The sequence below is a fragment of the Streptomyces colonosanans genome, assembly GCF_001866645.1.
Taxonomy (GTDB): Bacteria; Actinomycetota; Actinomycetes; order Streptomycetales; family Streptomycetaceae; genus Streptomyces; species Streptomyces colonosanans.
Genome location: NZ_MLYP01000053.1, coordinates 1 through 57671, shown reverse-complemented (window position 1 = coordinate 57671; position 57671 = coordinate 1). Strand labels below are relative to the sequence as shown.

Genomic DNA, 57671 nt, shown 5'->3' with positions numbered 1-57671 from the left:
CCCGCAGACCCCCCAGGGCATGCTCAAGGGTGCCGCCCTCACGGACCTGTTCCTGCAGATCCGTATCGGCGGCGACCAGGCCCTCTTCCGCCTCCTCAACAAGCTGATCCTGCAGACGGACGGCGCGGTCGACGAGGAGTTCGTCCGCGAACACACCCACGGCTTCGAGGAGTTCGCCGCGGCCGCGCGCGCCGCCGACTGGGACGAGACCCTCACCGCGACCGGTCTCACCCGCGAGGAGATCGAACAGGCCCTGCGCATGGTCCTCGCCTCCCGGCGCACCATCGTGTGCTGGGCCATGGGCCTCACCCAGCACAAGCACTCCGTCCCCACCATCCGCGAGGTCGTCAACTTCCTTCTGCTGCGCGGCGACATCGGCCGGCCCGGCGCGGGCGTGTGCCCCGTGCGCGGCCACTCGAACGTCCAGGGCGACCGCACCATGGGCATCTTCGAACGCCCCGCACCCGCCTTCCTGGACGCCCTGGAGAAGGAGTTCGGGTTCGCACCCCCGCGCGAGCACGGCTACGACGTCGTACGGGCCATCCGCGCCCTGCGCGACGGCGAGGCGAAGGTCTTCTTCGCGATGGGCGGCAACTTCGTCTCCGCATCGCCCGACACCGAAGTGACCGAGGCCGCCATGCGCCGCGCCCGCCTCACCGTGCACGTGTCGACCAAGCTGAACCGCTCGCACACCGTCACCGGCGCACGCGCCCTGATCCTGCCCACCCTCGGCCGCACCGAACGCGACCTGCAGGTCGGCCCGAACGGGGAGAGCACAGAGCAGTTCGTGACCGTCGAGGACTCCATGGGCATGGTGCACGCCTCCCGGGGCCGCCTGGCACCCGCAAGCCCTCACCTGCTGTCCGAACCGGCCATCGTGTGCCGCCTCGCCCGCCGCGTACTCGGCACCGGCAGCAAGGTCCCGTGGGAGCAGTTCGAGAAGGACTACGCGACCGTCCGCGACCGCATCGCGCGCGTGATCCCCGGCTTCGAGGACTTCAACGCGCGCGTGGCCCGCCCCGGCGGCTTCACACTGCCCCACGCCCCCCGCGACGAGCGCCGCTTCCCCACCGCCACCGGCAAGGCCAACTTCACCGCGGCCCCCGTGGAGTACCCGAAACTGCCCGAGGGCCGCCTGCTGCTGCAGACCCTGCGCTCGCACGACCAGTACAACACCACGATCTACGGCCTGGACGACCGCTACCGGGGCATCAGGAACGGCCGTCGCGTCGTCCTCGTCCACCCCGAGGACGCCCGCTCGCTGAACATCGCGGACGGCTCGTACGTCGACCTGGTCAGCGAATGGAAGGACGGCGTCGAGCGGCGCGCCCCCGGCTTCCGCGTCGTGCACTACCCCACCGCACGCGGCTGCGCCGCCGCCTACTACCCGGAGACCAACGTCCTGGTCCCGCTGGATGCCACCGCCGATACCAGCAACACCCCCGCGAGCAAGTCCGTCGTGGTCCGCCTGGAACAATCGGCGGCCGACTGAGCGTTTGCTCAGCCACCAGCCGTGTGACCGATCACCGACGAACGGAGCCGTGCCCATGGGCGAGCAGCACACCGTGAAGTTCCCGCAGGAAGTCATCGACGAGTACGCCGCGTTCGGCGTCGACCTGCCCGCCCTCTTCTCCGCCGGACACCTCGGCACCCGCATGGGCGTCCAGATCCTCGAGGCCTCCGCGGAGCGGGTCGTCGGCACCATGCCGGTGGAGGGCAACACCCAGCCGTACGGCCTGCTGCACGGCGGTGCCTCCGCCGTCCTCGCCGAGACCCTCGGCTCGGTCGGCTCCATGCTGCACGGCGGCATCTCCAAGATCGCCGTCGGTGTCGACCTCAACTGCACCCACCACCGCGGGGTGCGCTCCGGCCTGGTCACCGGTGTCGCCACCCCCGTCCACCGGGGGCGTTCCACCGCGACGTACGAGATCGTGATCAGCGACGAGGACGGCAAGCGCGTGTGCAGCGCCCGCCTCACCTGCCTGCTGCGCGACGTGAAGCAGGGCGACGCGGACCAGGTCCCCGCGGCGGGCTGACTCCCAGGGGGTGGCCGCGGCACCCGGACGCCCCCTGCCGCACCACCCCCGTCCGCCTCCTCAACTCCCCGTCCGCGCACGCCACATCACGCACCTTTCCGGCCGGCCCCCACGCCCCGGCCAGGAGCGGCAGCAGACCGGTCGCACCCGAGCAGCCACGACACCATCGGCGGCACGTCGCCCCGCGTGAGCCACGGGCGACCCAGACCGCCGCACGCGCCGCCGCCCTGGACGCGGCCGCAGCCCTCACCGTCACGGGCACCGCTTTCCCGCTGTCACCCGACGCGCCCTCCACCGCATTCCCGAGCCGAAGCTGCCGCCCTGGCCCGTGAACGGAACGGAGCCCGCGTACGCGGGAGTTGTCCGGCGAGCCACCACCCCTTCCCCCGCCACCCGCCGACTCGGCATCTCCGTCCGCGGCGGACCGCCCGGCACCGGCTGCGGCGGCGAGACCGGCTTCACCGGACGCCGCGCCCGGACCGCACCCAACGCGTCCATTACCGCGCGCGCCGGTACAACACACCGCATCGGACTCGAGATATCCGTATCCGACTGTTCCGGATTACCACTGAATCCTGATGCCCTTTTCCAGATGTGACACTGTGTAACACGTAACACTGCGTAACACGCGCGCAATACAAGATCACTGCTTCATCCTCCGCAGTGCCACCCCGGTGACCTTTCCGAACCCCTCCGAGCGACCCGCGACCACCCGTTCCGGGCCTGCCACAGCCAAGCGGAATTACACATTCAATAAGTGTGTGCGCTACACGGAATTTCCGCCAAACCGGCCAAGATCCACCTTCCCCGAAGCCCGACAACCCGCACGTCATAACAAGAAAGTCACAAGCCAGCGCACGACCATGCCTATTCCGTAAGACCGGGCCTAGAGTCACGGCCAGTCACCGCTCCATCGGGAGTTCGGTACCAGCGCGGCACTCGCGCCACCCCCGCACGGGACGGCCGTGCTTGCGGAAAGGACTGATTGTGCGACAGCGTTCTCTGGTGATCCTCACCTCCGTTCTCACGACCGGAGCTCTGACTCTCACCGCGTGCGGCTCCCGCGACAACAACAGCAACAAGAGCGGCGACAAGAGCAACATCACCGTCACCATCGGCGTCGACGCCCCGCTCACCGGCGCGAACTCCGCCACCGGCCTCGGCATCCAGTACGGCTCCCAGATCGCCGTCGATGACGCCAACAAGAACCACACTGTCCCCGGCGTCACCTTCAAGCTCAAGGCCATGGACGACAAGGCGCTGCCCGCCACCGGCCAGCAGAACGCCACCGCGCTCGTCGCCGACTCCAGCGTCATCGGCGTCGTCGGCCCCCTCAACTCCGGCGTGGCCACGCAGATGCAGCAGGTCTTCGACACCGCCAACATGGTCGAGATCTCGCCCTCCAACACCTCCCCCGAGCTCAGCCAGGGCAAGGACTGGCAGACCAAGAAGGTCCGCCCCTACAAGTCGTACTTCCGCACCGCCACCACCGACGTCCTCCAGGGCGGCTTCGCCGCGGACTACGCCTACAACGGCCTCAAGAAGAAGAAGGCCTTCGTCGTCGACGACAAGCAGACCTACGGCGCCGGCCTCTCCAAGATCTTCACGGAACAGTTCACCAAACTCGGCGGCAAGGTCGCCGGCACCGACCACGTCAGCACCGGCGACCGCGACTTCTCCACCCTCGTCACCAAGATCAAGAACTCGGGTGCCGACCTGCTGTATTACGGCGGTCAGTACGACGAGTCCGAGGTCCTCACCAAGCAGCTCAAGGACGCGGGCGCCAATATCCCGCTCTTCGGCGGCGACGGAATGTTCTCCCCGACCTACATCAAGACCGCCGGCAAGGCATCCGAGGGCGACCTCGTCACCTCCATCGGTGTCCCCGTCGACACCCTGCCCGCCGCCAAGGACTTCGTCGCCACCTACAAGGCCAAGAAGTACCCCGGCGACTACGGCACCTACGGCAGCTACTCCTACGACGCCACCACCGCCATCATCAAGGCCGTCGGCCAGGTCGTGAAGGACGGCAAGCTCCCCTCCGACGCCCGCGCACAGGTCGTCGAAGCCGTCCAGAAGAACTCCTTCGACGGCATCTCCGGCAAGATCGCCTTCGACGATTTCGGCGACACCACCAACAAGCAGCTGACCGTCTACCAGGTCAAGAACGGCGAGTGGAAGTCCGTCCACAGCGGCAACTTCGAGCCCAAGAGCTGACCGGAACAGCCCACCGCAACACCCAGGGCCGCGCGGCGCAGACCACCGTCACCGCGCGGCCCGCCTTCTACCCCGACTCTCCCACCACATGGAGGCCATGCGGTGAACACCCTGCCGCAGCAGCTGGCCAACGGGCTGTTCCTCGGCTCGATGTACGGGCTGATCGCCATCGGCTACACGATGGTGTACGGCATCGTCCAGCTCATCAACTTCGCCCACGGCGAGATCTTCATGACCGGAGGCTTCGGTGCCCTCTCGGTCTACCTCGCCCTGCCAGACGGCATATCCATGTGGATAGCCCTACCTGCGATGCTCCTCGGCGGCGCACTCGTCTCCGTGCTCATCGCCGTCGGCGCAGAACGCTTCGCCTACCGCCCCCTGCGCGGAGCACCACGCCTCGCCCCCCTCATCACCGCCATCGGCCTCTCCCTCGCGCTCCAGCAGGCCGTCTTCAACTGGTACCCCGACGCCAAGGCCGCCCGAGTCTTCCCCCAGCTCCCCTTCGGGCCCTACCACCTCGGCTCCGTCAACATCCAGAGCGGCGACGTCTTCCTCATCGTCGCCGCCCCCCTCTGTATGGCCGCCCTCGCCTTCTTCGTCCGGCTCTCCCGCACCGGTCGCGCCATGCAGGCCACCGCCCAGGACCCGGGCACCGCGCAGCTGATGGGCATCGACACCAACCGCATCATCGTCATCGCCTTCGCCATCGGCGGCTTCTTCGCCGCCGTCGCCGGCGTCGCCTACGGCGTCAAATACGGCTCCGTCGAATACAGCATGGGCTTCATCGCCGGCCTCAAGGCCTTCACCGCGGCCGTCCTCGGCGGCATCGGCAACATCTACGGCGCCATGCTCGGCGGCCTCGTCCTCGGCCTCGCCGAAGCTTTGGCCACCGCCTACATCGCCGACATCCCCGGCATGGAGCAGTTCGGCGGACAGGGCTGGGCCGCGGTATGGGCCTTCGTCCTCCTCATCCTCGTACTCCTCTTCAGGCCACAAGGCCTGCTCGGCGAACGCGTCGCGGACAGGGCGTGACCACCATGACCAACACCACCGGCACCACGACCGCGCCCGAGCACGGGCCCGTCCCGCTCCCCCCGGCCGTCGCCCACACCCTCGTCACCGCCGGCGCGATCGGGACCATCGCCAGCGCCTTCATGAGCTGGACCTGGACCCCCGACTTCCCCGGCGACCTCACCATCTACGGCTACCCGGCAGGACTCCAGATCCTCGCCATCGTCGCCGGCGCCCTCACCCTCCTGTACTCCCTCACCCTGTGGAACGTACGAGGACTGCACCGGCTCAACCCCGCGGGCGCCACCACCCCCGTCCTCCTGACGGCCCTCTCCGCCTTCGCCGTCTGCTGGTACACCGCCATCGCGATCGCCGTCGACCTCGGCGGCCTGGTCAACCTCGACCCCGGCGCCTACGTGGCGGTCATCGCCTCCGCACTCCCCGTCATCGGCGCCCTCGCACTGCCCCATCCCGACCCCGGCACCGGCATCCGCGGCTACCTCACCAAGCCCGACCAGCCTCGCCCCGGCAAGCTGCCCGCCCTCGCCGAACGCGCCGTCATCACCGTCGGCACCGCCCTCGCCCTCGTCGTCTTCACCTACGGCATCGGCATCAACGACGACGAGAGCGAAACCTTCATCGGCTACCTCCTCGTCGCCGTCTTCACCGCCTGGGCCCTCGTCCACGCCGGACTCCTCGACCGCTACGCGGCCATCAGCGCCCGGCACAAGGGTTTCTCCGCCACCCTCGCCTTCGTCGCCGTCGCCGTCTTCCCCTTCACCCAGTCCGAAGACCACAACGCCAACCTCGGCGTCAGCATCCTCGTCTTCGCGACCGTCGCCCTCGGCCTGAACATCGTCGTCGGCCTCACCGGACTCCTCGACCTCGGATACGTCGCCTTCCTCGGCGTCGGCGCCTACGCCGCCGCCCTCGTCTCCGGCTCCGAGTTCTCCCGGTTCTCCGGCGTCCAGTTCCCCTTCTGGGCCGCCGCCCTCACCGGCATGGCCGCCTCCCTCGTCTTCGGCGTCCTCATCGGCGCACCCACCCTGCGCCTGCGCGGCGACTACCTCGCCATCGTCACCCTCGGCTTCGGAGAGATCTTCCGTATCGCCGTCAACAACCTCGACGGCGTCTCCGGCCCCAACCTCACCAACGGGCCCAACGGAATCTCCCGCATCCCCGACCTCGAAGTCTTCGGATTCGACCTCGGCGAAGCCCACGACCTCGGCTCCTTCACCCTCGGCCGATTCGCCAACTACCTCTTCCTGATGCTCATCTTCACGGCCATCGTCGTCCTCGTCTTCACCCGCGCCGCCGACTCCCGCATCGGCCGCTCCTGGATCGCCATCCGCGAGGACGAGACCGCCGCCACCGCCATGGGCATCAACGGATTCCGCGTCAAGCTCATCGCCTTCGCCCTCGGTGCCGCCCTCGCCGGACTCGCCGGCACCGTCATGGCCCACGTCAACTACAGCGTCAACCCGCAGCCCTACCAGTTCGCCGGCGCCGCCCCGCCCAACTCCGCCTTCCTCCTCGCCGCCGTCGTCCTCGGCGGCATGGGCACCGTCAGCGGCCCCCTGCTCGGCGCCAGCCTGCTCTACCTCATCCCCGAAAAGCTCCAGTTCCTCAAGAACTACGAGCTGTTCGCCTTCGGTATCGCACTCGTCCTGCTGATGCGCTTCAGGCCGGAAGGCATCATCGCCAACCGCCGCCACCAGCTCGAGTTCCACGAGAACGGCCCCGACGAACCAGAACAAGGAACACTCCCCGACGAACCGGCCGTCACCAAGGCGGGGGCCTGACCACCATGACCACACCCGTACTCGAAGCCCGCGCCGTCACCATGCGCTTCGGCGGCCTCACCGCCGTGCGCTCCGTCGACTTCACCGTCAACAGCGGCGAAATCGTCGGCCTCATCGGCCCCAACGGCGCCGGCAAGACCACCTTCTTCAACTGCCTCACCGGCCTGTACGTCCCCACGGAAGGCACGGTCTCCTACCAAGGCACCGTCCTTCCCCCGAAGCCACACCTGGTGACCAAGGCGGGCATCGCCCGCACCTTCCAGAACATCCGGCTCTTCGCCAACATGACCGTCCTGGAAAACGTGCTCGTCGGACGCCACACCCGCACCAAGGAAGGCCTCTGGTCGGCCCTCCTGCGCGGCCCCGGCTTCAAGAAGGCCGAGAAGGAGTCCGAAGCGCGGGCCATGGAGCTGCTCTCCTTCGTCGGCCTCGCCCACAAACGCGACCACCTCGCACGCAACCTGCCCTACGGCGAACAGCGCAAGCTGGAGATCGCACGAGCACTGGCCAGCGAACCAGGACTACTCCTGCTCGACGAGCCCACGGCCGGCATGAACCCCCAAGAGACACGGGCCACCGAAGAACTCGTCTTCGCCATCCGTGACAAGGGCATCGCCGTCCTCGTCATCGAGCACGACATACGCTTCATCTTCAACCTCTGCGACCGCGTCGCCGTCCTCGTCCAGGGCGAGAAGCTCGTCGAAGGCACCCCCGACATCGTCCAGGCCGACGAACGCGTCATCGCCGCCTATCTCGGCACCCCCTTCGAAGGCGAACCCGGAGAAGAGGAAGCCGCCGAGGTCGCAGCCGCGGAAGCCGCCGCCGACGCACCCGCAGACAGCACCACCGGCAGCACCAAGGGAGAAACCCAGTGACCGCACTACTCGAGGTCGAAGACCTCAGGGTCGCCTACGGCAAGATCGAAGCCGTCAAAGGCATCTCCTTCAGCGTCGACGCCGGCCAGGTCGTCACCCTCATCGGCACCAACGGCGCCGGCAAGACAACCACCCTGCGCACCCTGTCCGGCCTGCTCAAGCCGACCGCCGGCAAGATCACCTTCGACGGCAAACCACTCACCGGCGTCCCCGCCCACAAGATCGTCGCCCTCGGACTCGCCCACTCCCCCGAAGGCCGGCACATCTTCCCCCGTCTGAGCATCGCGGAGAACCTCCAGCTCGGCGCCTTCCTCCGCAAGGACAAGGAAGGCATCGAAAAGGACATCCAGCGGGCCTACGACCTCTTCCCCATCCTCGGTGAACGCCGCAAGCAGGCCGCGGGCACCCTCTCCGGCGGCGAACAGCAGATGCTCGCCATGGGACGCGCCCTCATGTCCCGGCCGAAACTCCTCATGCTCGACGAACCCTCCATGGGCCTCTCACCGATCATGATGCAGAAGATCATGTCCACGATCGCCGAGCTGAAGTCCCAGGGCACGACCATCCTGCTCGTCGAACAGAACGCCCAGGCGGCACTGTCCCTCGCCGACCAGGGCCACGTCATGGAAATCGGCAACATCGTCCTGTCCGGCACAGGACAGGACCTGCTCCATGACGAGTCCGTCCGCAAGGCCTACCTCGGCGAAGACTGAGCGCCACCCCTACCAGGCGTACACGAGAGGCCCGCACCCGGGACAACGGGTGCGGGCCTCTCCAGTGCACGCTGTACCGCGGGACGTCAGCCCTTCGCGGCCTTCTTCTCCTCGCCGTCCTGGATGACGGCCTCGGCGACCTGTTGCATGGACATGCGCCGATCCATCGAGGTCTTCTGAATCCACCGGAAAGCGGCGGGCTCGGTCAGCCCGTACTCGGTCTGCAGAACGGACTTCGCCCGGTCGACCAGCTTGCGGGTCTCCAGCCGCTGCGCGAGGTCCGCGACCTCCTTCTCCAGCGTCTTCAACTCGGTGAACCGGGAGACGGCCATCTCGATCGCCGGTACGACATCGCTCTTGCTGAACGGCTTCACCAGATACGCCATCGCACCCGCGTCCCGCGCCCGCTCCACGAGATCACGCTGCGAGAAGGCGGTCAGCATCAGCACCGGGGCGATGCGCTCCTCGGCGATCTTCTCGGCGGCCGAGATGCCGTCGAGCTTCGGCATCTTCACATCGAGGATGACGAGGTCGGGCTTGTGCTCACGGGCCAGCTCGACGGCCCGCTCACCATCGCCGGCCTCACCGACGACGTGGTAGCCCTCTTCCTCGAGCATCTCCTTGAGGTCGAGGCGGATGAGCGCCTCGTCCTCGGCGATGACGACACGGGTCGTCAGCGGAGGCACGTGCGACGTGTCGTCGTCGGCGGCGACAGGCTGGGGCGACTCGGGGGCGGTCACGGGGGCTCCTCGTTCAGTGCAGGCAGGTTACTGCTCCCAGAAGCGTACCTAGCTGCGGTAGGGTGGAGCACGGCGGGCGACCGCCAACCTTCGTATTAGAGGAAGCCCCGGTAGCCCAGCGGTAGAGGCCCGGTGCTCAAACCACCGACAGCGTGGGTTCGAATCCCACCCGGGGCACTTCACCTTTGATTCCAAGGTCAGGCGTAGCGGAGGTTCACGTTCTCGTGAACCTCCGCTTTTTGCTGCACGCGGTCACCTCCAGTCGCACAAAGTGGCCACATGTACGACATCGGCACTCGCGAACGAGCCCTGGCGCTGGCCGCGCGTACGCGCCATCTACCGCGGGCTGTCGTCCTCGCCGATGTGGTGTACCCGCACCATGTTCGTCGCCCCCGAGACCCCGGGCGGGGAACCCGCCGTGATCACCACGATGTCGCCCTTCTCGCAGCGGCCGTACTTCAGCAGCAGTTCGTCGACCTGGCCCACCATCGCATCCGTGGAGTCGACGTGCGGGCCCAGGAACGTCTCCACGCCCCAGCTGAGGTTGAGCTGGGAGCGCGTGGCCGGGGTGGGGGTGAAGGCGAGGAGCGGGATCGGGGAACGGTAGCGGGAGAGGCGGCGGGCGGTGTCGCCGGACTGGGTGAAGGCGACGAGGAACCTGGCGCCGAGGAAGTCGCCGATCTCCGCTGCCGCGCGGGCTACGGCGCCGCCCTGGGTGCGGGGCTTGTTGCGGTCGGTCAGGGGCGGGAGGCCCTTGGCGAGGATGTCCTCCTCCGCCGCTTCGACGATGCGTGCCATCGTCCTGACCGTCTCCACGGGGTACTTGCCGACGCTGGTCTCGCCGGACAGCATCACCGCGTCCGCGCCGTCGATCACGGCGTTCGCCACGTCCGAGGCCTCGGCCCTGGTCGGGCGTGAGTTGTCGATCATCGAGTCGAGCATCTGGGTGGCGACGATGACGGGTTTGGCGTTGCGTTTGGCGAGTTTGATCGCGCGCTTCTGGACGATCGGGACCTGTTCCAGGGGCATTTCGACGCCGAGGTCGCCGCGCGCCACCATGATGCCGTCGAACGCGGCCACGATGTCGTCGATGTTCGCGACGGCCTGGGGCTTCTCGATCTTGGCGATGACGGGGAGCCGGCGACCTTCTTCGTCCATGATGCGGTGGACGTCCTTGATGTCTCTGCCGCTGCGGACGAAGGAGAGGGCGATGACGTCGAAGCCGGCGTGCAGGGCCCAGCGGAGGTCGTCCTCGTCCTTCTTGGAGAGGGCGGGGACGGAGAGGGCGACGCCGGGGAGGTTGAGGCCCTTGTTGTCGGAGACCATGCCGCCTTCGACGACGGTGGTGTGGACGCGGGGGCCGTCGACGGAGGTGACTTCGAGGGTGACCTTGCCGTCGTCGATGAGGATGCGTTCGCCGGGAGTGACGTCGGACGCCAGCCCGGGGTAGGTCGTTCCGCAGGTCTGGCGGTCGCCTTCGGCGCCTTCTTCGACGGTGATGGTGAAGGTGTCTCCGCGTTCGAGGAGTACGGGGCCTTCGGTGAAGCGGCCGAGTCGGATCTTCGGGCCCTGCAGGTCGGCGAGGATTCCGACGGTGCGGCCGGTCTCGTCGGAGGCTTCGCGGACGCGCTGGTAGCGCTGCTCGTGGTCGGTGTAGTCGCCGTGGCTGAGGTTGAAGCGGGCGATGTCCATTCCGGCTTCGACCAGTTCCTTGATCTGGCCGTAGGAGTCGGTGGCGGGCCCCAGTGTGCAGACGATCTTCGCTCGGCGCATGGTTCGACCCTAGGCCTTACCGGCCGGTAGGGGGTTGGTGGTGTGTGACTGCTCACCAACTTTTACATGAAACCGTCTTGACAAGCAGCGAGTTGTGCGTTGGGGCGCTCCGATGAGCATCGGAGGGCTACGCGGGCCCCTTGACGTCCGCGGCGACGCGGTGGGGGTGCCGTAGGCGACGGGTGTCGGCTCGGGTGGTGCGCGGGCCGGGGGTCATACGTCCCGCTCTGTCACCGATGGTCCGTCAGTGGTCGCTTTCCGGTCATCAGATCGAAACCTGTGAGGGCTGTTGCGATGGGTCACGGCGGGCCACAATCTACGCGCGTCATTGGCGCCCGTCATTGACCGTTCCCTCGAGGAGTTAGAGACATGCCGTTGAACCGCCGGAAGTTCCTCACAAGTTCCGCTGCAACCGGAGCGGGGGTGGCGTTGACCGGTGCCGTGGCGGCTCCGGCGGCGCAGGCCGCGCCGGCCGCGCCGGCGCAGAAGGGTCCCAAGCGGTACTCGCTGACCGTGATGGGCACCACCGATCTCCATGGGCACGTCTTCAACTGGGACTACTTCAAGGACGCGACGTACAACGACACGGCGGGCAACGCGCAGGGCCTGTCGCGGATTTCGACGCTGGTGAACCAGGTGCGCGAGGAGAAGGGCCGGGACCACACCCTTCTGGTGGACGCGGGCGACACGATTCAGGGCACACCGCTGGCGTACTACTACGCGAAAGTCGACCCGATCACGGCCAAGGGCGGGCCGGTGCATCCGATGGCGCGCGCGATGAACGCGATCGGGTACGACGCGGTGGCGCTCGGGAACCACGAGTTCAACTACGGCATCGAGACGCTGCGGAAGTTCGAGTCGCAGTGCGACTTCCCGCTGCTGGGCGCGAACGCGCTGGACGCGAAGACGCTGAAGCCGGCCTTCGCGCCGTACGTCATCAAGACGTTCCACGCACCGGGCGGGGCGCCGGTGAAGGTTGCGGTGCTGGGTCTGACCAACCCGGGCATCGCGATCTGGGACAAGGCTTATGTGCAAGGGAAGTTGACGTTCCCGGGTCTGGAGGAGCAGGCGGCGAAGTGGGTGCCGAAGCTCAGGTCCATGGGTGCGGACGTGGTCATCGTGTCGGCGCACTCGGGTTCCGACGGCACGTCGTCGTACGGTGACCAGGTTCCGTATGTGGAGAACGCGGCCGCGAACGTGGCCCGGCAGGTGCCGGGTATCGATGCGATTCTGGTCGGTCACGCGCATGCGGAGATTCCGGAGCTGAGGGTCACCAATGAGCAGACGGGGAAGACGGTCGTCCTGTCGGAACCGCTGTGCTACGCGGAGCGGCTGACGCTCTTCGACATCGAGCTGGTCTTCGAGAAGGGCCGGTGGCAGGTGGAGTCGGTGGCGGCTTCGCTGCGCAATTCCAACACGGTTCCTGACGACCCGGAGATCACCAAGTTGCTGTCGGAGCAGCACGCGGCGGTGGTGAAGTACGTCAACCAGGTCGTCGGCAAGGCCACCGAGACCCTGACGACGGTGGACGCGCGCTACAAGGACGCCTCGATCATCGACCTGATCAACAAGGTGCAGGAGGACGTGGTCAAGGCGGCGATGGCGGGTGGCGCGTATGCGTCGCTGCCGGTGATCTCGCAGGCGTCGCCGTTCTCTCGCACGTCTCAGATCCCGGCGGGCGATGTGACGATCCGGGATCTGTCGAGTCTGTATGTGTACGACAACACGCTGGTCGCGAAGCTGATGACGGGTGCGCAGGTCCGTGCGTACCTGGAGTACTCGGCGGGGTACTTCGTGCAGACGGCCGCCGATGCGGTGGTGGACGTGGACAAGCTGACCAACGCGAACAACCGTCCTGACTACAACTATGACTATGTGTCGGGCCTGCGGTACGACATCGACATCGCTCAGCCGGCGGGTTCGCGTATCAAGAACCTGACGTTCAATGGTGCCGCGCTGGATGACGCGCAGGAGTTCGTGTTCGCGGTGAACAACTACCGTGCCAATGGCGGTGGTGCCTTCCCGTATGTGGCGTCGGCAAAGGAACTGTGGTCGGAGTCGACGGAGATCCGGACCCGGATCGCGGAGTGGGTGACCGCGAAGGGGGTCCTGGATCCGAAGGACTTCGCTTCGGTGGACTGGAAGCTCACGCGGAACGGTGCGCCGGTGTTCTAGTAGCCCGGGGTCATGTCGACGGCGTCGACGATGGCTGGTGCGCCGCTGTGGTCGGTGTGCAGCTGTCGTCGGCGTCGTGTTGTGTGCGGATCCGGCCGCACCGGGCCGGATCCGTGGCGGGGACGGATTTCTCACGCCTGGTCGACGAGGGCTTCGGCCATGTGGTCGGGTGCGGTCTGCCCGTGCGGGTGGAGTCCGAAGGTGGTGAAGGCTGTTCGCCGGGGCAGGGGGTAGGGCTCCTTGCCGGTGAGGGAGTTGAGGATGGTGGCGCTGCGCCAGGCGGCGAGGCCGAGGTCGGGGGCGCCGATGCCGTGGGTGTGGAGTTCGGCGTTCTGGACGTAGACGGACCCGGTGATGGAGGGGTCCAGGACCAGGCGGAACTGGTCGTCGATGCTGAGGCGTCGGCTGCGGTCGCGCTGGAGGTACGGGTCGAGTCCGGCGAGGATGCGGCCGAGGGGGCGTTCGCGGTAGCCGGTGGCGAGGACGACGGCGTTGGTGGTGTGGCGGGAGCGGGTGCCCTGCTGGGTGTGTTCCAGCTGGAGTTCGACGGTGCCGGTGGCGATGTGGTCGGCGGTGCGGACGTGGACGCCGGGGGTGAGGACGGTGTCGGGCCAGCCGCCGTGAAGGGTGCGCTGGTAGAGCTCGTCGTGGATGGCGGCGATGGTGTCGGCGCCGATGCCCTTGTGGAGCTGCCATTGGGCGGAGACGAGGCGGTCGCGTGCGGGTTCGGCGAGGCCGTGGAAGTAGCGGGTGTAGTCGGGGGTGAAGTGCTCCAGGCCGAGCTTGGAGTACTCCATGGGGGCGAAGGCTTCGGTGCGGGCGAGCCAGTGGATCTTCTCGTGGCCCGTGGGGCGGTGGCGGAGCAGATCGAGGAAGACCTCGGCGCCGGACTGGCCGGCGCCGATGACGGTGATGTGTTCGGCGGCCAGGAGGGTGTCGCGGCGTCCGAGGTAGTCCGCGGCGTGCAGGACGGGGACGTCGGGGGCGTCGACGAGGGGCTGTAGTGGTTCGGGCACATGGGGTTCGGTGCCGATGCCAAGGACGATGTTGCGTGCGTGGGCGCGGCCGAGGGACGTGACTGTGCCGTCGATGTCGAGGTGGGTGAAGTCGATGTCGAAGGCGTCGCGCGCGGCGTTCCAGCGGATGGCGTCGATCTGGTGGCCGAAGTGGAGTCCGGGGAGGTTGCCGGCGACCCAGCGGCAGTAGGCGTCGTATTCGGCGCGTTGGATGTGGAAGCGCTCTGCGAAGTAGAAGGGGAAGAGGCGTTCGCGGGTCTTGAGGTAGTTGAGGAAGGTCCAGCGGCTGGTGGGGTCCGCGAGGGTCACCAGGTCGGCGAGGAAGGGCACTTGGAGGGTGGCACCGTCGATGAGGAGGCCGGGGTGCCAGTCGAAGCGGGGGCGCTGCTCGTAGAAGGCGGCGTCGAGGTGGGTGAGGGGCTGGGCGAGGGCGGCGAGGGAGAGGTTGAACGGGCCGATGCCGATGCCGACGAGGTCGCGGGGTGCATCGGGTTCGTGCTGTGGGGGGATGGTCATCGGGGGGTGCTTCCTTCTACCAGTTTCAGGAGTGCGGCCAGGTCGCCGGGCCGGGTGTGAGGGTTGAGGAGGGTGGCCTTGAGCCAGAGGCGGCCGTCCGTCCGGGCGCGGCCGAGGACGGCGCGGCCGTCGCGCAGGAGGGTGCGACGGATCGCGGCGACGGTGTCGTCGGGGGCGTTGGCGGGCCGGAACAGGACGGTGCTGATGGTGGGGGGCGCGTGGAGTTCGAGGGCGGGGTGTGCCCGGATGAGGTCGGCGAGCTCGTGTGCGTGGGCGCAGACCTGGTCGACGAGGGTGCCGAGTCCGGTGCGGCCGAGGGTTTTGAGGGTGACGGCGATCTTGAGGATGTCGGGGCGTCTGGTGGTGCGCAGGGAGCGTCCGAGGAGGTCGGGGATGCCGGCTGCGGTGTCGTCGTCGGCGCTGAGGTAGTCGGCGCGGTGGTGGAGGGCTTGCAGGTCGCGAGGGTCGCGGAGGGTGAGGAGGCCGGCGGCGACGGGCTGCCAGCCGAGTTTGTGCAGGTCGAGGGTGACGGTGTGGGCGCGGCCCAGGCCGGTGAGTTTGGAGCGGTGGCGGTCGCTGAAGAGGAGTCCGCCTCCGTAGGCGGCGTCGATGTGGAGGCGGGCGCCGTGGGTGGCGCAGACGTCGGCGATGGCGGGCAGGGGGTCGATGAGTCCGGCGTCGGTGGTGCCGGCGGTGGCGGCGACGAGGACGGGTCCGCGCAGGGAGCTGAGGGCTTCGTCGAGGGCCGCGGGGTCGAGGGTGCCGTTCGGGGCGGGAACGACGACGGGTTCGGGCAGGCCGAGGAGCCAGGCGGCGCGGGTCAGGGAGTGATGGGAGGCGGATGAGCAGACGAGTCGGACGGTGCCGAGGGCCTCGCGGGCGAAGAGGAGGGCCAACTGGTTGGATTCGCTGCCGCCGGTGGTGACGAGGGCGTCGGCCGCGCCGGCCTGCCGGGCGAGGGCCTGGGTGACGAGGGTCTCCAGTTCGGAGGCGGCGGGGGCCTGGTCCCAGGAGTCGAGGGAGGGGTTGAGGGCTGAGGCGGCGAGGTCCGCGGCGGTGGCGACGGCGAGGGGCGGGCAGTGCAGGTGGGCGGCGCACAGCGGGTCGGCGGGGTCGGCGGCGCCTTCGGCGAGGGCGCGGACGAGGGCTCGTACGGCGTCCGGGTCGCCCTCTTGCGGCAGTACGTCGCCGACGGCGGAGCGCAGTCGCGCGGCGACCGTGTCAGGTCCGCCTGCGGGCAGTGGTCCGCCGCGTTCGCGTGCGCCCTCCGCCAGGGCGTCGAGGACCGTTGTGAGCAACGGCCTTAGTGCGTCGGGTCCTTCGGGTCCTGAGGCGAGGGGCGGCAGCAGGCTCATGGGCTTGGTCCTTTGAGACGCGCGACGGGGGAACCAAGCCTGCATGGCGGGGAGTTCGGCCGCCAGATGAGGGCGACGATCCGACCCGAATGGAGGTACTGCCGCGCGGGGGGCGGGTGTCCGCGCCAAGGTGTGGGATACGCGCCGCCGGCCGGGCGCCCGGTGTGGGGCCGGTGCCCGGCCGGCTGGGGTACTACGCCTCGCGGATACGCAACGCCCGTGCCATGTCGTCGAGTTCGTCGACGAGCCTGCGGTGCAGGGCGGGGATGAGGTCCGCCTCGCGCAGGCACTGTTCGCCGCGGCGGACGGTGTCCGCGTGGACGGCGTAGCGGGGGAAGGCCCAACGGCCCGCTTCGGCGGCGATGGCGGGGCCGCGGCGGGCGGCGAGGGCGGGTGCGTCGGTCCAGAAGCGGTCGACGTATTCCTCGGTCAGTTCGGCCTGTTCGGGCTGCCAGAAGCCCTGTGCGGTGGCGGTGAACAGGTAGTTGGAGAGGTCGTCGGTGGTGAACATCGCCTCCCAGGCGCGCCGCTTGGCCTCGGGGTCGGGGAGGGCGGCGCGGCAGCGGGCGGCGCCTTCCTGACCGGTGGCGCTGGGGTCGCGGTCGAGTTCTTCGGCGATCGCCGTCTCGTCGACGGCGCCGAGGACGGCGAGGCGGCCGAGGATGCGCCAGCGCAGTTCGGGGTCGAGTTCGGGCCCGCCGGGGATGGTGCCGTCGGCGAACCAGGCGGCGATGGTGTCGGGGTGGGCGGCGGCGTCGATGAGGCGGCGTACGGCGATCAGGCGCAGTCCGGGGTGGGTGCCGTCCTCGGTGCGGCGGATGAGGTCGCGGCACACGGCGGTGAGGGTGGAGAGTGCGGCGGGCCGCTGGTCGGGGGCGAGGTAGCGGTCGGCGACGTGGGTGGAGGCGAAGGCGAGGACGCCTTCGACGAGGGCGAGGTCGGTTTCGTGGGGCAGGTGGGTGCGGACGGTCTCCAGGTAGGCGGTGGCGGGGAGGCGGCCGTCGCGGACGACGTCGCGCAGGGCGTTCCACACGACAGCCCGGGTGAGGGGGTCGGGCAGTCCGGACAGGGCGTGGCGGACGGTTTCGAAAGAGTCGGGGTCGAAGCGGACCTTGGCGTAGGTGAGGTCCTGGTCGTTGAGGACGAGCAGGGCGGGGCGCTTGCCGAGGGGGTGCGGTGTGGTCTGCGGGATGTCGAGGTCGAGGCGTTCGCGCAGGGTGAGGTCGCCGTTGTCGGGGAGGTGGTGGTCGTAGAGGCCGACGGCGATGCGGTGGGGGCGGCTGCCGTCGTGCTCGACGGTGAGGGTGCAGGTGCCATCGGCGGCCTGGGTGAGGTGGGGGGTGAGGGTGTCGACGCCGGTGGTGCGCAGCCAAGTGTCGGCCCAGGCGTGTACGTCGCGTTCGGTGGCGCCGGCGAGGGAGTCGATGAAGTCGGCGAGGGTGGCGTTGCCGAAGCGGTGGCGGGTGAAATGGGTGTTGATGCCGGCGAGGAAGTCCTTCTCGCCGAGCCAGGCCACCAGTTGGCGTAGTGCGGAGGCGCCCTTGGCGTAGGAGATGCCGTCGAAGTTGAGGAGTGCGGAGGCGGTGTCGTCGACTGCTTCGGGGGCGACGGGGTGGGTGGAGGGGCGCTGGTCGGCGTCGTATCCCCAGGTCTTGCGGGCGACGGCGAAGTCGGTCCAGGTGTCGGTGAAGCGGGTGGCTTCGGTGAGGGTCTGGTAGCCCATGTACTCGGCGAAGGACTCGTTCAGCCAGATGTCGTCCCACCAGCGCAGGGTGACGAGGTCGCCGAACCACATGTGGGCCATCTCGTGGGCGATGACCATGGCGCGGGTCTGGCGCTCGGTGTCGGTGACGGCGGAGCGGTAGACGAACTCGTCGCGGAAGGTGACGAGTCCGGGGTTCTCCATGGCGCCGGCGTTGAATTCGGGGACGAACGCCTGGTCGTAGGAGTCGAAGGGGTAGGGCTCCTCGAACTTCTCGTGGTAGCGGTCGTAGCACTGGCGGGTGATCTCGAAGATTTCTTCCGCGTCGGCGTCGAGGTGGGGGGCGAGGGAGCGGCGGCAGTGGATGCCGAAGGGGAGGCCGCGGTGTTCGGTGCGCACGGAGTGCCAGGGGCCGGCGGCGACGGCGACCAGGTAGGTGGAGATGGGCGGGGTGGTGGCGGCGTGCCAGGTGCCGTCGCCCTGGTGGGTGGTGATGCCGTTGGCGAGGACGCTCCAGCCGTCGGGTGCCGTGACGGTCAGGTCGAAGACGGCTTTGAGGTCGGGCTGGTCGAAGGCGGCGAAGACGCGTTGGACGTCTTCCATGAACAGCTGGGTGTAGACGTATGTTTCGCCGTCGGTGGGGTCGGTGAAGCGGTGCATGCCCTCACCGGTGCGCGAGTAGCGCATCGTTGCGTCGATGCGCAGTTCGTGTTCGCCCGTGGCGAGGCCCTTGAGGGGCAGCCGGTTCTCTTCGAGGGTCTCGGGGTCGAGCGGCTCGCCGTCGAGGGTGGCGGAGCGCAGCTCGGCGGGCTTGAGCTCGACGAAGGTGTCCGTGGCCTCGTGGTCCCCGCGTACGGTGAAGCGGATGACGGTACGGGAGTCGAAGGTCTCGTCGCCGTGGGTCAGGTCGAGGCCGATCTCGTAGTGCTGGACGTCGAGGAGCCGGGCACGGGTCTGCGCTTCGTCGCGCGTCAGTACGGACATGGGGACATGCTGCCTGATGCCGGTGACGGTGCACAGGGGCGGTCCGGTACACGGCCTGCGCGTTCCTTGTGCCGGAGCGCATCGGTGTTCGGAGGGCGTTTGCGCGGTGCCTGGAGGTGTGCCTCCGGGTGCGGCCGGGCGAGCCCGGCGTCGGGTGCCCGGCGGGTCGCCGGTTGTCGGTTGCCGTGGGCGGCGGTGGGGCCGACGGGTCGCCGGTTGTCAGTGCCCGTCGGCGGTGGTGGGGCCGGTGGTGTCCTCGGCGATGCGCTCGTGGTGGCGGATGACCTCGGCGATGATGAAGTTGAGGAGTTTTTCCGCGAACGCAGGGTCGAGCTTGGCGCTCTCGGCGAGCCGGCGCAGCCGGGCGATCTGGGCGGCTTCGCGGGCCGGGTCGGCGGGCGGCAGCTGGTGTGCGGCCTTGAGGTGGCCGACCTGCTGGGTGCACTTGAAGCGTTCGGCGAGCATGTGGACGAGTGCGGCGTCGATGTTGTCGATGCTGTCGCGCAGCCGGGCGAGTTCGGCGCGGACGGCCGGGTCGACGTCCGGGGTGGCGGTGTGGCGGGCGGTCATGGGCGACCAGCCTAGTGCTGTGGCCGGAAAGGTCTGCCGGAAAGCTCGCGGCGTCCGGTGCTGGGGGAGCATCGCAAGGCGGAGTATCACCCGCGTACTCCGGATGTACTCGGGTGATGCGACAACGCGGCGGTGGGGGCCCCTCCCGCGCTGGGGGTCCCCCCGCTCGAGCGGAGCCGAGAGTGGGGGAGAAGCCGAGCGTGGGGGGAGCCGCGCCGGGCGTCGCGAGCCGGTGAACCCTTCCGGTCACAGCACTGGGGGCGTGCGGGTTCTCGATCGTCTTTGTCCGCAGTGCGGATCGTCGATGCGTGGTGCTCGGGTGTCCGTGGCGGTCCTGTGCCCGTGCGCCCTGCCGCGGGGGACGAGCACGCCTACAGTGGAATGCAGTGCTGGCGTCTTTGGGGGTGCGGACGTGGCGAACGGCGGACCGGTAGAGCATGGCTTTCCGCATCTGGACACGGTGCGGGCGGCGATCACCGCGCTGTACAAACGGCTGTCGTACGACACCGTCCAGACCTTCGCGACCAGCGTGGCCCCTGCCGATGTGGCCTTCTGCGACCAGGACGACCTGTATCTGGGGGCGCAGCGTGTGGCGCGCGAGCTGGTGCGGCACTACCGGCTGCCGGATGCCCGGATGATCGTCAGCTTTCGTGAGATGACTTATGCGGCGAATGTCGAACTCGCGGCGGGCCCCGAGTACTTCATCGAGCTGAACGACCGTTTCCGCACCCATCGGCGGGACATCGGCGCGGCTCTCGCGCACGAGGTGATGCACGTCTATCTGCACCGGCTCGGCCTGTCCTTCCCGGGGACGCGTGACAACGAGATCCTCACCGACACGGCGACGACCTATCTGGGCGCGGGCTGGCTGCTTCTGGACGCCTTCCGCGAGGACGGGGTGTCGTCGCAGAAGCTGGGCTATCTCACCCCGGAGGAGTTCGGCTACGTCCTCGCCAAGCGGGCCCTGCTGTTCGGCGAGGACCCTGCGGTCTGGTTCACCAGCCCGCAGGCGTACACGGCGTACACGAAGGGCATGGCGCAGGCCCGCCGCGATGCGCAGCAGCCGCCGCTGACGGCGGCCGGGTGGGCGGGCCGCCGCCACTATGCCAGGGACCGCCGCCACGCCCAGGAGCATTCCGCCCTGGGCCCGCAACCGGGTGTCTCGTACTCCTTCACACCGGCCGGCAGCGGATCGCTGCTGGTCTCCTTCCCGTGCCCGACCTGCCGGCAGCGGATCAGGGTGCCTGTGCGGGGGCGGGTGCGGGCGCGGTGCGGGCTGTGCCGGACGGTGCTGGAGTGCGACACATGACGTTCAGTGGTGGTCGCCGTCGCGGGTGAGGGCGCGGTACTCCTCCGCCGTCGGTTTCGGGATCTGCGCCGAGGGTCCGTACATGGCCTTGGCGAGCCGTGCGCGCAGTCTGCGTCCCGGCCCGACGCGCCGGGTGACGCCGTTGGCGTCGACGAGCGGCCCGATCTCGTACGGCGGGGTCTGCTCGTGCTGGGTGCGGGTGAACAGCTGTGCCTGCGAGAGGGGTTCGTGGACCTCGACGTACTCGCCGTTCGGCAGCCGTTTGATGATGCCGCTCTCCCGCCCGTGCAGCACCGTGTCGTGGTCGCGGCGCTGGAGCCCGAGGCAGATCCGTTTCGTGACGATGAACGCGACCGTCGGTGCGGCGAAGAACGCGATGCGTACGAACCAGGTGATCGCGTTGATGGAGAGATGGAAGCGGGTGGCCCATATGTCGTTGCCGCCGCCCATCAGCAGCACCCCGTACAGGGTGAGCCAGGCCACGCCGAGGGCGGTGCGTACGGGAACGTTGCGCGGCCGGTCCAGGATGTGGTGCTCGCGCCGGTCGCCGGTCAACCATGCCTCGATGAAGGGGTAGACGCCGATGGCCGTCATGATGAGCGGGAACAGCATGAAGGGGATGAAGACGCCCAGTTGCAGGGTGTGGCCCCAGGCGTTGATCTCCCATCCCGGCATCACTCGGATCAGGCCCTCGGAGAAGCCCAGGTACCAGTCGGGCTGGGCGCCGGTGGTGACCAGGTCGGGCCGGTAGGGCCCGAAGGCCCACACGGGATTGATGGTGGCGATCCCGCCGAGGAGCGCCAGCACGCCGAAGACCAGGAAGAAGAACCCGCCGGCCTTGGCCATGTAGACGGGCATGAAGGGCATGCCCACCACGCTCTTCTCGTTCCGTCCCGGGCCGGGGTACTGCGTGTGCTTGTGGTAGAAGACCAGGATCAGGTGGGCGACGACCAGGCCCAGCATGATCCCGGGCAGCAGGAGCACATGGACCGGGAAGAACCGCGAGATGATGTCGTGGCCCGGGAACTCGCCGCCGAAGAGGAAGAACGCGAGGTACGTTCCCACGACCGGCACAGACAGGATGGCGCCCTGCGCGAAGCGGACGCCGGTGCCGGAGAGCAGGTCGTCGGGGAGCGAGTAGCCGGTCAGGCCGGTGATCAGGGCGAGCATCAGCAGGGTCCAGCCGAACAGCCAGTTCACCTCGCGGGGCTTGCGGAAGGCGCCGGTGAAGAAGACCCGCATCATGTGGACGAGCATCCCGGCGACGAAGACGAGGGCCGCCCAGTGGTGGATCTGCCGGATGAGCAGTCCGCCGCGCACATCGAAGCTGATGTGCAGCGTCGACTCGTACGCCCTGGTCATGATGATGCCCTTGAGCGGGCCGTAGGAGCCGTGGTAGACGACCTCGGCGCCGCTCGGCTCGAAGAAGAGCGTGAGGTAGATGCCGGTGAGGATCAGGACGAGGAAGCTGTAGAGGCAGACCTCGCCCAGCATGAAGGACCAGTGGTCCGGAAACACCTTGCGCATCAGGGAGTTGGCGGCGGTGTTCGTCCCGAGCCGCCCGTCGGCCCAGTCGGCGACGCGCTCGCCCGTACCCGCCCGTCGCCGTCGCGAACTCCCGTCCGTCGCCGATCCGTTCACCGTTCGAACGCCGTCCATGCAACGCCTCCCCCATGCTTCACTTCAGGGTGACATGGAGGGCGGCCCGGACCAAGAGGACCGACAGCGGGATCCGGCCGCTCTTGCGGACCACATGCGACGGCGCCTGCCCGGTCGTCCGGTCGGGGACTGGTGGGCAGGCGCCGTCTGTGGGAAGCCCGTCCGGGGAGATCCCCGGACGGCCAGCCCGTACGCCGTTGTACGGGACGTCTGTTGAGGCGGTGCGTCAGGCCATGAGCGCGCGGTCCGTCGGGCGGATCGGGGCCGGCAGGTCGCTGGCGCCGGTGAGGAAGCGGTCGACGCCGCGCGCCGCCGAGCGGCCCTCGGCGATGGCCCACACGATGAGGGACTGGCCGCGGCCGGCGTCGCCCGCCACGAACACCCCGGGATGGTTGGTCTGGAAGTCGGCGTCGCGCGCGATGTTGCCGCGCCCGTCCAGCTCCAGGCCGAACTGCTCGACCAGACCGTTGTGCTGGTCCGTGCCCGTGAAGCCCATCGCCAGTGTGACCAGCTGCGCCGGGATCCTCCGCTCGGTGCCCGGCTTCCGGGTCGGCCTGCCGTCCACGAACTCGACCTCGGCCAGGTGCAGCCACTGCACGTTGCCGTCCTCGTCGCCCTCGAAGTGGGTCGTGGAGGCCGAGTAGACCCGCTCGCCGCCCTCCTCGTGGGCCGAGGTGACCTTGTAGAGGATCGGGAAGGTCGGCCACGGCTGGTCGACCGGGTGCCGCTCGTCGTTCGGGCGGGGCATGATCTCCAGCTGAGTGACGGAGGCCGCGCCCTGGCGGTGGGCCGTGCCCACGCAGTCCGCACCCGTGTCACCGCCGCCGATCACGACGACGTGCTGGCCCTCGGCCGAGATCGGCGCGGTGACGTAGTCGCCCTCCTGGACCTTGTTGGACAGCGGCAGGTACTCCATGGCCTGGTACACGCCCTTGAGTTCACGGCCGGGGACCGGCAGGTCGCGGGCGGTCGTCGCGCCCGCCGCGATCACCACCGCGTCGTACCGCCTGCGCAGGTCCGTCGCCGTGACGTCGCGGCCGACCTCGACGCCCGTACGAAAGCGGGTGCCCTCCGCGCGCATCTGCTCGATACGGCGGTTGATGTGCCGCTTCTCCATCTTGAACTCGGGGATGCCGTAGCGGAGCAGGCCGCCGACGCGGTCCGCACGCTCGTACACCGCGACCGTGTGGCCCGCCCGGGTCAGCTGCTGGGCGGCGGCGAGACCCGCCGGTCCCGAACCGATGACCGCGACCGTCTTGCCCGACAGGCGCTCGGGGACCTGCGGCTTCACCGCACCGCCGTCCCACGCCTTGTCGATGATCGAGACCTCGACGTTCTTGATGGTGACCGGCTGCCGGCTGATGCCGAGCACGCACGCCGACTCGCACGGGGCGGGGCACAACCGGCCCGTGAACTCCGGGAAGTTGTTCGTGGCGTGCAGCCGCTCCAGGGCGGCCGTCCAGTCCCCGCGGTACGCGTAGTCGTTCCACTCGGGGATCAGGTTCCCGAGCGGGCAGCCGTTGTGGCAGAACGGGATGCCGCAGTCCATGCACCGGCCGGCCTGCTTGCTGATGATCGGCAGCAGCGAACCGGGAACGTACACCTCGTTCCAGTCCTTGACGCGCTCGCCCACCGGACGGGACATGGCGACCTCGCGGCCGTGTGTCAGGAAGCCCTTGGGATCAGCCATGGGTCGCCGCCTCCATCATCTTCTCGGTGATCTCGGTCTCGGAGAGACCGGCTCGCTCGGCGGCGTCCTTGGCGGCGAGCACTGCCTTGTACGTACTGGGGATGATCTTGCTGAAGCGGTCCACGGAGGCGGACCACTCGGCGAGGAGCTTCCCGGCGACCGTGGAGCCGGTCTCCTCGGCGTGGCGGCGCACCACGTCGTGCAGCCACTGCCTGTCGGCGTCGTCCAGGGCCTCGATGGAGCCGTGGTTGCCGGCGTTGACGTCGTCGCGGTTCAGGTCGATGACGTAGGCGATGCCGCCGGACATGCCGGCCGCGAAGTTGCGGCCCGTCTCGCCGAGCACGACCGCGTGCCCGCCGGTCATGTACTCGCAGCCGTGGTCGCCCACGCCCTCGGCCACCACCAGCGCACCGGAGTTGCGGACGCAGAACCGCTCGCCCGTACGGCCGCGCAGGAACAGCTCGCCGGCGGTCGCGCCATAGGCGATGGTGTTGCCCGCGATCGTCGAGTACTCGGCGAGGTGCTCGGCGCCGCGGTCCGGGCGGACGACGACCCGGCCGCCGGACAGGCCCTTGGCGACGTAGTCGTTGGCGTCGCCCTCCAGGCGCAGCGTGACGCCGCGCGGCAGGAAGGCGCCGAAGGACTGGCCGGCCGAGCCCGTGAAGGTGATGTCGATCGTGTCGTCGGGCAGGCCGGCGCCGCCGAACTTCCTGGTCACCTCGTGGCCGAGCATGGTGCCGACCGTGCGGTTGATGTTGCGGATCGGGATCTGGGCGCGCACCGGCTGGGCCTCGGCCTGCGAGGTCGCGGCCAGGGCGTCGGCGGCGAGCTTGATCAGCTGGTTGTCGAGCGCCTTCTGCAGGCCGTGGTCCTGGGCGACGACCCGGTGGCGCACCGCGCCTGCGGGCAGCTCGGGCACGTGGAGCAGCGGTTCCAGGTCCAGGCCCTGTGCCTTCCAGTGGTCGACGGCCCGCCTCACGTCGAGGACCTCGGCGTGGCCGACGGCCTCCTCGAGGGAGCGGAAGCCCAGCTCGGCCAGCAGCTCGCGGACCTCCTCGGCGATGAACTCGAAGAAGTTCACGATGTGGTCGGCCTTGCCGGTGAAGCGCTCGCGCAGCACCGGGTTCTGCGTGGCGATGCCGACCGGGCAGGTGTCCAGGTGGCAGACGCGCATCATGACGCAGCCGGAGACGACGAGCGGCGCGGTCGCGAAACCGAACTCCTCGGCGCCGAGCAGAGCGGCGATCACGACGTCACGGCCGGTCTTCAGCTGGCCGTCGGTCTGTACGACGATGCGGTCACGCAGCCCGTTGAGCAGCAGTGTCTGCTGGGTCTCGGCGAGGCCGAGTTCCCAGGGGCCCCCGGCGTGCTTCAGCGAGGTGAGCGGGGAGGCGCCGGTGCCGCCGTCGTGACCGGAGATCAGTACGACGTCGGCGTGCGCCTTGGAGACGCCCGCGGCCACCGTGCCGACACCGACCTCCGACACCAGCTTCACGTGGATGCGTGCCGCCGGGTTGGCGTTCTTGAGATCGTGGATCAGCTGGGCCAGGTCCTCGATGGAGTAGATGTCGTGGTGCGGCGGCGGGGAGATGAGCCCCACGCCCGGCGTCGAGTACCGGGTCCTGGCCACCCACGGGTACACCTTGTGGCCGGGCAGCTGGCCGCCCTCGCCGGGCTTGGCGCCCTGGGCCATCTTGATCTGGATGTCGTCCGCGTTGACCAGGTACTCGGAGGTCACGCCGAAGCGGCCGGAGGCCACCTGCTTGATCGCCGAGCGGCGCGCCGGGTCGTACAGGCGCTCCGGGTCCTCGCCGCCCTCGCCGGTGTTGGACTTGGCGCCCAGCCGGTTCATGGCGATGGCGAGCGTCTCGTGCGCCTCCTTGGAGATGGAGCCGTACGACATGGCGCCCGTGGAGAAGCGCCTGACGATCTCGGAGACGGGCTCGACCTCGTCGAGGGGGACCGGCTCGCGGTCGGTTGTGAAGCCGAACAGGCCGCGCAGCGTCATCAGGCGCTCGGACTGCTCGTTCACGCGGGACGTGTACTTCTTGAAGACGTCGTAACGGCCGGTGCTCGTGGCGTGCTGGAGGCGGAAGACGGTCTCCGGGTCGAACAGGTGCGGCTCGCCCTCGCGGCGCCACTGGTACTCGCCGCCGATCTCCAGCGCGCGGTGCGCGGGCGCGATGCCGGAGGCGGGGTAGGCCTTGGCGTGGCGGGCGGCGACCTCCCCCGCGATGACGTCGATGCCGACGCCGCCGATCTTGGTGGCGGTGCCGTCGAAGTACTTCTCGACGAAGGCCTCGTCCAGGCCGACGGCCTCGAAGACCTGGGCGCCGCGGTAGGAGGCGACGGTCGAGATACCCATCTTGGACATGACCTTCAGGACGCCCTTGCCGAGGGCGTGGATCAGGTTGCGGATGGCCTTCTCGGGGACGATGCCCGGCAGGAACGTGCCGGCGCGAACCAGGTCCTCGACGGACTCCATCGCCAGGTACGGGTTGACGGCGGCGGCGCCGTAGCCGATGAGCAGGGCGACGTGGTGGACCTCGCGGACGTCGCCGGCCTCGACCAGCAGGCCCACCTGGGTGCGCTGCTTGGTGCGGATGAGGTGGTGGTGGACGGCCGCGGTGAGCAGCAGCGACGGGATCGGGGCGTGCTCGGCGTCCGAATGGCGGTCGGAGAGGACGATCAGCCGGGCGCCGTTGCCGATCGCGGCGTCGGTCTCGGCGCAGATCTCCTCGATGCGCGCGGCGAGGGCGTCGCCGCCTCCGGAGACCCGGTAGAGGCCGGAGAGCGTCGCCGCCTTCATGCCGGGCATGTCGCCGTCGGCGTTGATGTGGATCAGCTTGGCGAGCTCGTCGTTGTCGATGACCGGGAAGGGCAGCACGACGCTGCGGCAGGACGCGGCGGTCGGCTCCAGCAGGTTGCCCTGCGGGCCCAGCGACGAGCGCAGGGAGGTGACCAGCTCCTCGCGGATCGCGTCCAGCGGCGGGTTGGTGACCTGCGCGAACAGCTGGGTGAAGTAGTCGAAGAGCAGCCGCGGACGCTCGGACAGCGCGGCGATCGGCGAGTCCGTGCCCATCGAGCCGATCGGCTCGGCACCGGCCTTGGCCATCGGCGCGAGGATGACGCGCAGTTCCTCCTCGGTGTAGCCGAAGGTCTGCTGGCGGCGGGTGACGGAGGCATGGGTGTGGACGATGTGCTCGCGCTCGGGCAGGTCGCCCAGCTCGATCTCACCGGCCTGGAGCCACTCCTGGTACGGCTGCTCGGCGGCGAGGGTCGCCTTGATCTCGTCGTCCTCGATGATGCGGTGCTCGGCGGTGTCGACGAGGAACATGCGGCCGGGCTGCAGGCGGCCCTTGCGGACGACTCGGGACGGCTCGATGTCCAGGACGCCGACCTCGGAGCCGAGGACGACCAGTCCGTCGTCGGTGACCCAGTAGCGGCCGGGGCGCAGACCGTTGCGGTCCAGCACGGCGCCGACCTGGGTGCCGTCGGTGAAGGTGACGCAGGCCGGGCCGTCCCAGGGCTCCATCATCGTGGAGTGGTACTGGTAGAAGGCGCGCCGGGCCGGATTTATGGAGGTGTGGTTCTCCCACGCCTCCGGGATCATCATCAGCACGGAGTGCGGCAGGGAGCGGCCGCCGAGGTGCAGGAGTTCGAGCACCTCGTCGAAGGAGGCGGAGTCGGAGGCCTCCGGCGTGCAGATAGGAAAGAGCCGCTCCAGATTCTCCCCCGGGCCGCGGTGTCCATGGTCGGCAGAGCCGAACAGCTCGGAGAGCAGCTGCGACTCGCGGGCGCGCATCCAGTTGCGGTTGCCCTTGACTGTGTTGATCTCGCCGTTGTGCGCGATGAAGCGGTACGGGTGAGCGAGCGGCCAGCTCGGGAAGGTGTTCGTGGAGAAGCGCGAGTGGACCAGCGCGATGGCGGTGGCGAAGCGGCGGTCGGACAGGTCCGGGAAGAAGGGCTCCAGCTGGCCGGTGGTCAGCATGCCCTTGTAGATGATCGTGCGGGCGGACAGCGACGGGAAGTACACGCCGGTCTCGCGCTCGGCGCGCTTGCGCAGCACGAATGCCTTGCGGTCGAGGTCGATGCCCTTGCGCACACCTCCCCCGGACTCCGTCTGGGAGGTGCCCCCGGTCACGAAGAGCTGGCGGAAGGCGGGCATCGTCGAGCGAGCGGTCGCGCCGAGCAGCTCGGGGGCGACGGGGACCGCGCGCCAGCCGAGGACGGTCAGACCCTCGTCCGCGGCGATCGTCTCGATCTGCGCGACGGCCTCGGCGGCGCCGACCTCGGGCAGGAAGGCGATACCGGCCGCGTAGGCGCCCACCTCGGGCAGTTCGAATCCGGCCACCTCGCGGAAGAAGGCGTCGGGAATCTGGGAGAGGATGCCGGCGCCGTCACCCGAGTCGGGCTCGCAGCCGGTGGCACCGCGGTGCTCCAGGTTGCGCAGGACCGTGAGCGCCTGCTCGACCAGCGCATGGCTCGCCTCACCGGTGAGGGTGGCCACGAAGCCGACGCCACAGGCGTCGTGCTCGTTGCGAGGGTCGTACATACCCTGCGCAGCAGGGCGAGCATCCATGAACGACCAGTTCTGGCCGTTCGCGGAGTGCTGGGACGGCTGGCGCGGTGTACGCATCGGCTCTCCCGTCGTCGTCATGGCATGTGGTGGTACCGAGGGACGACGTTGGCCCTCTGCGTGGAGTCGTACAGATCAGATGATGAGGCCTTTTCCGGGAACCGGAAAGCTTGTTCCAGTATGCGGACATCGCCGGGGTACAGCGCGGATGGTTCCCCGTACGGCAATGGATTCAAGGGGGGCGCAGCCGGACAGATCCGTGTCCATGGGCCCGGGAGCTGCGGGCATCGTCGCCCGCCGCGAAAACTGCGGAGCAGGCCTCATTGCCCGCGGCGCCTACGGCTCATGCCCGCCGGCCGAGCAGTCGAAACCGCCGAGCAGCGACTCCTTGTGCGAGCATTCACGCAATTCGCCTCAAATATCACCCTACGGCCGCGCCGAACAGGCCGCCCAGGGCGTAGGTCACACCCGCCGCGGCGCCACCCAGGGCGAGCTGCCGCAGCCCGCTGTACCACCAGGTGCGCGCGGTCACCTTGGCCACGACCGCGCCGCACACGAAGAGCCCGACGAGGGCGCACAGCACGGCGGGCCACAGGGTGCGGGCGCCGAGCAGATACGGCAGGACGGGCGTGAGGGCGCCGAGCGCGAAGGCCGCGAAGCTGGAGACGGCGGCGAGCATCGGGGAGGGCAGTTCGCCCGGGTCGATGCCGAGCTCCTCGCGCGCGTGGATCTCCAGGGCCTGCTCGGAATCGCGGGAGAGCTGCCTGGCGACCTCGCGGGCCAGCCCGGGCTCGACGCCCCGCGCTTCGTAGAGCGCCGCCAGCTCCTCCTCCTCGCCCTCCGGGTGCTTCCGCAACTCCCGCCGCTCCACGTCGAGTTCGGCTTCGACCAGTTCGCGCTGCGAGGCGACGGACGTGTACTCGCCGGCCGCCATGGAGAAGGCACCCGCGGCCAGGCCCGCCAGTCCGGTGATAATGATGGTCCCCTGGCTGACGGATCCGCCGGCGACACCGGTCATCAGGGCCAGGTTGGACACCAGCCCGTCCGCCGCACCGAAGACGGCCGGACGCAGCCAGCCGCCGTTGACGTCGCGGTGGGTGTGATTGTCCCGGTGCGCCGCGTGGAGCTTCGCCTCGGTCTCGATGATGGCCATACCCCAGCCCCCAGAGCTGCTTGATTGGACTGTTTCCACTTTTCGACAAGAGTGAAAGTACGCCGTAAATCGAGTCCTCGCCAGCAAGGAGAGGCTGGGCTAACCTGCGCTTTTACCTTCACGCGCGCATCCGTGACCGCCGTCCGCGCAGAGAGCGGACGGGTGATGCTGAGGGTGCATGAGGCTCGAGGCGACCGCTCAGGTCACCGGCTCCGCCCCCCCGGCGGGCGCGAAGGACGGGCCGCGCAGCCCTCGAGACGGTCTGCGGCACGGCCCGCGAGAGTGGGTACGACGACGCTTCGCGTCGCGACCGCGGGAGGCGATTCCTCCCCGATACAGGTAGACCGCGGCCGGGGCTGCGGCTCCACCGCGACGATGGCGGGCGCTCCGGCCGGCGCGCTCGGCTCCGATGCGCCGCGTGACCCGGCGAAATCGGTCGCGGAGGCGAGCCGCCGGGACCTGCACGCACCGGCGCGGACGCTCACAGAGGTCACATGGGAGATCTTCGCGCGGGACGTACGCCGCGGTCAGAACCATGAGGCGGCGTACGCCGGGATCGGAGGCCGAGGCCTCCCTCCCGGCGTTCCCGGGCCCTGCTCAGCCCTTCTTCACCGACTTGACCTCGCCCTCCGAGGCCTCGACGTCCTCTGCGGCCTCGGTGACAGTGGAGGACGCGGAGTCCTCGGTCACCTCGGGGTCGGCCGACTTCTCGTCCTTCGGCCCCTGGTCGGCCGTGGAGTCGCCCGCGGTTTCGACGGCGTCATCGGACGCACCCGGTTCCACGACCGCCTCCCGCCCCGGCCGCAGCCGCGCCGAGACCACGAAGTACGCCACGGCGAGCAGGAAGACCAGGATCGCCGTCCACACGTTCAGCCGGACGCCCAGGATGTGGTGCGCGTCGTCGACCCGCAGGTACTCGATCCAGCCGCGGCCGACGCAGTACGCGGCCACGTACAGCGCGAACGCCCGTCCATGGCCCAGCCGGAAGCGGCGGTCCGCCCAGATCACCAGGAACCCGACCCCGATGCACCACAGCGACTCGTACAGGAACGTCGGGTGGTAGTAGCCGGGCACCCGGCCGTCCGTCGCGGACGTGATGTGCAGCGCCCAGGGCAGGTCCGTGGGCCGCCCGTACAGCTCCTGGTTGAACCAGTTGCCCCAGCGCCCGATCGCCTGCGCGAACACGATGCCGGGTGCGAGGGCGTCGGCGTACGCGGGCAACGGGATGCCCCGGCGGCGGCAGCCGATCCACGCGCCGACCGCCCCGAGCGCGATCGCGCCCCAGATGCCGAGCCCGCCCTGCCAGACCTTGAAGGCGTCCACCCAGTCACGGCCTTCGCTGAAGTACAGCTCGTAGTCCGTGATCACGTGGTACAGGCGTCCGCCGACGAGGCCGAAGGGCACGGCCCAGACCGCGATGTCGGCCACCGTGCCGGCCCGCCCGCCTCGGGCGATCCAGCGCTTGTTGCCGAGCCACACGGCCACGAAGACACCGATGATGATGCAGAACGCGTAACCGCGCAGCGGGATGGGGCCGAGGTACAGCACTCCGCGCGACGGGCTGGGGATGTAGGCAAGTTCCATGGCAGGAACGACGCTACCGTGCCGGGCACGTAGGGTGGCAACCCGCGCGGCTACGGGTCCATAACGTGTGACGCCCCCGGCACACCGGCACCGGGGGCACCACTGGTCACGGCAGTCTCAGCTCTTGTTCGCCGCCTCCACCATCTCCTTCAGCTTCGCCGGGTTCATCGTCTGGTCCGCGTTGATGTTCTTGCCGCCGAGAAGCACGGTCGGCGTGCCCGAGTAGCCGCCGCTCTGGAACGCGCTGTTCACCTTGGTCACCCAGCCGTTGTGCGTGCCGCTCTTGACGCACTTCTGGAACGTCGGCGTGTCGAGACCGCCCACCTTGCCGGCCAGCTTGATCAGCTTGGCGTGATCCGCGAAGGTGTCCACGGTCTCCTTGGGCTGGTTGTCGTACAGCACGTCGTGGTAGCGCCGGAACTTTCCGGCGTCCTGCGCGCACGCCGCCGCGTTGGCCGCGTGGAGCGAGCCGCTGCCGCCCAGGTTCCCGTCGATGAGCGTGACCAGGTGGTACTCCACTCTCAGCTTTCCGGCGTCGACCAGTTCGTGGATCGTCGGGCGGTAGACCGTCTCGAAGACCTTGCAGGCCGGGCAGCGGAAGTCCTCCCACACCGTGAGGGTCGACTTGGCGGAGTCCCTGCCGACGGGGATCGCGAGGCCGTCCTTGCCCGTCGCCCCCGAGGGCCCGATGGAGGGGCCCGAGGAGCCGCTCTTCCCGGTGTTCGCCGCCAGGATGCCCCCCACCGTCGCCAGGGCCAGGACGCAGACGATCGCGGCCCCCACGATCAGCCCCCGTCGGCGCTTCTCCGCAGCCTTCTGCTTCTCGCGCTGCACGGCCAGCCGCTCACGGGCGGCGCGCTTTCCGTCACGGTTCTTCTCGCTCACATCCGGCAGAACGAACCGGGGAGGCGCAGCGCGCCTCCCCGGCCCCAGGTCCACCCGTTCGGGCGAGCCAACGGTCCGCTCTGTCCGGGATTCACCCGCGCGAGCGAGGACCTCCGGGTGTCATGCCCTGCCGCGGACGCCCTCGGCCAGTTCGCCCGCCAGCGTCCGTACGGCCTCCAGGGCGGCCTCCTCGTCCGGCGCGTCCAGCATCCGCTTCACGAACGCGGAGCCGACGATCACTCCGTCGGCGAAGCCGGCGACCTCGGCGGCCTGCGTGGGGTTGGAGACGCCGAGGCCCACGCAGACCGGCAGCTCGGTGGTCGCCCGGGTGCGCCGGACCAGGTCCTGGGCCTGGGTGCCGACCGACTCGCGGGTGCCGGTGACGCCCATGAGCGAGGCCGCGTACACGAAGCCGGAGCCCGCCGCCGTGATCTCGGCGAGCCGCTCGTCCTTGCTGCTGGGCGCGACCACGAAGACCGTCGCGAGCCCGTGCTTGTCGGCGTGCTCCCGCCACAGGGCCGACTCCTGCACGGGCAGGTCCGGCAGGATGCAGCCGGCGCCGCCCGCGTCGGCCAGCTCGGCGGTGAAGCGCTCCACACCGTAGCGGTCGATCGGGTTCCAGTACGTCATCACGAGCACCGGCTTGCCGGTCGCCTCGTGTGCCTCGCGGACCGTGCGCATGACGTCGGCGATCCTGACGCCGCCGCGCAGCGCGATGTCATCGGCGGTCTGGATGACGGGACCGTCGAGGACGGGGTCGCTGTGCGGCAGGCCCACCTCCACGATGTCGGCGCCGCCGTCGAAGGCGGCCTTGATCGCGGCGATGCCGCCGTCGACGGTCGGGAAGCCCGCCGGCAGATAGGCGATGAGCGCGGACCGGCCCTCCGCCTTCGCGGCGGCGAGGGTGTCGGTCAGCAGCTGGACGTTTCCGCTCACTTGGCGTCCCCCTCGATCTCGGCGGTGTCGCTTCCGGCGTCCGCGGCGACGGACGCGTCGGTTTCGTACAGGCCGAAGTACCGGGCGGCCGTGTCCATGTCCTTGTCGCCGCGCCCGGACAGGTTGACGACGATCAGCCCGTCCTTGCCCAGCTCCTTGCCGACCTCCAGAGCGCCGGCGAGCGCGTGGGCGCTCTCGATGGCCGGGATGATGCCCTCGGTGCGGGACAGCAGCCGCAGGGCCTGCATGGCCGCGTCGTCGGTGACCGCGCGGTACTCGCCGCGGCCGCTGTCCTTGAGGTACGCGTGCTCGGGGCCGATGCCCGGGTAGTCCAGACCCGCCGAGATCGAGTAAGGCTCGGTGATCTGCCCTTCGTCGTCCTGAAGGACGTACGACCGGGAACCGTGCAGGATGCCGGGCTCACCGGCGGTGAGGGTGGCGGCGTGCTCACCGGTCTCGATGCCGTGACCCGCGGGCTCGCAGCCGATGAGGCGTACGGACGTGTCGGGGATGAAGGCGTGGAAGAGCCCGATGGCGTTGGATCCGCCGCCCACACAGGCGATGGCCGCGTCGGGCAGGCGCCCGGCGCGCTCCAGGATCTGCCGCCGCGCCTCCACACCGATCACACGGTGGAAGTCGCGCACCATGGCGGGGAAGGGGTGGGGGCCGGCCACCGTGCCGAACAGGTAGTGGGTGTGGTCGACGTTGGCGACCCAGTCGCGGAACGCCTCGTTGATCGCGTCCTTCAGGGTGCGGCTGCCGGACTTCACCGCGACGACCTCGGCGCCGAGCATGCGCATGCGGGCGACGTTGAGGGCCTGCCGCTCGGTGTCGATCTCTCCCATGTAGATCGTGCAGTCGAGGCCGAAGAGGGCGCAGGCGGTGGCGGTGGCGACACCGTGCTGGCCGGCACCGGTCTCCGCGATGACGCGGGTCTTGCCCATGCGCCGGGTGAGCAGGGCCTGGCCCAGCACGTTGTTGATCTTGTGGGAGCCGGTGTGGTTCAGGTCCTCCCGCTTGAGGAAGACCCGGGCGCCACCGGCGTGTTCGGCGAACCGCGGCACCTCGGTGAGGGCGCTGGGTCGGCCGGTGTAGTGGACGAGCAGGTCGCCGAGCTCGCGGGCGAACTCGGGGTCGCCCTTCGCCTTCTCGTATTCGGCGGCGACCTCGTCCACGGCGGCCACGAGGGCCTCCGGGATGAACTTGCCGCCGAACGCGCCGAAGTAGCCCTCGGCGCTGGGCACCTGACCCTCCGGGTCGGGAATGAAGAATTCGCTGGGCATGCGGTTACCTCGCAGGGGCGAAAGCCCCGGTGTCGGTCGGGCTGAGGACGACGTCGATCGCGTGCGCGCGCTGTCCCTGAGGTCTGCCAGGCCTGCGGTGTGATGACCACCGCGGTCGCATGCCTCGCCTGAGGGCGAAGGACCATGACGGCGGGGACCGGCGATGCCGAACCCGCCGGAACCACTCGGCGGCGACGGGACACCCCGGCCCGGGGCTCACCCGGTACTGCTTCAGTTCACCGCAGGTGACCGGCGCGCACGCGGGCGACGCCATCGCATCCCGTTGACCTGCCCGGGTTCGTCACCGATGACGTACCGCACCCGTCGCCCGTGCACCCGCCGCGCGGGCGCCCGGCAGCCACGCGGCCGGCACCCGCGGGCGAGGCGGGCATAGGGGTCCCTGGTCGCCGCGGTGATCGGAAGCTTCATCGACGCCAACCCTACCGGGGTGTCAGCTCCGGCCGTGCCGCAGTGCCGGGTGCGCACCGGCCGCGACCAGGTCGGCGACCGCCGTCTTCGGGTCGCGCCCGGTCACCAGCGACTCGCCCACCAGCACGGCGTCGGCACCGTACTCGGCGTAGGCGATCAGGTCGTGCGGTCCGCGGACCCCGGACTCGGCGACCTTCACGATCGACCCGGGGATCTCGGGGGCCACCCGCTCGAAGGTGGAGCGGTCGACCTCCAGGGTCTTGAGGTTGCGTGCGTTGACCCCGATCACCTTCGCCCCGGCGTCCACCGCCCGCTCGACCTCCTCCTCGTCGTGCACCTCGACGAGCGGCGTGAGCCCGATGGACTCGGCGCGCTCGATGAGGGACTCCAGGGCCGGCTGATCCAGGGCGGCGACGATCAGCAGCGCGAGGTCGGCGCCGTAGGCCCGCGCCTCCCAGAGCTGGTACGAGGTGACGATGAAGTCCTTGCGCAGCACCGGGATGTCGACCCGGGCCCGCACGGCCTCCAGGTCGGCCAACGAGCCGCCGAAGCGGCGCTGTTCGGTCAGGACGGAGATGACGGCCGCGCCACCCGCCTCGTAGTCCGCGGCGAGCCCCGCCGGGTCGGCGATCGCGGCGAGCGCGCCCTTGGACGGGCTGGACCTCTTGACCTCGCAGATCACCTTGACGCCGTCCCCGCGCAGCGCGGCGAGGCCGTCCTTGGCCGCGGGAGCTTTCGCCGCGCGCTCCTTGAGCTCGTCGAGGCTGACGCGCGCCTGCCGCTCCGCGAGGTCGGCACGGACTCCGTCGATGATCTCGTCGAGCACACTCACGCGAGCGGCCCCCTTCCTGACGGTTGAGGATTCAAGCGGCTCTGTCGAGTTGAGCCTTGGTCCACCGGGAGCGCCCGAACGGACGAAACCGGCGTCACTGCGATGGTATCCGGAGGAAGGCGAAGGCCTCGCATCCGGTTGACGCCGACCCCCCTTACCTGGAGGTTCCCCGGTTGATCAAGGATGCAGCCAGCCACCGAAGGGCAGGTTCCGGACAACGGTGAAGACCAGCAGCAAGGCGCCCACGCTCCACAGGTGCACCGGCCCGAGCTCGATCCGCAGGGGCCGTCCCCGCACCGCGCGGACCATCCAGACGGCCCACACCACCGCGAAGACCAGGTAGCCGCCGACAGCCAGAGCGTTGTCCTGGAGCGCCGCGGGAAAGTCCCCGTGCACGAAGGCGTGCGCACTGCGCAGTCCGCCGCAGCCGGGGCAGAACACTCCGGCGTAGGCCAGCAGCGGGCAGACGGGGTAGTGCCCGGGTTGGTTGGGGTCCACCACCCCGACGTACGCGAAGGCCCCGAGGACACCGGCGAGCACACCCGCGGGAGCGGCGGTGCGCCGGAGCAGGCGGGCGGCCGGGGCGCGCGGTGCGGGCGGGGTCACGCAGCGGGATGCGGTGTTCACGCCTCGCATTCTGCCCGCCCAGCGCCCGGCGCGCCCAGCGCGGCCCGGGACGCGTGAGGCGGCCCGGGCACTCAGCGCCCTGGCCGCCTCACGCGGGTGGTGCGCAGGAGTCAGCTCTCCACGTCCGCGGCCCGCTTCAGCACGCCGTCGCCCTGGCCGTGGCCCATCTGGCGCATGATGCCGCCGACGACGGCGCCGAGGAGGATGACCGCGATGCTGGCCCAGAAGCCAACGGGCTGGGCCAACACGGTGAAGGCGCCCGCGGCGCAGAAACCGATGAAGGCGATGATGACACCGGCCCAGGCGGCCGGGGTGTGACCGTGGTGGCTGCTGCCCGCCATGACTTGCTCCTCGTTAGCTGTCTGTACGTGGATGAGTCAAAGACTCGGCGCCCATTGTCCCGTACCCGCTTGCAGGGAGTGAGTGCGGGGTCGCGCGTCGGCCGGGGCGGTCACGCACTTGTGGGGTCCTCGCCCCGGTCGAGCGCCTTCCACAGATCCTCGGGGCGGTCCGGGTCGGCAGGCTTCGCCTGGCGTGGCCGGGGGGTGCCGTCGCGTTCGTAGCGGCCGGACATCGTGGGCCACAGCCGGCCGTAGCGCAGGGCGAGCAGTCCGGCGAGGAGGATGAGGGCGCCGCCGAGGACCGCGACGTACGGCCAGGCGGTGTGCGTGAGCGCGGTAGCGGTCGCGGCGGTGTCGCCGGCCGTCTGCGCCGCCTTCTCGTCGAGTGCCGAACTGTCGGTGACGCCCTGCAGCGCCGCGGCGATGGTGCCGGCGCCGGAGAGTGCGAGCAGCCCGGCGACGAGGAGGCGTCCGGTCCTGCGGACGGCGAAGACGGCGACGAGTGCGGCGAGGCCCACGACGGCGAGGGCCGCGGGCACACCCGTGACGTCGCTGCCGTTGGCGCTGAGCGGGAAGTCGCCGCCGGCCACCGGCACGGTCCCCGCCGACCATTCCTGCCGGGAGGACAGCAGCGCCACGGCGGCACCGGCCGCCCCGCACAGCAGGGCGAGGGCGAGGCTGCGGCGGCCGGAGCGGGCGGGTGCGGCGGCCTCGGATCGGGGGTCGGGTACGGCAGTCACGTACTCCACTATCGCCCGAAGCCCGGGCGAACCCTCACCCGGGGCCCCCAAGGGCCTTTCGTCCGGATCGGCAGGCGGCTCATCGGCCCAGGCGGTTCGCCGTGTGGACGGCCCGCAGCACTGCCGCCGCCTTGTTGCGGCATTCGTCGTCCTCGGCGACCGGGTCGGAGTCGGCGACGATTCCGGCGCCCGCCTGGACGTACGCCGTACCGCCTCGCAGCAGTGCGGTGCGGATGGCGATGGCCGTGTCGGAGTCGCCCGCGAAGTCCAGGTAGCCGACGCAGCCGCCGTACAGCCCGCGCCGGGACGGCTCGAGTTCGTCGATGATCTGCATCGCGCGCGGCTTGGGCGCGCCGGAGAGCGTGCCGGCCGGGAAGCAGCAGGTCAGGACGTCGAAGGCGGTGCGGCCCTCCGCGACCCGGCCGGTGACGGTGGAGACGATGTGCATGACGTGGGAGTACCGCTCGACGGACATGAAGTCGACGACCTCGACCGAGCCGGGTGTGCAGACCCGTCCCAGGTCGTTGCGGCCCAGGTCGACGAGCATGAGGTGTTCGGCCCGCTCCTTGGGGTCGGCGAGCAGTTCCTCGGCGAGGGCCTGGTCCTCCCGCGGGGTCGCGCCGCGGTGCCGGGTGCCCGCGATGGGGTGAACCATCGCGCGGCCGTCCTCGACCTTCACCAGTGCTTCCGGGCTGGAGCCGACGACGTCGAAGGCCTCCCCGTCGCCGCAGGGGAACCGGAACAGGTACATGTACGGGGACGGGTTGGTCGCCCGCAGCACCCGGTAGACGTCCAACGCGCTCGCCGTGCACGGTGTTTCGAAGCGCTGCGAGGGGACGACCTGGAAGGCCTCGCCCGCGCGGATGCGCTCCTTGATGTCCTCGACGGCCTCCCGGAAGTCCTGGCCGCCCCACAGGGCGGTGTACTCGGGCAGTTCGGAGGGCGGGAGCACGGCGGGCGGCTGGGCGACCGCGCGGGACAGGTCGGCCTCCATCGCGTCCAGCCGGGCCACGGCGTCCGCGTATGCCTCGTCGGCGCCCGTGTCGAGGTCGTTGTGGTTGATCGCGTTGGCGATCAGCAGGACCGAGCCCTCCCAGTGGTCCATGACGGCGAGGTCGCTGGTGAGGAGCATGGTCAGCTCGGGGAGCCGCAGGTCGTCGCGCTCGCCGGGGCCGATCTTCTCCAGGCGGCGCACGATGTCGTAGCCCAGATAGCCGACCATGCCCCCGGTGAAGGGCGGCATGCCCTCCCGGTGGGGGGTGTGCAGGGCCTCGATGGTCGCGCGGAGCGTGGCCAGCGGGTCGCCGTCGACCGGGACGCCGACGGGCGGGGCGCCGAGCCAGTGGGTCCGGCCGTCCTTCTCGGTGAGGGTGGCGGCGCTGCGGACGCCCACGAAGGAGTAGCGGGACCAGGAGCGGCCGTTCTCCGCGGACTCCAGCAGGAAGGTGCCGGGGCGCTCCGCGGCGAGTTTGCGGTAGAGCGCGACCGGGGTGTCGCCGTCGGCGAGGAGTTTGCGCGTGACCGGGATGACGCGGCGGTCGGTGGCCAGCTTGCGGAACGTCTCGAGGTCCATGGCCGCCGACCTTACTGATCCGCGGAGGGTGAGGTTGCGTCGGCGAGCAGTACGTCGGCGTCGAAGCACGTCCGGTCGCCGGTGTGGCAGGCGGCGCCGACCTGGTCGACCTTGACCAGTACGGTGTCGGCGTCGCAGTCCAGGGCGACCGACTTCACGTGCTGGACGTGGCCGGAGGTGTCGCCCTTCACCCAGTACTCCCGACGGCTGCGCGACCAGTAGGTGCACCGGCCGGTGGTGAGCGTGCGGTGCAGTGCCTCGTCGTCCATCCAGCCGAGCATCAGTACCTCACCGGTGTCGTACTGCTGGGCGATCGCGGGGATCAGCCCGTCGGGGCTGCGCTTGAGGCGTGCCGCGATCTGGGGGGCCAGACCGCTGGGCGTGCTGGGCGAAGGCGTGCTGGTCATGCCGACCATTGTGCCGCGCGGCACCGGTTCGCCCCGCCGCCGTCCGGTGGGCGGACGGTCTTCCCAGCCGTACGCTGACTGCATGTCGACCCATGCCAAGCGTGAACGGCTTCTCCTCGCCGACCTGTTGGAGGCCACCGGCCCGGACGCCCGCACCCTGTGCGAGGGCTGGACCACCCGTGACCTAGCCGCGCATGTGGTGGTGCGCGAGCGCCGCCCGGACGCGGCCGGAGGCATCCTCGTCAAGCAGCTGCTGCCACGCCTGGAGCGCGTGATGACGGAGTTCGCCGCGAAACCGTACGAGGAGCTGATCCAGCTCATCCGTACGGGCCCGCCGCGTTTCTCGCCGTTCGCGCTGAAGCAGATCGACGAGATGTCGAACACCGTCGAGTTCTACGTCCACACCGAGGACGTGCGCCGGGCACAGCCCGACTGGACGCCGCGCCATCTGGACGCGGTGTTCCAGGACGCGCTGTGGTCGCGGCTGGAGCGCACGGCCCGGCTGACCGGCCGCGGCGCGCCCACGGGCCTGGTGCTGCGCCGCCCGAACGGGCAGACGGCGGTGGCGCACCGGGGCACTCCGGTGGTGACGGTGACCGGCGAGCCCTCGGAGCTGCTGATGTTCGCGCTCGGACGGCAGGGGGTGGCGGACGTGGAGCTGGAGGGCGACAAGGACGCGATCGCGAAGGCGCAGGAGACGAAGGAACTGGGGCTCTGAGCGGCCGGCGCCGCGCGTGACACGGGAAAAGGGCCCCGGTCGTCGGGGCCCCTCCCGCTTACGGCCTCCACCTGGGCCGCGGCGCGCGGTACCGGCCTGGCGCCTACCTGACGGGGTGCCCCGCCTCCCGCAGCGTTTGCTTCACCTCGCCGATCCGCAGGTCCCCGAAGTGGAACACCGAGGCCGCCAGCACCGCGTCCGCGCCCGCCGCGATCGCCGGCGGGAAGTCGGCCAGCTTGCCCGCGCCGCCGGACGCGATGACGGGAACCGTCACGTGCTTGCGTACGGCCTCGATCATCTCCAGGTCGTAGCCGTCCTTGGTGCCGTCCGCGTCCATCGAGTTCAGCAGGATCTCGCCCGCGCCCAGCTCCGCGGCCCGGTGCGCCCACTCGACCGCGTCGATGCCGGTGCCGCGACGGCCGCCGTGGGTGGTCACCTCGAACGAACCGGACTCCGTACGGCGCGCGTCGACCGAGAGCACCAGCACCTGGCGGCCGAAGCGCTCGGCGATCTCGCGGATCAGGTCCGGGCGCGCGATCGCGGCCGTGTTGACGCCCACCTTGTCGGCGCCCGCGCGCAGCAGCCGGTTGACGTCCTCGGCCGTGCGGACCCCGCCGCCGACCGTGAGCGGGATGAACACCTGCCCGGCGGTGCGGCGCACCACGTCGTAGGTCGTCTCACGGTTGCCCGAGGACGCGGTGATGTCCAGGAACGTCAGTTCGTCGGCGCCCTCGGCGTCGTACACCTTGGCCATCTCGACGGGGTCGCCCGCGTCGCGCAGGTTCTGGAAGTTGACACCCTTGACGACCCGGCCGTTGTCCACGTCCAGGCAGGGGATGACTCGGACCGCCAGGGTCATGAATCCACGGCTCCTCTGAATGCCTCTAGTTCCACTTCGACCAGGATGCGCGGGTCGACGAAGCCCTCCACGACCAGCAGGGTCGAGACCGGACGCACCGAGTCGAACAGCTCTTTGTGGGCCCGGCCCACCTCGTCGACGTCCCGCAGGTGCGCCAGGTACATCCGGGTCCTGAGTACGGACTCGACACCGAGCCCGAACTCGCCGATCGCCTCGACCGCGTCGGCGAAGGCCACCTTGGCCTGCTCGTACGGGTCGCCCTCGCCGTACAGCACGCTGCCCTTGAAGGCACTGGTGCCGGCCACCAGGACGCGGTCGCCCGCCGCGACGGCGCGCGCGAACCCGAAGTTCTCTTCCCAAGGACTTCCACTCTGCACGCGCCGTACGGCTTCGGACGTCATGACGACACAGCCTCCAAGGCTTCTTCCAGGGTGAACGCCTTCGCGTACAGGGCCTTCCCGACAATCGCGCCCTCGACACCGAGGGGGACGAGGTCGGCGATCGCCCGCAGGTCGTCCAGGGACGAGACCCCGCCGGAGGCGACGACCGGACGGTCCGTCGCCGCGCAGACGTTCTTCAGCAGCTGCAGGTTCGGGCCCTGGAGTGTGCCGTCCTTGGCGATGTCCGTGACGACGTACCGCGCGCAGCCCTCGTTGTCGAGGCGCTCCAGCGCCTCGTAGAGGTCGCCGCCGTCGCGGGTCCAGCCGCGACCGCGCAGGGTCGTGCCGCGTACGTCGAGACCGACCGCGATCTTGTCGCCGTGCTCGGCGATGACCCCGGCGACCCACTCGGGGCTCTCCAGGGCGGCCGTGCCGAGGTTCACCCGCGTACAGCCGGTGGCCAGGGCCGCGGCCAGGGTGTCGTCGTCCCGGATGCCTCCGGACAGCTCGACCTTGATGTCCATCGCCCCGGTGACCTCGGCGATGAGCGCGCGGTTGTCACCGGTGCCGAACGCGGCGTCCAGGTCGACCAGGTGCAGCCACTCGGCGCCCGCCCGCTGCCAGGCCAGGGCGGCCTCCAGGGGGGAGCCGTACGAGGTCTCCGTGCCGGACTCGCCGTGCACGAGGCGGACGGCCTGGCCGTCGCGGACGTCGACCGCGGGGAGGAGTTCGAGCTTGGCCATGGTCTACAGGGTTCCGATCCAGTTGGTGAGGAGCTGCGCTCCGGCGTCGCCGGACTTCTCGGGGTGGAACTGCGTGGCCCACAGGGCGCCGTTCTCCACGGCCGCCACGAAGGGCTTGCCGTGCGTCGACCAGGTCACCTTGGGGGCCTGCAGCAGGGGGCTGTGCGTCTCCAGCTGCCAGTCGTGGACGGCGTAGGAGTGCACGAAGTAGAAGCGCGCGTCCGCGTCCAGACCGGCGAACAGCTCGGAGCCCGTCGGTGCATCGACAGTGTTCCAGCCCATGTGGGGCACGATCTCGGCCTGAAGCGGCTCGACCGTGCCGGGCCACTCGTCGAGGCCCTCGCTCTCCACGCCGTGCTCGATACCGCGGGCGAACAGGATCTGCATGCCGACGCAGATGCCCATCACCGGGCGCCCGCCCGCCAGGCGGCGCTCGATGATCCAGTCGCCGCGCGCCTGCTTCAGGCCCTGCATGCAGGCGGCGAAGGCGCCGACGCCCGGCACCAGCAGGCCGTCGGCGTTCATGGCCCGGCCGTAGTCGCGGGTGATCTCGACGTCGGCTCCCGCGCGGGCGAGGGCGCGCTCGGCGGAGCGGACGTTACCGAAGCCGTAGTCGAAGACCACGACCTGCCGCTTTTTGACCGGGATGCTCAATTCCACACCTCCAGCCGCAGGACGCCCGAGACGAGACACATCGCCGCGCCTATCGACAGCAGCACGATGAGGTTCTTGGGCATCTTCTGCTTGACGAAGGAGATGACGCCGCCGCCGAGGAAGAGGCCGACGACGATCAGCAGGGTCGAGGTTCCGTTCATGGCTTTACAGCGCACCCTTCGTGGACGGGAGAATGCCGGCGGCGCGGGGGTCGCGCTCGCTCGCGTAGCGCAGGGCCCGCGCGAGCGCCTTGAACTGGCACTCCACGATGTGGTGCGCGTTGCGTCCGTACGGTACGTGCACGTGCAGCGCGATCTGGGCCTGGGCGACGAAGGACTCCAGGATGTGCCGGGTCATCGTGGTGTCGTACGCGCCGATCATCGGCGCCATGTTCTCGGGCTCGGTGTGCACGAGGTAGGGCCGGCCGGACAGGTCGACGGTGACCTGGGCGAGGGACTCGTCGAGCGGGACCGTGCAGTTGCCGAAGCGGTAGATCCCGGTCTTGTCGCCGAGTGCCTGTTTGAAGGCGGCGCCCAGCGCGAGGGCGGTGTCCTCGATGGTGTGGTGCGAGTCGATGTGCAGATCGCCGTCGGTCTTCACGGTCAGGTCGAACAGACCGTGGCGGCCGAGCTGGTCGAGCATGTGGTCGTAGAAGCCGACGCCCGTGGAGATGTCGGTCCTGCCGGTGCCGTCGAGGTCGATCTCCACGACGACCGACGTCTCCTTGGTCGTCCGCTCGACTCTTCCGATGCGACCCTCGCGAGTCATGTGCTCTGCTCCTTCTTCAACTCACGTACCGCGTCGAGGAACGCGTCGTTCTCCTCCGGCGTTCCGGCGGACACACGCAACCAGCCCGGTACCCCGTTGTCCCGGACCAGGACGCCCCGGTCGAGGATCTTCCGCCAGGCCTCCTGGGCGTCGGCGAAGCGCCCGAACTGGACGAAGTTCGCGTCGGACTCGGTGACCTCGTAGCCGATCGCCCGCAGTTCGGTGACCAGCCGGTCCCGCTCGCACTTCAGCTGCTCGACGTACTTCAGCAGCGTATCGGTGTGCTCCAGCGCGGCCAGGGCGGTCGCCTGCGTGATCGCCGACAGGTGGTACGGCAGCCGGACGAGCTGGACGGCGTCCACGACCGCGGGGTGCGCGGCGAGGTAGCCGAGGCGCAGACCGGCAGCTCCGAACGCCTTGGACATGGTCCGTGAGACGACGAGATTCGGCCGACCTTCGATGAGGGGCAGCAGCGAGTCGCCGTGGCTGAACTCGACGTACGCCTCGTCCACGATGACCATGGACGGCTTGGCCGTCTGCGCGGCCTCGTACAGGGCGAGGACCGTCTGCGCGGGAACCGCGTTCCCCGTGGGGTTGTTGGGGGTCGTGACGAAGACGACGTCCGGCCGCTGCTCGGCGATCGCCTGTTCGGCGGCGGCCAGGTCGATCGTGAAGTCCTCGCCCCGCGGACCGGCGATCCAGCCCGTGCCCGTGCCGCGCGCGATGAGCGCGTGCATCGAGTACGACGGCTCGAAGCCGATCGCGCTGCGGCCCGGCCCGCCGAAGGTCTGCAGCAGCTGCTGGATGACCTCGTTGGAGCCGTTGGCCGCCCAGACGTTCTCGGCGCCGACCCGGTGCTTGCCGGTCTTCGTCAGATACTCGGCGAGCTTGGTGCGCAGCTCGACCGCGTCCCGGTCCGGGTAGCGGTTCAGGTCGCGGGCTGCCTCGCGCACACGCTCGGCGATCCGTTCGACCAGCGGTTCGGGCAGCGGGTACGGGTTCTCGTTGGTGTTCAGCCGTACGGGAACGTCCAGTTGAGGGGCGCCGTAGGGGGACTTGCCGCGCAGCTCGTCCCGTACGGGAAGATCGTCGATTCCGATGCTCACTTGCTCTCAGGCACCTTCCAACCGAACCTTGCCTTGATCGCCGCGCCGTGCGCCGGCAGGTCCTCCGCCTCCGCCAGCGTCACCACGTGATGAGCGACGTCGGCCAGCGCGTCCTTCGTGTAGTCGACGATGTGGATGCCGCGCAGGAAGGACTGGACGGACAGACCCGAGGAGTGGCAGGCGCAGCCGCCGGTCGGCAGCACATGGTTGGAACCGGCCGCGTAGTCGCCCAGCGAGACCGGCGCCCAGGGGCCGACGAAGATCGCGCCCGCGTTCCGTACCCGGTCGGCCACCGCGGCGGCGTCGGCCGTCTGGATCTCCAGGTGCTCGGCACCGTACGCGTCGACCACCCTGAGGCCCTCGTCGACGCCGTCGACCAGCACGATCGCGGACTGCTTGCCCGCGAGGGCGGGGCGGATCCGGTCCTCGACGTGCTTGGTGGCCTCGACCTGCGGCTGAAGCTCCTTCTCCACCGCGTCGGCCAGCTCGGTCGAGTCGGTGACCAGGACGGCGGCCGCCAGCGGGTCGTGCTCGGCCTGACTGATCAGGTCCGATGCCACGTGCGCCGGGTCGGCGGTCGCGTCCGCGAGGATCGCGATCTCGGTGGGGCCGGCCTCGGTGTCGATGCCGATCCTGCCGGTGAAGTAGCGCTTGGCGGCGGCGACCCAGATGTTGCCGGGGCCGGTGACCATGTTGGCGGGCGGGCAGGACTCGGTGCCGTACGCGAACATCGCGACCGCGGTCGCGCCGCCGGCCGCGTACACCTCGTCGACGCCGAGCAGGGCGCAGGCGGCGAGGATCGTCGGGTGCGGCAGGCCACCGGCTGGGTCGTTTTCAAAAGCGGGGGCCTGGGCCGGGGAGGCGAGCGCGATCGACTCGACGCCGGCCTCCTGCGCGGGCACGACATTCATGATCACGGAGGACGGGTAGACGGACCGGCCGCCGGGCGCGTACAGCCCGACGCGCTCGACCGGCACCCACTTCTCGGTGACCGAGCCGCCGGGCACGACCTGGGTGGTGTGCGCGGTGCGGCGCTGCTCGCGGTGGACGAGACGGGCGCGGCGGATGGACTCCTCCAGGGCCGCGCGCACGGCCGGGTCCAGCTCCTCGAGCGCCTTGCCGAGCGCCTCCGCCGGGACCCGTACGGATGCGAGCCGGACTCCGTCGAACTTCTCCGCGAAGTCGATCAGCGCCGCGTCGCCCCGATGATGCACGGCTTCGCAGATCGGACGCACCTTCTCCAGGGCGGCCTGAACGTCGAAGTCGGCTCGGGGCAGCAGGTCGCGCAGGGCGGGGCCCTCGGGGAGGGCGTCGCCGCGCAGATCGATTCGGGAGATCACAGGCCCAATTCTCTCAGACGGCGACGACGGGCCGGAGGGCCGTATCACTGGCTGAAACGCGGCGTGGACGGGTGGGCGGCTTCCGTGACCGGGGTACTTCGCGCGGCGACCGCCAGGACACGGGCCGCACACCGCCACCGACGCGGCAACGCTCGGCACCCCGGGCGCAGGGGCGGGCCCGGGGCGGGCCGCGCGTGTCGCAGCCCGCCCCGCGCATACGGCTGGTCCCCGTGGTGTGCAGGACGGGGCGTGGCCGGATCCCGATGGCCGGCACGACACCCGGAAGATCCCCTTCACCCAGCGCGTTCGGCCCGTCGCACAGCGGGCATGAACGGTCGTACACAACCCACGAGCAGCCGAGAGGGAAGGAACAGCCGTGACCGAGGGTGCCGGCCTCAGCGCCGGGGGCCTGCCGGACGACCTGACCACCGCCGAGGCCGGGATGTGGCAGGCCTTCCGCAACGGCAGCGTGTACGACCTGCGCGGCGGGGACGTGAGCGTGGACGATCCCCACGGTGGCCACCCCTGGGGGCCCGAGCGCACCGTGCGGGCGTGGATCGTGGCATGGCTGCTCCTCGACGGGCCGCCCGCGCTGCCGGGGCGGGTCCCGTCTCTGGAGCTGACCGGCGTGCAGATCACGGACACGCTGGATCTCGCGGGCGGCACGGTCGTGCCGTACGTGGAGCTGAAGGGCTGCCGGATCGAGAAGGAGGTCCTGCTGCCGGAGGCCCACTTCACGACCCTGCGGCTGGTGAACTGCTCGGTGCCGCGGCTGGAGGCGGCGCGGGTGCGCACGGTGGGCGATCTGCATCTGCCGCGCTGCCGGTTCCACAACGGCATACGGCTCACCGACGCGCACATAGGCACCGATCTCCTGCTCAATCAGGCGGTCGTCCACCGCGACCGGCGCGGGCGTTCGATCACCGCGGACGGGATGACGGTCGGGCAGGACCTGCAGGCCGAGATGCTGGAGTCGCACGGCGAGCTGAGCCTGCGCAGCGCCAAGGTCGGTGTGTCGCTGAGTCTGCGCGGCGCCCGGCTGGCCAACCCGTACACCCGGCTGGCGCTGAACGCCCCTCGACTGACCGTCGAGCGGACGCTGTACCTGACCCCGGCGGCCGTCGGTAACCCGCTGTTGACCAGCGGTACCACGCCCGCGCGCGGGACCCGGGTGCAGCGGTTCGAATGCCGGGGCGGGATCCGGCTGGACGACGGGCGGTTCGGGGACGCCGTCGACCTGGACCGGGCCCGGTTCGTGCTCGACGATGACCAGGAGCTGTCGCTGCGCCGGGTCCAGACACCCGAGCTGCGCTTCCTGGGCGACCGGCCCGAGCGCGGCAAGGTGATCATGTCGGGCGCGCGGACGGTGAACCTGGTCGACCGCTGGACGAGCTGGCCGGGCCTGGGCGATCTGCACATGGGCGGCTTCGTCTACGAGAACCTCGTCCCGCAGGACGCCTTCCCGCTCGTGCGGCGCCTGGAGTGGGTGGCGGCGGCGACCGCCGAGTACAACCCGGAGCCGTACGAGCGGCTCGCGACCGTGCTGCGCAACTCCGGGGAGGACGAGGACGCACGCGAGGTGCTGCTCGCCAAGCAGCGCCGGCGCCGCGAGACGCTCCCGCTCGCGGCCAAGCTGTGGGGGTACGCGCAGGACTGGACCGTCGCCTACGGCTACCGGCCCGGCCGCGCGGCGGTGTGGATGGCGGTGCTGTGGGCGGCGGCGTCGCTCGCGTTCTCGCACGCGAGCCATCCGCCGGTCAGCAAGGACGGGCATCCGGCATGGAACCCCTCCCTCCTCGCCCTGGACCTGCTACTGCCGGTCATCGACCTCGGCCAGGCAGGCCGGTGGCAACTGAGCGGGGGCTGGCAGTGGGCGTCGACGGCGGTGATCCTGCTCGGCTGGATCCTGGCGACCACGGTCGCGGCGGGGGCGACACGGCTGCTGCGGCGCGGCTGAGCAGCGCGGGGCGCAGGCACCCTGCCGGGCACCTCTCTTCCCACGGAGTGAGCGCACCGGACACACGCCCGCCCGGGACCATTAGGCTTTCGGGTCGTGACCACCGTCCGGCTCCCGCTCTTCCCGCTGAACTCGGTACTGTTCCCGGGGCTCGTTCTCCCGCTGAACGTCTTCGAGGAGCGCTATCGCGCCCTGATGCGCGACCTGCTGAAGACCCCCGAGGACGAACCGCGCCGCTTCGCCGTCGTGGCCATCCGCGACGGCCACGAGGTCGCGCCGAGCGCGCCCGGCATGCCGGACCCGACGGCCCTGCCCGTCCGCGGGCCCGCAGCGGGCTTCGGCCCCGACCCGGCCAAGGCGTTCCACTCGGTGGGCTGCGTCGCGGACGCGGCGACGATCCGGGAGCGCACCGATGGCACGTTCGAGGTGCTGGCGACGGGCACGACGCGGATCCGACTGCTGTCGGTGGACGCGTCGGGCGCGTATCTGACCGCCGAGGTGGAGGAGCTGCCGGAGGAGCAGGGCGACGAGGCGGGCGCGCTGGCCGAGGGGGTGCTGCGGGCTTTCCGCCAGTACCAGAAGCGGCTGGCGGGCGCGCGGGAGAGGTCCCTGTCGGCCGGCGTGGAACTGCCGGACGAACCGGCGGTGGTGTCGTACTTGGTGGCAGCCGCGGTGATGCTGGACACGCCGACGAAGCAGCGGCTGCTCCAGGCGCCGGACACCTCCTCCCGCCTCCGTGACGAGCTGAAAATGCTGCGGGCGGAGACGGCGATCATCCGCAGTCTGCCGTCGTTGCCGGCGTCGGACCTGACGCGGGTTCCGACCAGCCTCAACTGAGACAGGGGCCGACGCGGCCGTCTGGGAGGATGCAGGCCCATGGCCAAGAAGTCGAAGAAACAGCAGGAAAAAGGGGCAGGTGGAACGCCGGCGACGGTGGCGCTGACGGCCGCCGGGGTGGAGTTCACGGTCCACTCCTACGACCACGACCCCTCGCACCCCTCCTACGGCGACGAGGCGGCCGAGGCGATGGGAGTGTCCCCCGACCGGGTCTTCAAGACACTGGTGGCGGACGTGGACGGCGCGCTGGTGGTCGGGGTGGTCCCGGTGGCGGGCTCACTGGACCTGAAGGCGCTGGCGGCGGCCGTGGGCGGCAAGAAGGCGGCAATGGCGGACCCGGCGCTCGCCGAACGCACGACGGGGTACGTGCGCGGCGGCATCTCCCCCCTGGGCCAGCGCAAGAGGCTGCGCACGGTCCTGGACGAGTCGGCGTCGTCGCACGCCACGATCTGCGTCTCGGCGGGCCGCCGGGGCCTTGAGGTGGAAGTGTCCCCCGCGGACCTGGCGAACCTCACGCAGGCGGCCCTGGCCCGGATCGGCCGGGCCTGACGACTCGACGAACGGCCTGTCCTCGGCTAGTAGGGATATATGTCGAAGAGGACACGTAAGCGCAAATGGCGCATGAAGAAGGGCCACGCGAATCACGGCCACCGCCCGGCGTGACCACGCACGCCCCTCACCCCGGCGCCGGACAGCCCCTCGGCTGCTCCGGCGCTCCAGGAGGGCCCTTATGCCGACGGCGGCGCAGCCGACTCGTACGGCGTCGCATACGGATCCGGATCCCGCGGACCGAACAGCCCCGTCAGCCCGAGGTGGACCACCAGCGCGGCCACCGGCCATGCGAGCAACGCCCCCTTCGCCCCCAGTTTCAGCGGCGCGGAGAACGTCACCCCCTTGCCCACGGCCTTCGCATGCGCGATCACGTCCTGTGTGGGCCCCAGCCAGACTCCCACCCGCCATGCGAGCAGCGAGCCGAGAAGTCCGCCCACGACGAGCGCCACCACCAGCGGCACCCCGCCTCGCTTGCGCACCAGGAAGACGACCAGTGCGCTGACCAGTCCGAAGCCGAGCGCGAGCAGCGTGAACGTACCGTCCACCGCGATGGCCTGCTCCCCCTCGGTGTCCTTCAGGTAGACCACCCAGTTCTTGCCGACCAGATCCCCCACCAGCGGCACCCGCGGCGCCAGCCACGCCCACAGCACCCCGAGCAGCACCCCGGCGAGGGCGACGCCCACCGTGATGACGGCCGCCTCCCGTACCTCGGTCCTCATCCCGGGCCCGTCATGCCCGTACAGGGACGTGGCGCCGTGCGGAGCGGGCCCCGTCATCCCGGGGGCGGACGCCGCCTGCCACGCGTTCGGCGAGGAGTCCGGGCGCTGTTCATGCGGCGGCGGTGGCGGAGTCAACGGAGCGGTCACCTTCACATCCTGCCAGGCGTATCTGTCAGTTGCGTCACCGGACGGCTGCCCTGCGGTACGCCCAGGTCGCCATCGCCAGCGAGGCCACCCCGACGGCGCCGCACACGGCGAGGTCGCCGAGGACGGACACCCAGTCCGGGTGCTCGCCGAAGGTCCTGGCGAACGCCTCGACACCGTAGGTGGACGGCAGCAGATCCCGTACGAGTTGCACGGTCTCCGGCATCCGGTGGGCCGGCAGGACCCCCAGCAGCAGTGCCGCCGACATGCCCAACTGCCCGAGCAACGTGGCCAGTTCAGGCCGCGGAGCGAGCAGTCCGAGGGCAGCCCCGAGCCCGGACAGCGCGGCCCCGGCGAGCGGGATCACCACTGCCAGCACCCACAGGTGGGCCATCGGCAGCCCGAACAGCACACACCCGAAGACGGCGGTCACCACGGTCCCGGGCACCGTGAACGACGCGTACGCCCCCGCCGCCCCCAGCACCACCGCGGCGGCCGGCGCCGGAAGCGTGGCGTAGTGGTCGAGCCCGCCGCTGCTGCGCAACTGGCCGAAGTACTGCGCCAGCAGGTTCAGCCCGACGTACGCGACCACCAGCACGGAGGACCCGGCGACCACGGACCGCGCGTCGCCCCCGCCGTCCACGACCCCGCGCATCATGATCATGATGCCGACCGACTGGAAGGTCGCGACGAACAGCAGCGGGATCCGCGCGACCCGCGCCCGGGACAGCTGGGCCCGGTACACGGCGGCCAGCGACGGCCACAGTCGCGCTCGCGGCCCGAGGGCGGCCTCGCCCAGGGTGTCGCCCTCCGCCATCCCGGCGCCGGGCAGAACCTCGGCGGGTACGGCACTCACGTCGCGCTGCTCCTCTTCGCTCCTGCCGCCGCTCCGTCCCCGACGAACGCGGCACCCCTTCCGCTCCCTACGGATACGACGACCCGCGCGCTCATGCCTTCACCAACCCCTGGGCACTGCCTCCGAGTGCCAGATAGACATCTTCCAGGCTCGGCGTGGCCAGTGTGAAGTCGTCGAGTGCGGCAAAGGCGGCGCCCCCGGTCACGGTGGCGACGGCCGCCCGCGCCTCCTCGGGGGCCATCCGCAGCGACCAGCGACGCCCGGACTCGACGGCCCGGGTGCGCAGCGCCGCGACCTCGGGCACCTCCAGCGGCGCCCGGTCGCGCCACACGAGTTCGACACGCACCTCGCCCGCGACCTGCTCCTTGAGCCCCGCAGGGGTGTCGCAGGCGATGACGCGCCCCTGGTCGAGGACGGCGACCCGGTCGAGGACGGTCTCCGCCTCGATGACGTTGTGGGTGACCAGCAGGACGGTCGTCCCGCGCTCGGCCCGCCGCCGGTCCACGGCGGCCCAGACGGCCCGCCGGGCGACCGGATCCATACCGGTGGTCGGCTCGTCGAGTACGAGCAGTGGCCGCTCCCCCACGAGTGCGGCGGCGAAGCAGGCGAGCCTGCGCTGACCGCCGGAGAGCTTCTTGAGCGGCCGAGAGGCGATCGGCGTGAGCCCGAGCTCGTCGAGCACGGCGTCCCTCTCCGAGCGCGCCTGCCGCAGATCGAGCCCGCGCAGCCGCCCGGTGGTCTCGGCCGCGAGCGAGACGGTCAGCTCGTCGAGGGCGGTGGACTCCTGGCCGAGGTAGGCAAGGATCCGCGCGGCCCGTTCGGGGTGGCGCACGATGTCGTGTCCGAGGATCTCGACACTGCCGCGATCGGGCCGCATCAGCCCGGTCAGCTGCCGTACGAGGGTGGACTTGCCGGCGCCGTTCGGTCCGAGCAGCCCGAAGATCTCACCGCGCCGGATGTCCAGGCACAGGTCGTCGGTGGCGCGCACCTCGGGCGTCCCGGGCGCGCCGCGTCGGCCCCGTATCGCCGGATAGGTCTTGGTCACTCCGCGCACGGCGCACACGACCTCGCGACTTTGCGGATGTGTCGGTGCGGCGCGCGTATTCACAAGGGACGAGGGTACGGGGTGCCGCACGGTGAACGGTTCCCGGGGCTGGTCACCCGCACGGACCACTACTCCCCTGCGGGGGCGTGCTCCGATGCCGTGAGCTGGTCGATCTCGCGCCAGAATCCCGCCCGGATCGCGTACCGGTCGTGCTCGTCGATCTGGTCGTCCTTGTGCGCGAGCAGCCCGAACCGGGCCGCGTACCGCAGCAGTTCGCCGTCGATGCGGTGCGGAATCCGCGGATACATGCCCGACAGCTTCTGCAGATGCGACGGATCGGTGAGCCGTCCGATCCACCGCCGCGCGAAGACCTGCCCCACCTCGTACGGGTCACCGCCGACCGTGGTGATGTCCTCCTCCCGGTCGGCCCACCGCTGCTCGGCGGTCGTCAGCTGTGCCAGCGTCGGCAGGAAGGCCGCCTCGGGTGACTCCGCCGTCGCGGGCCGGTCCACCCACCCCTTGTCGGACGACCATCGCAGCGTCGCTCCGGCAGGCTGCGGCACGGACTGCGTCCCGGGCGCCCGCAGGGCCGCCAGGTCCTTCGGGGTCGGTACGCCCTTGGCCGTCGGCATCCGCTCCTGGCCGCCGTTCTGCGCGGCGGCCGGCGAGGCGTGCACCGGCTCCTCGGCAGGTCGTTCCGTGGTGGCCGCGAGCGCGGACTCGGGCAGTGGTGCCGACAGGATCGCGGCGATCTCCGGCCGCGGCACCGGCGGGGGCGCACACACTCCGCCCAGTTCCTTGGCGCGTACGGCCCTGGTGATCCACTCCCGGTCGAGCACCCTGCGCTCGTCGGCCTCCGCGACCAGGTCCTCGGACTGGTTGTAGTCGCCGTCCGCGGCCTGGACGGCCCACAGGTGCACGGCGACCCCGTGCTCCTTCGCGGCCATCATGCCCGGAAGCAGATCGCCGTCCCCGGTGACGAGCACGATGTCCGAGCAGGCGCGGTTGCGGGCCAACTCGGTCAGCTCGGCGTGCATGGCGGCGTCAACGCCCTTCTGCGCCCACCGCCCGTCGCTGCGGGTCAGCGCGCCCAGCCGCACGGTCACCCGGGGCATCACGCGCAGCCTGCGGTGCTCCGGCTGCGGCAGGCGGTCGGGGGCGCCGTCGAACCAGTAGATGCGCAGCAGCGGCCGCTGCGTATCGGACTCGGCGCGCTCACGCAGTCCCTGGATGAGAGCGGCATGGTCGACGGCGATCCGCGACCGGGAGGGCTCCCCGGCGAGCAGACTGGCGGCGGCCCCGAGCAGATATCCGGCGTCCACCAGGACGATGCAGCGGTCCACGCGATCCACCCTCTTTCCGGGAGGTTTGCCTCGGGCTTGATTCGAGTCTGCCCGACCGCACCGAGGTTAACGGCCCGAACTCGATCTTCGGCGTGGCGTATCCGGACATAGTTCCCCGACAGCCCTTGTCACACACGGTAATTGTCCGACATGCGAGTGTTGTCAGCCTATGTGAATCTGGTCCCGGCCCTGGCCCCTAGATCCCCCACAGGAGGCATCACCATGGCCAAGAACAAGAACCGCAAGCAGGCTGCCCAGCAGAGCCGCTCCTCCCAGACCGAGAAGACGCAGGAGCAGGCGGAGAGGTCCACGGCGGAGACCCACCAGTCCCCGATCCCGCAGACCCAGGGCGGCCCCGCGGATGTTGCCCGTAAGCAGCAGAAGCGCTTCGGTCACAACTGAGGCCCGGCATCGGGCGCGTGATGTGATTTCCGGGTGATGCCCCTCGGACCCTCCGCCGGTGGGTCTGCTGAAGCCCGGGCACACACGCAGGGGCGCACCCGGCAACGGGTGCGCCCCTCACATGCGTTGTCGCTCCGGGTGATCAGCCCGCCAGACAGGACGGGCCGAGCAGGACCTTGAGATCGCCGTAGAGCGCCGGGTCCGGCTTCACGCGGTGCCGGTCCAGTCGCAGGACGGTCGTCTTGCGCGGCCCCTGGAGCTTGATCCGCACTTCGCTGTCGCCCTTGTGCTGGCTGAGGATCTCACCGAGGCGGCTCACCATCGGCGGGGTGACCTTCACCGCCGGGATGGTGAGCACCACGGGCGCATTGGTACCCGCAGCCGACAGGTCCGGGACCATCAGTTCCATCGCGACCAGCCGCGGCACGTCCTCGCGCTTGTCGAGGCGGCCCTTGACGAACACCACGGCGTCCTCGACGAGTTGGGTCGACACCAGTTGGTAGGTCGCCGGGAAGAACATGCACTCGATGGAGCCGGCCAGGTCCTCCACGGTGGCGATCGCCCAGGCGTTGCCCTGCTTGGTCATCTTGCGCTGCAGGCCCGAGATGATGCCGCCGATGGTCACCACCGCGCCGTCCGCGTGCTCGCCGCCGGTGAGCTGGTTGATGCCCGCGTCCGCCTTGTCGGAGAGCACGTGCTCCAGGCCGAAGAGCGGATGGTCGGAGACGTACAGACCGAGCATCTCCCGCTCCTGGGCGAGCAGATACGTCTTGTCCCACTCCTCGTCGGTGAAGGTGACGTCCAGGCCGAAGCCGGGCTCGCTGCTCTGCTCCTCGCCCATGCCGCCGAAGAGGTCGAACTGGCCCTCGGCCTCCTTGCGCTTGACCGCGACCACGTTGTCGATCATCGGCTCGTACTGCGCGGTGAGGCCCTTGCGGGTGTGACCCATGGTGTCGAAGGCGCCGGCCTTGATCAGCGATTCCGTGGTGCGCTTGTTGCAGACCACCGCCTCGACCTTGTCGAGGTAGTCCGGGAAGGACGTGTACTTCCCCTTGGCCTTGCGGCACTTGATGATCGACTCGACGACGTTGGTGCCGACGTTGCGGACGGCGGAGAGACCGAACAGGATCACGTCGTCGCCCTGGGCGGCGAAGTTCTGCTCGGACTCGTTGACGTTCGGCGGGAGCACCTTGATGCCCATGCGGCGGCACTCGTTGAGGTAGACGGCCGACTTGTCCTTGTCGTCCTTGACCGAGGTCAGCAGGGCGGCCATGTACTCGGCGGGGTGGTTCGCCTTCAGGTAGGCGGTCCAGTACGAGACCAGTCCGTACGCCGCGGAGTGAGCCTTGTTGAAGGCGTAGCCGGCGAAGGGGACCAGCACGTCCCACAGGGCCTGGATCGCCTCGTCGCTGAAGCCCTTGTTGCGGGCACCGGACTGGAAGATGGTGAAGTTCTTCGCCAGTTCCTCGGGCTTCTTCTTGCCCATCACACGCCGCAGCACGTCGGCCTCGCCGAGCGTGTAGCCCGCGATGATCTGGGCGGCCTTCTGCACCTGCTCCTGGTAGACGATCAGGCCGTAGGTGACGTCCAGGACCTCCTTGAGCGGCGCCTCCAGCTCCGGGTGGATCGGTGTGATCTCCTGCTGGCCGTTCTTGCGCAGCGCGTAGTTGGTGTGGGAGTTCATGCCCATCGGGCCCGGCCGGTACAGGGCCGACACGGCGGAGATGTCCTCGAAGTTGTCCGGCTTCATCAGCCGCAGCAGCGAGCGCATGGGGCCGCCGTCGAACTGGAAGACGCCGAGCGTGTCGCCGCGCTGGAGCAGTTCGAAGGTCGTGGGGTCGTCCAGCGGGAGGCCCAGCAGGTCGATGTCGACGCCCTTGTTGGACTTCACCATCTTGACGGCGTCGTCCATGATCGTCAGGTTGCGCAGGCCGAGGAAGTCCATCTTCAGCAGGCCGAGCGACTCACAGCTCGGGTAGTCCCACTGGGTGATGGTGACACCGTCGGTGTGCCGGACCCAGACCGGCACGTGATCGGTGATGGTCTCGCTGGACATGATCACGCCGGCCGCGTGCACGCCCATCTGCCGCACCAGGCCCTCGACGCCCTTGGCGGTGTCGATGACCTTCTTCACGTCCGGCTCGTTCTCGTACATCCCGCGCACCTCGCCGGCCTCCGAGTAGCGCGGGTGGTTCGGGTCGGTGATGCCGGACAGCGGGATGCCCTTGCCGAGGACGTCGGCCGGCATCGCCTTGGTGATGCGGTCGCCCATCGCGTACGGGTAGCCCAGCACGCGTGCGGAGTCCTTGATCGCGTTCTTGGCCTTGATGGTGCCGTACGTGCCGATCATGGCGACCTTGTCGGCGCCGTACTTCTCCGTCACGTACCGGATCACCTCGACGCGCCGACGCTCGTCGAAGTCGATGTCGACATCGGGCATCGAGATGCGCTCGGGGTTGAGGAACCGCTCGAAGATCAGACCGTGCGGAATCGGGTCGAGGTCGGTGATGCCCATGGCGTAGGCGACGATCGAGCCTGCCGCGGAGCCTCGGCCGGGGCCCACCGCGATGCCGTTGTTCTTGGCCCACATGATGAAGTCGGCGACCACGAGGAAGTAGCCCGGGAACCCCATCGAGATGATGACGTCCATCTCGTAGTCCGCCTGCTTCTGACGGTCCTCGGGAACGCCGCCCGGGAAGCGGCGCTCCATGCCGCGGCGGACCTCCTCCTTGAACCAGGTGACCTCCGTGTAGCCCTCGGGGATGTCGAACTTGGGCATGAGGTCGCGCTTCTCGAACATGCCTGTGGTGTCGATCTGCTCGGCCACCAAAAGGGTGTTGCGGCAGCCCTCCTGCCAGGCGTCCGAGGAGTCGATGGCGTACATCTCGTCCGTGGACTTCAGGTAGTAGCCGGTGCCGTCGAACTTGAAGCGGTCCGGGTCGGAGAGGTTCTTGCCGGTCTGGATGCACAGCAGGGCGTCGTGGGCGCCGGCCTCGTGGGCGTAGGTGTAGTGCGAGTCGTTCGTGACCAGCGGCGGGATACCGAGCTTCTTGCCGATCTCCAGCAGGCCGTCGCGGACCCGGCGCTCGATCTCGATGCCGTGGTCCATCAGCTCCAGGAAGTAGCGGTCCTTGCCGAAGATGTCCTGGTACTCGGCGGCCGACTTCAGGGCCTCGTCGAACTGGCCGAGGCGCAGCCGGGTCTGCAGCTCGCCAGAGGGGCAGCCGGTGGAGGCGATGAGCCCCTCGGACCACTGGGCGATGGTCTCCTTGTCCATCCGGGGCCACTTCTGCAGCCAGCCCTCGGCGTAGGCGTCCGAGGAGAGCCGGAAGAGGTTGTGCAGGCCCGTCCCGTTCGCCGCCCAGATCGTCTTGTGGGTGTAACCACCCGAACCGGAGATGTCGTCCCGCTTCTGGTGCGGCTGGCCCCACCGGATTTTGCGCTTGTTGCGCCGCGACTCGGGGGCGACATATGCCTCGATGCCGATGATCGGGGTGATCCCGGCCTTCTTCGCGGAGTGGAAGAAGTCATACGCACCGTGGAGGTTGCCGTGGTCGGACATGGCGATGTGTGTCATGCCCATCTCATTGCAGGCGTTGAACATGTCCTTCAGCCGCGCGGCACCGTCCAGCAGCGAGTACTGGGTGTGGACGTGCAGGTGCGTGAACGGCGGCTTTGACACGGCTGGAGCCTCCTATTGGCAAGTGTGGCGCGAAGCGCCTCGTTGAGGGGTGGT

At 70.0% G+C, this 57671-nt stretch carries 49 protein-coding genes and 1 tRNA gene (1 of these 50 running past the window's edge); 16 read left to right on the top strand and 34 right to left on the bottom strand.

Annotation, left to right across the window (positions count from 1 at the left end):
• From BIV24_RS20640 to BIV24_RS20610, 7 genes are all read left to right on the top strand, one after another.
• Positions 1-1492, top strand: the 3' portion of a protein-coding gene (locus BIV24_RS20640; RefSeq protein ID WP_071367857.1) for an FdhF/YdeP family oxidoreductase. Its footprint begins 803 nt before the window's first position; only the last 1492 of its 2295 coding nucleotides appear in the window; its start codon lies off the left edge, out of view; its stop codon occupies positions 1490-1492.
• A gap of 55 nt (positions 1493-1547) precedes the next feature.
• Positions 1548-2036: a PaaI family thioesterase gene (locus BIV24_RS20635; RefSeq protein ID WP_071367856.1), complete on the top strand. Its 489-nt coding sequence runs from the start codon at positions 1548-1550 to the stop codon at positions 2034-2036.
• Positions 2037-3023: 987 nt separating this feature from the next.
• Entirely contained in the window at positions 3024-4253 is a 1230-nt protein-coding gene (locus BIV24_RS20630) for a branched-chain amino acid ABC transporter substrate-binding protein (protein WP_245766876.1), read from the top strand.
• A gap of 102 nt (positions 4254-4355) precedes the next feature.
• A complete protein-coding gene (locus tag BIV24_RS20625; RefSeq protein WP_071367855.1) occupies positions 4356-5285 on the top strand; it encodes a branched-chain amino acid ABC transporter permease in 930 nt (309 codons plus the stop codon).
• A 5-nt stretch (positions 5286-5290) separates the two neighbouring features.
• A complete protein-coding gene (locus BIV24_RS20620) occupies positions 5291-7066 on the top strand; it encodes a branched-chain amino acid ABC transporter permease (RefSeq protein ID WP_071367920.1) in 1776 nt (591 codons plus the stop codon).
• A 5-nt stretch (positions 7067-7071) separates the two neighbouring features.
• Positions 7072-7941, top strand: a complete 870-nt coding sequence (locus BIV24_RS20615; RefSeq protein WP_071367854.1) for an ABC transporter ATP-binding protein — start codon at positions 7072-7074, stop codon at positions 7939-7941.
• Positions 7938-8654 carry an ABC transporter ATP-binding protein gene (locus BIV24_RS20610; protein WP_071367853.1) on the top strand — a complete coding sequence of 239 codons (717 nt, stop codon included), beginning with the start codon at positions 7938-7940 and terminating at the stop codon, positions 8652-8654. The genes BIV24_RS20615 and BIV24_RS20610 overlap by 4 nt, the downstream gene beginning before the upstream one ends.
• Positions 8655-8740: 86 nt before the next feature.
• On the opposite strand, the gene BIV24_RS20605 is transcribed toward BIV24_RS20610, so the two are convergent.
• Positions 8741-9394: an ANTAR domain-containing response regulator gene (locus BIV24_RS20605; RefSeq protein ID WP_071367852.1), complete on the bottom strand. Its 654-nt coding sequence runs from the start codon at positions 9392-9394 to the stop codon at positions 8741-8743.
• 104 nt (positions 9395-9498) lie between these two features.
• On the opposite strand from BIV24_RS20605, the gene BIV24_RS20600 reads away from it, so the two are divergent.
• Positions 9499-9571, top strand: a tRNA-Leu gene (locus BIV24_RS20600).
• 159 nt (positions 9572-9730) lie between these two features.
• Here the strand turns inward: BIV24_RS20600 and pyk are convergent.
• The gene (pyk, locus tag BIV24_RS20595) at positions 9731-11167 is read right to left on the bottom strand and encodes a pyruvate kinase (RefSeq protein ID WP_071367851.1); all 1437 of its coding nucleotides are present in this window, start codon (positions 11165-11167) and stop codon (positions 9731-9733) included.
• A gap of 369 nt (positions 11168-11536) precedes the next feature.
• On the opposite strand from pyk, the gene BIV24_RS20590 reads away from it, so the two are divergent.
• Positions 11537-13342 carry a bifunctional metallophosphatase/5'-nucleotidase gene (locus BIV24_RS20590; protein ID WP_071367850.1) on the top strand — a complete coding sequence of 602 codons (1806 nt, stop codon included), beginning with the start codon at positions 11537-11539 and terminating at the stop codon, positions 13340-13342.
• Between the two features lie 131 nt (positions 13343-13473).
• On the opposite strand, the gene BIV24_RS20585 is transcribed toward BIV24_RS20590, so the two are convergent.
• The 4 genes from BIV24_RS20585 to BIV24_RS20570 all read right to left on the bottom strand — a co-directional run bounded on the left by BIV24_RS20585 (position 13474) and on the right by BIV24_RS20570 (position 19485).
• Entirely contained in the window at positions 13474-14874 is a 1401-nt protein-coding gene (locus BIV24_RS20585; protein ID WP_071367849.1) for a lysine N(6)-hydroxylase/L-ornithine N(5)-oxygenase family protein, read from the bottom strand.
• Positions 14871-16229, bottom strand: coding sequence for a pyridoxal phosphate-dependent decarboxylase family protein (locus BIV24_RS20580; protein ID WP_071367848.1), 1359 nt, complete (start codon positions 16227-16229; stop codon positions 14871-14873). Before BIV24_RS20580 ends, BIV24_RS20585 begins: the two co-directional genes overlap by 4 nt.
• Positions 16230-16422: 193 nt before the next feature.
• A complete protein-coding gene (gene pepN, locus BIV24_RS20575) occupies positions 16423-18915 on the bottom strand; it encodes an aminopeptidase N (RefSeq protein ID WP_071367847.1) in 2493 nt (830 codons plus the stop codon).
• A gap of 219 nt (positions 18916-19134) precedes the next feature.
• On the bottom strand, positions 19135-19485 hold the full coding sequence (locus tag BIV24_RS20570; RefSeq protein ID WP_071367846.1) for a chorismate mutase: 351 nt from the start codon (positions 19483-19485) through the stop codon (positions 19135-19137).
• Positions 19486-19897: 412 nt separating this feature from the next.
• On the opposite strand from BIV24_RS20570, the gene BIV24_RS20565 reads away from it, so the two are divergent.
• Positions 19898-20794, top strand: a complete 897-nt coding sequence (locus BIV24_RS20565; protein ID WP_071367845.1) for a hypothetical protein — start codon at positions 19898-19900, stop codon at positions 20792-20794.
• Positions 20795-20797: 3 nt separating this feature from the next.
• Here the strand turns inward: BIV24_RS20565 and qcrB are convergent, their stop codons facing one another.
• The 15 genes from qcrB to hisI all read right to left on the bottom strand — a co-directional run bounded on the left by qcrB (position 20798) and on the right by hisI (position 39521).
• Positions 20798-22453, bottom strand: coding sequence for a cytochrome bc1 complex cytochrome b subunit (gene qcrB, locus BIV24_RS20560; protein WP_071367844.1), 1656 nt, complete (start codon positions 22451-22453; stop codon positions 20798-20800).
• Between the two features lie 226 nt (positions 22454-22679).
• Positions 22680-24143: a glutamate synthase subunit beta gene (locus tag BIV24_RS20555; protein WP_071367843.1), complete on the bottom strand. Its 1464-nt coding sequence runs from the start codon at positions 24141-24143 to the stop codon at positions 22680-22682.
• On the bottom strand, positions 24136-28782 hold the full coding sequence (gene gltB / locus BIV24_RS20550) for a glutamate synthase large subunit (RefSeq protein WP_177198775.1): 4647 nt from the start codon (positions 28780-28782) through the stop codon (positions 24136-24138). The genes BIV24_RS20555 and gltB overlap by 8 nt, the downstream gene beginning before the upstream one ends.
• A gap of 361 nt (positions 28783-29143) precedes the next feature.
• Positions 29144-29875: a VIT1/CCC1 transporter family protein gene (locus BIV24_RS20545; protein WP_071367841.1), complete on the bottom strand. Its 732-nt coding sequence runs from the start codon at positions 29873-29875 to the stop codon at positions 29144-29146.
• A gap of 597 nt (positions 29876-30472) precedes the next feature.
• Positions 30473-31459: a prolipoprotein diacylglyceryl transferase gene (gene lgt, locus BIV24_RS20540; RefSeq protein WP_071367840.1), complete on the bottom strand. Its 987-nt coding sequence runs from the start codon at positions 31457-31459 to the stop codon at positions 30473-30475.
• A gap of 117 nt (positions 31460-31576) precedes the next feature.
• On the bottom strand, positions 31577-32344 hold the full coding sequence (locus tag BIV24_RS20535) for a DsbA family protein (protein WP_071367839.1): 768 nt from the start codon (positions 32342-32344) through the stop codon (positions 31577-31579).
• Between the two features lie 120 nt (positions 32345-32464).
• Positions 32465-33280, bottom strand: a complete 816-nt coding sequence (gene trpA / locus BIV24_RS20530; protein WP_071367838.1) for a tryptophan synthase subunit alpha — start codon at positions 33278-33280, stop codon at positions 32465-32467.
• Positions 33277-34563: a tryptophan synthase subunit beta gene (gene trpB, locus BIV24_RS20525; protein WP_071367837.1), complete on the bottom strand. Its 1287-nt coding sequence runs from the start codon at positions 34561-34563 to the stop codon at positions 33277-33279. Before trpB ends, trpA begins: the two co-directional genes overlap by 4 nt.
• Before the next feature lie 231 nt (positions 34564-34794).
• Positions 34795-34992, bottom strand: coding sequence for a tryptophan biosynthesis modulator TrpM (gene trpM, locus BIV24_RS36520; protein WP_079168412.1), 198 nt, complete (start codon positions 34990-34992; stop codon positions 34795-34797).
• Between the two features lie 22 nt (positions 34993-35014).
• A complete protein-coding gene (gene trpC / locus BIV24_RS20520; protein WP_071367836.1) occupies positions 35015-35824 on the bottom strand; it encodes an indole-3-glycerol phosphate synthase TrpC in 810 nt (269 codons plus the stop codon).
• A gap of 177 nt (positions 35825-36001) precedes the next feature.
• Entirely contained in the window at positions 36002-36460 is a 459-nt protein-coding gene (locus BIV24_RS20515) for a DUF2752 domain-containing protein (RefSeq protein WP_079168411.1), read from the bottom strand.
• A 101-nt stretch (positions 36461-36561) separates the two neighbouring features.
• On the bottom strand, positions 36562-36792 hold the full coding sequence (locus tag BIV24_RS20510; protein ID WP_071367835.1) for an HGxxPAAW family protein: 231 nt from the start codon (positions 36790-36792) through the stop codon (positions 36562-36564).
• 110 nt (positions 36793-36902) lie between these two features.
• Positions 36903-37541, bottom strand: coding sequence for a TIGR02234 family membrane protein (locus BIV24_RS20505; protein ID WP_071367834.1), 639 nt, complete (start codon positions 37539-37541; stop codon positions 36903-36905).
• Positions 37542-37611: 70 nt separating this feature from the next.
• On the bottom strand, positions 37612-39105 hold the full coding sequence (locus BIV24_RS20500) for an anthranilate synthase component I (protein WP_071367833.1): 1494 nt from the start codon (positions 39103-39105) through the stop codon (positions 37612-37614).
• Positions 39106-39116: 11 nt separating this feature from the next.
• Positions 39117-39521, bottom strand: coding sequence for a phosphoribosyl-AMP cyclohydrolase (gene hisI, locus BIV24_RS20495; RefSeq protein ID WP_425442581.1), 405 nt, complete (start codon positions 39519-39521; stop codon positions 39117-39119).
• Positions 39522-39594: 73 nt separating this feature from the next.
• On the opposite strand from hisI, the gene BIV24_RS20490 reads away from it, so the two are divergent.
• Positions 39595-40230, top strand: a complete 636-nt coding sequence (locus tag BIV24_RS20490) for a TIGR03085 family metal-binding protein (RefSeq protein WP_071367832.1) — start codon at positions 39595-39597, stop codon at positions 40228-40230.
• Between the two features lie 103 nt (positions 40231-40333).
• Here BIV24_RS20490 and hisF read toward each other — a convergent pair whose 3' ends face one another.
• Genes hisF through hisD form a run of 8 tightly spaced genes read right to left on the bottom strand, consistent with a single transcriptional unit; the run spans position 40334 to position 46080 of the window.
• Positions 40334-41089, bottom strand: coding sequence for an imidazole glycerol phosphate synthase subunit HisF (hisF, locus tag BIV24_RS20485; RefSeq protein WP_071367831.1), 756 nt, complete (start codon positions 41087-41089; stop codon positions 40334-40336).
• The gene (locus BIV24_RS20480) at positions 41086-41490 is read right to left on the bottom strand and encodes a RidA family protein (protein ID WP_071367830.1); all 405 of its coding nucleotides are present in this window, start codon (positions 41488-41490) and stop codon (positions 41086-41088) included. Before BIV24_RS20480 ends, hisF begins: the two co-directional genes overlap by 4 nt.
• Positions 41487-42212 (bottom strand): bifunctional 1-(5-phosphoribosyl)-5-((5-phosphoribosylamino)methylideneamino)imidazole-4-carboxamide isomerase/phosphoribosylanthranilate isomerase PriA, encoded by a 726-nt coding sequence (gene priA, locus BIV24_RS20475; RefSeq protein ID WP_071367829.1) that lies wholly within the window; start codon positions 42210-42212, stop codon positions 41487-41489. Before priA ends, BIV24_RS20480 begins: the two co-directional genes overlap by 4 nt.
• A gap of 3 nt (positions 42213-42215) precedes the next feature.
• The gene (gene hisH, locus BIV24_RS20470) at positions 42216-42872 is read right to left on the bottom strand and encodes an imidazole glycerol phosphate synthase subunit HisH (protein WP_071367828.1); all 657 of its coding nucleotides are present in this window, start codon (positions 42870-42872) and stop codon (positions 42216-42218) included.
• Positions 42863-43027, bottom strand: a complete 165-nt coding sequence (locus BIV24_RS34495; RefSeq protein WP_177198771.1) for a hypothetical protein — start codon at positions 43025-43027, stop codon at positions 42863-42865. Before BIV24_RS34495 ends, hisH begins: the two co-directional genes overlap by 10 nt.
• A gap of 4 nt (positions 43028-43031) precedes the next feature.
• Positions 43032-43634 (bottom strand): imidazoleglycerol-phosphate dehydratase HisB, encoded by a 603-nt coding sequence (gene hisB / locus BIV24_RS20465; RefSeq protein ID WP_071367827.1) that lies wholly within the window; start codon positions 43632-43634, stop codon positions 43032-43034.
• Complete coding sequence (locus BIV24_RS20460; protein WP_071367826.1) at positions 43631-44740, bottom strand: histidinol-phosphate transaminase; 1110 nt, start codon at positions 44738-44740, stop codon at positions 43631-43633. The genes hisB and BIV24_RS20460 overlap by 4 nt, the downstream gene beginning before the upstream one ends.
• Entirely contained in the window at positions 44737-46080 is a 1344-nt protein-coding gene (gene hisD / locus BIV24_RS20455) for a histidinol dehydrogenase (protein WP_071367825.1), read from the bottom strand. Before hisD ends, BIV24_RS20460 begins: the two co-directional genes overlap by 4 nt.
• 376 nt (positions 46081-46456) lie before the next feature.
• On the opposite strand from hisD, the gene BIV24_RS20450 reads away from it, so the two are divergent.
• The 4 genes from BIV24_RS20450 to BIV24_RS36670 all read left to right on the top strand — a co-directional run bounded on the left by BIV24_RS20450 (position 46457) and on the right by BIV24_RS36670 (position 49537).
• Positions 46457-48037, top strand: coding sequence for an oxidoreductase (locus BIV24_RS20450; RefSeq protein WP_071367824.1), 1581 nt, complete (start codon positions 46457-46459; stop codon positions 48035-48037).
• A gap of 96 nt (positions 48038-48133) precedes the next feature.
• Entirely contained in the window at positions 48134-48874 is a 741-nt protein-coding gene (locus BIV24_RS20445; protein ID WP_071367823.1) for an LON peptidase substrate-binding domain-containing protein, read from the top strand.
• Between the two features lie 39 nt (positions 48875-48913).
• Complete coding sequence (ybaK, locus tag BIV24_RS20440; RefSeq protein WP_071367822.1) at positions 48914-49423, top strand: Cys-tRNA(Pro) deacylase; 510 nt, start codon at positions 48914-48916, stop codon at positions 49421-49423.
• A 39-nt stretch (positions 49424-49462) separates the two neighbouring features.
• The gene (locus BIV24_RS36670) at positions 49463-49537 is read left to right on the top strand and encodes a hypothetical protein (RefSeq protein ID WP_465269763.1); all 75 of its coding nucleotides are present in this window, start codon (positions 49463-49465) and stop codon (positions 49535-49537) included.
• A 65-nt stretch (positions 49538-49602) separates the two neighbouring features.
• Here the strand turns inward: BIV24_RS36670 and BIV24_RS20435 are convergent, their stop codons facing one another.
• The 4 genes from BIV24_RS20435 to BIV24_RS20420 form a co-directional block, all read right to left on the bottom strand.
• On the bottom strand, positions 49603-50292 hold the full coding sequence (locus BIV24_RS20435) for a DUF2567 domain-containing protein (protein WP_079168417.1): 690 nt from the start codon (positions 50290-50292) through the stop codon (positions 49603-49605).
• A gap of 34 nt (positions 50293-50326) precedes the next feature.
• Positions 50327-51145: an ABC transporter permease gene (locus tag BIV24_RS20430; protein WP_071367820.1), complete on the bottom strand. Its 819-nt coding sequence runs from the start codon at positions 51143-51145 to the stop codon at positions 50327-50329.
• 91 nt (positions 51146-51236) lie between these two features.
• Positions 51237-52208: an ABC transporter ATP-binding protein gene (locus BIV24_RS20425; protein WP_071367819.1), complete on the bottom strand. Its 972-nt coding sequence runs from the start codon at positions 52206-52208 to the stop codon at positions 51237-51239.
• A 110-nt stretch (positions 52209-52318) separates the two neighbouring features.
• Complete coding sequence (locus tag BIV24_RS20420; protein WP_071367818.1) at positions 52319-53533, bottom strand: NYN domain-containing protein; 1215 nt, start codon at positions 53531-53533, stop codon at positions 52319-52321.
• Between the two features lie 222 nt (positions 53534-53755).
• On the opposite strand from BIV24_RS20420, the gene BIV24_RS20415 reads away from it, so the two are divergent.
• The gene (locus BIV24_RS20415; RefSeq protein ID WP_071367817.1) at positions 53756-53935 is read left to right on the top strand and encodes a hypothetical protein; all 180 of its coding nucleotides are present in this window, start codon (positions 53756-53758) and stop codon (positions 53933-53935) included.
• A gap of 142 nt (positions 53936-54077) precedes the next feature.
• Here the strand turns inward: BIV24_RS20415 and dnaE are convergent, their stop codons facing one another.
• Positions 54078-57617, bottom strand: coding sequence for a DNA polymerase III subunit alpha (gene dnaE / locus BIV24_RS20410; RefSeq protein WP_071367816.1), 3540 nt, complete (start codon positions 57615-57617; stop codon positions 54078-54080).
• Positions 57618-57671 lie beyond the last annotated feature (54 nt).

Coding starts and splice junctions, on each gene's coding strand:
- BIV24_RS20490 (WP_071367832.1), top strand. CDS start 39,595: ATGTCGACCCATGCCAAGCGTGAACGGCTTCTCCTCGCCGACCTGTTG.
- BIV24_RS20415 (WP_071367817.1), top strand. CDS start 53,756: ATGGCCAAGAACAAGAACCGCAAGCAGGCTGCCCAGCAGAGCCGCTCC.
- gltB (WP_177198775.1), bottom strand. CDS start 28,782: ATGCGTACACCGCGCCAGCCGTCCCAGCACTCCGCGAACGGCCAGAAC.
- BIV24_RS34495 (WP_177198771.1), bottom strand. CDS start 43,027: ATGAACGGAACCTCGACCCTGCTGATCGTCGTCGGCCTCTTCCTCGGC.
- pyk (WP_071367851.1), bottom strand. CDS start 11,167: ATGCGCCGAGCGAAGATCGTCTGCACACTGGGGCCCGCCACCGACTCC.
- qcrB (WP_071367844.1), bottom strand. CDS start 22,453: ATGGACGGCGTTCGAACGGTGAACGGATCGGCGACGGACGGGAGTTCG.
- trpB (WP_071367837.1), bottom strand. CDS start 34,563: ATGCCCAGCGAATTCTTCATTCCCGACCCGGAGGGTCAGGTGCCCAGC.
- BIV24_RS20585 (WP_071367849.1), bottom strand. CDS start 14,874: ATGACCATCCCCCCACAGCACGAACCCGATGCACCCCGCGACCTCGTC.
- BIV24_RS20510 (WP_071367835.1), bottom strand. CDS start 36,792: ATGGCGGGCAGCAGCCACCACGGTCACACCCCGGCCGCCTGGGCCGGT.
- ybaK (WP_071367822.1), top strand. CDS start 48,914: ATGGCCAAGAAGTCGAAGAAACAGCAGGAAAAAGGGGCAGGTGGAACG.
- BIV24_RS20515 (WP_079168411.1), bottom strand. CDS start 36,460: ATGCGAGGCGTGAACACCGCATCCCGCTGCGTGACCCCGCCCGCACCG.
- BIV24_RS20635 (WP_071367856.1), top strand. CDS start 1,548: ATGGGCGAGCAGCACACCGTGAAGTTCCCGCAGGAAGTCATCGACGAG.
- BIV24_RS20480 (WP_071367830.1), bottom strand. CDS start 41,490: ATGACGTCCGAAGCCGTACGGCGCGTGCAGAGTGGAAGTCCTTGGGAA.
- BIV24_RS20615 (WP_071367854.1), top strand. CDS start 7,072: ATGACCACACCCGTACTCGAAGCCCGCGCCGTCACCATGCGCTTCGGC.
- BIV24_RS20555 (WP_071367843.1), bottom strand. CDS start 24,143: ATGGCTGATCCCAAGGGCTTCCTGACACACGGCCGCGAGGTCGCCATG.
- hisB (WP_071367827.1), bottom strand. CDS start 43,634: ATGACTCGCGAGGGTCGCATCGGAAGAGTCGAGCGGACGACCAAGGAG.
- hisF (WP_071367831.1), bottom strand. CDS start 41,089: ATGACCCTGGCGGTCCGAGTCATCCCCTGCCTGGACGTGGACAACGGC.
- BIV24_RS20570 (WP_071367846.1), bottom strand. CDS start 19,485: ATGACCGCCCGCCACACCGCCACCCCGGACGTCGACCCGGCCGTCCGC.
- pepN (WP_071367847.1), bottom strand. CDS start 18,915: ATGTCCGTACTGACGCGCGACGAAGCGCAGACCCGTGCCCGGCTCCTC.
- hisI (WP_425442581.1), bottom strand. CDS start 39,521: ATGGTCGGCATGACCAGCACGCCTTCGCCCAGCACGCCCAGCGGTCTG.
- BIV24_RS20580 (WP_071367848.1), bottom strand. CDS start 16,229: ATGAGCCTGCTGCCGCCCCTCGCCTCAGGACCCGAAGGACCCGACGCA.
- priA (WP_071367829.1), bottom strand. CDS start 42,212: ATGGCCAAGCTCGAACTCCTCCCCGCGGTCGACGTCCGCGACGGCCAG.
- BIV24_RS20545 (WP_071367841.1), bottom strand. CDS start 29,875: ATGGCCATCATCGAGACCGAGGCGAAGCTCCACGCGGCGCACCGGGAC.
- BIV24_RS20590 (WP_071367850.1), top strand. CDS start 11,537: ATGCCGTTGAACCGCCGGAAGTTCCTCACAAGTTCCGCTGCAACCGGA.
- BIV24_RS20620 (WP_071367920.1), top strand. CDS start 5,291: ATGACCAACACCACCGGCACCACGACCGCGCCCGAGCACGGGCCCGTC.
- lgt (WP_071367840.1), bottom strand. CDS start 31,459: ATGGAACTTGCCTACATCCCCAGCCCGTCGCGCGGAGTGCTGTACCTC.
- BIV24_RS20500 (WP_071367833.1), bottom strand. CDS start 39,105: ATGGACCTCGAGACGTTCCGCAAGCTGGCCACCGACCGCCGCGTCATC.
- trpM (WP_079168412.1), bottom strand. CDS start 34,992: ATGAAGCTTCCGATCACCGCGGCGACCAGGGACCCCTATGCCCGCCTC.